Raw genomic sequence first — 57373 nt, 5'->3', positions numbered from 1 at the left:
ACCACGTCAGGGCCAAAGCCCGGTTTAAAATGCGGGGCCGTTGGATAGCTTGTGTAGCGGGGCACACGAGCGTCAAAAAGTCCAAGGCGTCTGAGTTGCGTAAGTGTCTGCATTCCAGTAGCGTGTAACGTGAAACGCGACCATAACCTTGATCAGGATCAAGCGGATCATTGATCCGTTAAATTTTTAAAATGAACACAGCTATAAAAGACGCCGCCTTCAACCCTCGCGATTGCGGCTCCTGCCCCATTCGCCATCGTGCCGTTTGCTCGCGCTGTGAGCCGGACGAACTCGATCGGCTGGACGCTATCAAATACTACCGTAGCTACGAGGCTGGGCAGCCAGTGATTTGGGCAGGCGACCATATGGAATTTGTCGCTTCGGTTGTCAGTGGTATTGCGACCCTGAGCCAGACGATGGAGGATGGGCGCACGCAAATGGTTGGGTTGCTCCTGCCATCGGATTTCATCGGTCGTCCCGGTCGGGATTTGGCGCCTTTTGACGTGGTGGCGGTTTCCGATCTTACTGTTTGTTGCTTCCGCAAGAAGCCGTTTGAAGAGTTGATGGCCTCGACCCCCTCTATCGGCACGCGTCTATTGCAGATGACGCTTGACGAACTGGACAGCGCGCGCGAATGGATGCTGGTGCTTGGGCGGAAGACTGCGCGTGAAAAGATTGCCAGTCTTCTGGCGATCCTCGCGCGCCGGGATGTGGTTCTGGGCAAAACGCCACCCACCTCAGGCATGAGCCTGGATCTGCCGCTGACGCGGGAAGCAATGGCAGATTATCTTGGACTGACGCTGGAAACTGTCAGCCGTCAGATATCGGCTCTGAAAAAAGCAGGGGTCATCATACTTGAGGGCAAGCGTCACGTCATAATTCCGGATATCGAGGTGCTTCTGGCTGAAACCGGAGATGATGTGGACGGAGGACCGCTGACCTGATGCAAACACTTTGCCCTCTTGTTGGGCGTATTGCATCTCCTCAGTGGGTCAGAAAAACAGGTTTTTCCGAGACTTCCAGCATGTGTCGTGTCGCACCACCAAGGATTGATTCGCGGAAACGCGAATGTCCGTAAGCGCCCATGACAATCAGATCTGCGTCTTTGTCGCGAGCATGGCGGTTCAGAATGTCTGAGATCCTCGGCATGGTTTTTGCCAGCACCGCAACTTCAGCCCGCACACCATGTCGGGCCAACATCTGACTGAGCAATCCACCGGGGTCCGAACGCTCTGGCCCGTGAGTGGGAGGATCAATGATTGCAATCGAGACATTCTCGGCGCGCGACAAGATTGGCATTGCGTGGCGGATGGCGCGCAGCGCTTCGGTGCTTTCATTCCACGCAACAACGACGTTCTTGATGGGGTCTGCCAGTTCGGTCTCATCAGGCATGACGAGTATCGGAACCGAGCCATCAAACAGCGCAGCTTCAACAATGGCTTCCATTTCGTGGCCGCGCCCTTCGCCATATGGTCTTGGCAGCACAACCAGATCGGAAAACCGTGTGTGGTGCGCAATAAGGCCGTTCAGGGCGACCATCTGTGCGGTAACGGTTGATGTAGACCATGGGCAGACCGCGCCTGACAATTTGGTTCTGATGCCGTCTTCCACTTCCAAGGCGGCTTCGCGGGCCTGCGCCAAATTGTCCTGAATGACCATTGCCGAGGCACCGGCATAGTAGAAACCCTGCTGTGAATGATCGAGTCCAAGGCAGATTGCATTGAGGTGGGCATCTCTGGCCTGAGCGAGGTTCAGCGCGGCATTAAATGCTGATTTGCAAAGACTTTTGTCGGTCAGGACGGTGGTAATTGTCTTGTAATCCATGGGGCGCTCCGAATTCTTTACTTCAGATTGCACATTGGGGGGCGTGCGACGCATTGACATGGGTCAAGGCACTGGAAATCCGGCGTGCTGCGACAGTTTTGACATGGATCAAGGTAGGCCGTAGGGGATAGGTCCAAACCGACATCAGTCGAAAAATGTCTCCGAGCCCAATTTTGGGGGGGCGGGGGCGTTGTATGACAATGACGAAGGGACGAATAATGTGGGATTACCTAAAATTGGTGGTGTACGGCCTTGTTGCACTTTTGGCCGCCATTGCCGCTAGCTATGCCCGCGACGTAGCGTACCAGGTGCACGCCATCTTGGTGACATTAATCGCGGTAGGGCTTTTCGTTTACTCACTTAAGAAAGTGGGCGAACCGAAAGTCGTTGAAACAGGATATATGGATGGGCCCGTGCGTGTGGGCGCCGCGCTGACCGCCTTTTGGGGTGTCGTTGGTTTTCTGGTGGGGACGTTCATCGCGTTCCAGCTGGCCTTTCCGAGCCTCAACTTTTCTTGGGCTGAAGGTTACTTGAATTTCGGACGTCTGCGTCCGCTGCACACTTCAGCGGTTATTTTTGCCTTTGGCGGGACAGCACTTATCACGGCGTCCTTCTATATCGTGCAACGTACCTCTGGTGCGCGGCTCTGGGGTGGGAACCTGGGCTGGTTTGTGTTCTGGGGATACCAGATTGTGATCCTTCTGGCGGCCACCGGCTATCTGTTGGGTGCGACGCACGGCAAGGAATATGCTGAACCAGAATGGTATGTAGACCTCTGGCTGACGGTTGTGTGGGTCGCATTCCTTCTGGTCTTCTTGGGCACGTTGATGAAGCGGAAAGAGCCGCATATTTACGTGGCCAACTGGTTCCTGCTGTCGTTCATTGTCACCGTCGCCATGCTGCACGTTGTGAACAACCTGTCGGTTCCGGTGTCGATCTTCGGTTCGAAATCGGTTCAGCTCTTCGCTGGTGTGCAGGACGCCATGACACAGTGGTGGTATGGCCACAACGCCGTGGGCTTCTTCCTGACCGCGGGCTTCTTGGGCATGATGTACTACTTCGTTCCAAAACAGGCTGAACGTCCGGTCTTCTCATACAAACTGTCGATCATCCACTTCTGGGCGCTGATCTTCCTGTATATCTGGGCTGGTCCGCACCACCTGCACTACACGGCACTGCCGGATTGGGCGTCGACCCTTGGCATGGTTTTCTCGGTCATCCTGTGGATGCCTTCGTGGGGTGGCATGATCAATGGTCTGATGACCCTGTCAGGCGCTTGGGACAAACTGCGCACCGACCCGGTGATCCGCATGATGGTTGTGTCGATCGGTTTCTATGGCATGTCGACCTTCGAAGGTCCGATGATGTCGATCCGCGCCGTGAACTCGCTCAGCCACTACACCGACTGGACCATTGGTCACGTGCACTCCGGTGCGCTTGGTTGGAACGGCATGATCACCTTCGGGATGCTCTACTTCCTCGTTCCCCGTCTGTGGGGCCGCGCAGGTCTTTACAGCAACAAACTGGTTAGCTGGCACTTCTGGCTCGCCACCATCGGTATCGTGCTCTACGCCGCATCGATGTGGGTGACTGGGATCCTCGAAGGCCTGATGTGGCGCGAAGTTGATGCGCAAGGCTTCCTGGTGAACTCGTTCGCCGACACCGTAGCCGCCAAGTTCCCGATGTATGTGGTGCGTGGCCTGGGTGGTGTGATGTTCCTCTCTGGTGCATTGATCATGTGCTACAACCTCTGGATGACCGTTAAGCGTGCACCGGCTGCTGAAGCAGCAGGCGACGCCCAAGCGGCACCGGCTGAATAAGGAGGGAAGGACCAATGGGAATTCTCGACAAACACGGCGTTATTGAAAAGAACGCAACGCTTCTTCTGGTCGGTAGCCTTCTGGTTGTCACCGTGGGTGGTATCGTAGAGATCGCACCGCTCTTCTACCTCGAAAACACAATCGAGGATGTGGAAGGCGTGCGCCCCTACTCACCGCTCGAGCTTGAGGGTCGGAACATCTATATCCGCGAAGGCTGCTATGTCTGCCACTCGCAGATGATCCGTCCGATGCGTGACGAGGTGGAGCGTTATGGTCACTATTCACTGGCTGCTGAAAGCCAGTATGACCACCCGTTCCAGTGGGGCTCCAAGCGGACAGGTCCTGACCTGGCCCGCGTGGGTGGCCGCTATTCGGATGAGTGGCATGTAGACCACCTGATCGACCCGCAATCGGTTGTGCCGGAATCGGTGATGCCACCGTATGCCTTCCTGGCGGACAAAATGATCGAGCCGAAATACGTTCGTGACCTGATGGAAACGAACCGGATCGTTGGTGTGCCTTACACCGATGAGCAGATCGCCAACGCCGAAGCTGACTGGCTGAGCCAGGCAGATCCGGACGGTGACAATTCGGACGTCGACGCCCTGTTGGCACGCTATCCGAAGGCGCAAGCGCGCAACTTCGATGGCACGCCGGGCGTGTCCGAAATGGACGCTCTGATCGCTTACATGCAGATGTTGGGCACTCTGGTCGACTTCTCGACCTTCACGCCTGACGCAAGCCGGTAAGGAGTAGGGATGATGGACACTTATAGCATTATGCGAGCTTTCGCAGACAGCTGGTTCCTGATCGCGATGTTCGTGTTTTTCATCGGGGCTGCAATCTTTGCATTCCGCCCCGGTTCGAAGAAGGTGCATGACGACATCGCGAACATCCCCTTCCGCCACGAAGACAAACCTGCCGGTGACCGGGACTGATCCCTTGGTTCAGTTTCCGGCGCTCAGCTCAAGGAGTTGCGGCAAATGAGTAAAAAACCTGTAGAGAAGAAAGAGGTCGAAACGACCGGCCATGAATGGGATGGCATTCAGGAGTTCAACAACCCCCTGCCGCGGTGGTGGGTCTGGATCTTCTATGCCACCATCATCTGGGGTCTCTGGTACACCATCGCCTATCCGGCCTGGCCGCTGGTGAAAGGTGCCACCGCTGGTTATCTGGGGTATTCGACCCGTGGTGAAGTTGCCGACGAAATTCAGCGCTTCAAGGACATGAACGCCGAATTGGAAACCCAGCTGGCTGCCGCGGATCTGACCACGCTCGAGCGCGGTTCGGACTTGCACAACTATGCCATTCAGTCGGGCAGCGCGACCTTTGCGACCTTCTGCTCGCAATGTCACGGTGCCGGTGCCAACGGCATCAAAGAGGAATCGGGCTATCCGAACCTTCTGGACAATGACTGGCTGTGGGGTGGTGCGATCGAAGAGATCCAGACCACTGTGCAATATGGCATCCGTGCTGCGGACTTCGAGGACGATACCCGTTTCTCGGAAATGCCTGCCTTTGGTGACGATTACCTCTCGGACGAGGAAATCAGTCAGGTCGTGAATTATGTAATGAGCCTGTCGCCCGCTACCAAAGCAGATGCAGACGCCTCTCTGGCTGATGCTGGTGCCGTGGTGTTTGAAGACAACTGCTCGTCCTGCCATGCCGAAGACGGCACCGGGGATCGCGCACAGGGTGCGCCGAACCTGGCTGACGCGATCTGGCTTTATGGCAGCAGCGAAGAAGACATCGCACATAGCGTTGCAGTTGGTCCGAAGGGCGTAATGCCTGCCTGGAAAGGCAAGCTGACCGATGCACAGATCAATGCTGTTGCGGCTTATATTCATCAGCTGGGCGGTGGCGAATAAAAGCCATCGGCCAGTTCGAGATCCGGGGCCTCACTCCCCGGTATGGCACCGATCCCTGATCCTGTTCGCGCGTTTCTCCGGGATCGGTGCCTTCATATAGAAAGGTCCGGACCATCGGTCCGGGCCTTTTCCTTTGTGGGGGCTTGTCTGGGGCGCTTTGGGCTGACAGCGGTTGATATCCGAGCGCGTGTTGTTCGGTTCATCATCAAACAGACATGGCGAATGAGAAAATTGCGGTGGACCACCATGATATGTTGTTTGATTGATCGTTTCAGGGTGCGGCCTTTTGACTGGCTGCGACGAGTTGGCACCGCGACATTTTGTAATATATAGTAAATACAATTGCTTATATAGATGAACGCGTGAAGGAATTCCAAAAATCTTGATCCACATCAAGGTTCGGATGTGGAATAATTCTTAATCACAGAAAGCACGATTTTCAGGACAGGACCCTGTCGATGTCAGATACACCGGAACAGCTCTACGCCCCACGTGAACCAGTTTTCCCGAAAAGGGTGAAAGGATTTTTCCGCAGCCTCAAATGGTGGATCATGGCGGTCACCCTTGGGATTTATTATTTCGCTCCATGGATTCGCTGGGACCGTGGTCCCAATCTGCCGGATCAGGCTATTCTGGTGGATATGGCGAACCGCCGCTTCTTCTTCTTCTGGATCGAGATCTGGCCGCACGAGTTTTACTTTATCGCCGGTCTGCTGATCATGGCGGGGCTTGGTCTGTTCCTGTTCACGTCTGCTGCCGGGCGTGTCTGGTGCGGCTATGCCTGTCCACAGACCGTATGGACCGACCTCTTCATTCTTGTGGAGCGTTGGGTAGAAGGCGATCGCAATGCGCGCCTGCGTCTTCATCGCCAGAAGTGGAACGGTGAGAAACTCCGTAAACGTCTGGTGAAATTCGTGTTGTGGACCTTGATCGCTGTGGCGACCGGTGGTGCCTGGGTATTCTATTTTGCCGATGCTCCAACGCTGCTGATGGATCTAGTCATCGGTCAGGCCCATCCGATGGCCTATTCCACGGTTCTGGTTTTGACAGCGACGACCTTCTTCTTTGGCGGGATCGCCCGCGAGCAGGTGTGCATTTACGCCTGCCCATGGCCGCGTATTCAAGCCGCGATGATGGACGAGGACACGATTACCATCGCCTATCGCGATTGGCGCGGCGAACCACGTGGTAGGGGAAAACAGCGGGACGACCTTGGCGACTGTATCGACTGTAATGCCTGTGTGAATGTCTGCCCGATGGGAATCGACATTCGCGATGGTCAGCAGATGGAATGCATCACCTGCGGCCTCTGCATCGATGCCTGTGACGAAATGATGGACAAGGTTGGTAAGGATCGCGGCCTGATCGATTATCTTGCTTGGAAAGACGAGGCGAAAGAACGGGCGGGACATGCCAAGGTCCCGGTCATGAAGCACCTCCTGCGTCCGCGCACTATTCTCTATACCTCGCTCTGGGCTTTGGTGGGAGTTGGCTTGACTGTAGCACTTTTTGTGCGTCCCGCAGTGGATGTGACCATTCGCCCGGTGCGCAATCCAACCTATGTGACCCTGTCCGACGGCGCTATTCGCAACACCTACGACGTAGGCGTGCGCAACCGTCACGGAGAGGAATGGCCTTATTATTTCGCTCTGCCGCTCGGCTCAGATCTGAAGATCGAATTGGAAGGTTCGGACAAACTTGTGGTCGTAGCGGAACCCGACACCGAAGCCAAGCAACGGGTCTATGTGGTGGCCCCTCCGGGATCGGAAGCGGCCCGCAAGGATCGCACCGAGATCCGTCTGTGGATCGTGGATGGTGTGACCGGTGACCGGGCTCACTTGGATACAGTGTTTAACGGGCGCGGAAAGTAAGCGGTCGACATTGCCGGGCATTGTGGCCCGGAACATGATAGAAACTCGCTGGGGGCTCCTAAGGGGACGCCCAGCACACTCTGAAAAGGCGCGAACAGATGAGTGACAAGACGGAAAAGAAAGAATTCGAACTCACCGGCAAGCATGTGCTGGCGATCACCGTATCGGCGTTTGCCCTGATCATCGGGGTCAACCTGTTCATGGCCTATTCGGCAATCGGGACGTTTCCCGGGCTTGAGACCGACAACTCCTATGTGGCCAGTCAGCAGTTTGATCAGCTGAAATCGGCTCAAGTGGGGTTGGGTTGGGATGTTGAGGCCAAGGTGGATGGAGAAACTCTCGTGCTCGGGATCCGAGACGCAGATGGCATCCCAGTCGAGGTGAAGTCGATTTATGCGATTTTTGGCCGTGCAACGCATGTGAAGGATGATCAGGAGCCCGCATTCAGCCAGTCTGCTACAGGTGATTACCGCGCAAATGTCGGTCAGTTAGATTTCGGAAACTGGAACCTGCGGGTGAATATTCAGGCAATGGACGGGACTGCCTTCCAGCAACGCATTCCCATCTACATTGCCCGGAATTGACGGCAGAGCTGATTGAGGTCCGATATGTCCACGCCAATTTCTGCCTGCCCAGCCTGTGATGCCGCCCCTCTTGCTAATGCGCAAGCGGGCAAGGGGCAAGCGGGCAATGGGATGGAAGCAAAGCGCATTTTGCTGTCCCTTCCGCAAATCTATTGCGCAGCCTGTATCGCAGGGGTTGAGGCAGGTTTGGCGACCCAAACCGGCGTGCGTCAGGCAAGGGTGAACCTGACCCTGAAACGCGCCACGGTCGAGGCTGACCCCGAGATCGAGGCCGAGGATCTGGCCGCCTATCTGACGGGTATCGGTTTCGAAGCTTACGAACTTGACCCCAGCCAACTCCGTTCCACGGCCACCGACAAGCAGGGCAAAGACTTGTTGATGCGATTGGGCGTGGCGGGTTTTGCCATGATGAACGTGATGCTCCTGAGTGTTGCCGTCTGGTCAGGCGCGTCTGATGCCACACGTGATCTGTTCCATTGGATTTCCGCTGCCATCGCGATCCCGACCGTGGCTTTCTCAAGCCAGGTCTTCTTCCGCTCAGCGTGGTCCGCGTTGCGGGTCGGGCGGCTTAACATGGATGTGCCAATTTCGCTGGCGATCATTCTGGCTGTGGCGATGTCGATATACGAAACGATGCTGTCAGGTCGACATGCTTATTTCGATGCGGCGTTGTCGCTGACCTTCTTCCTGCTGGCAGGGCGTTACCTTGACTATCGTACCCGTTCTGTTGCGCGCTCTGCGGCGGAGGAGCTTGCAGCCCTCGAAGTTCCACGAGCTGCCCGGGTTACGGATGCAGGTGATGAGCAGGTGGCCGTGTCCGATCTTACCCCCGGTGACATCGTGCGTGTGGTGCCCGGTTCCCGTGTGCCCGTCGATGGGATTGTTCTGACAGGTGAAAGCGAGCTTGATCGCGCCCTTCTGACCGGAGAAAGCCTGCCGGTTGCAGCCGGACCGGATACGATCGTTTCGACTGGCGAAGTTAACCTGACCGGCCCGCTTACCGTGCGGGTGACGGCGGCGGGAAAGGACAGTTCGCTGCATCGCATGGCAGATCTGGTTGCCATCGCGGAAACGGCGCGCAACCGCTATACATCCCTTGCTGACAAGGCCGCTGCCATCTACGCGCCTGTGGTGCATATTCTGGCTTTTGCCGCCTTCCTATTCTGGGTTTGGTATTCAGGCGGTGATTGGCGTATGGCCATGAATATTGCGGTGGCGACGTTGATCATCACATGCCCCTGCGCTCTGGGCCTCGCTGTGCCTGCCGTGACGACTGCGGCATCAGGTACCCTTTTCAAGCAAGGGATGCTTCTGAAATCCGCGACCGCAATGGAACGCCTAGCTGAAGTGGATCATGTGGTATTCGACAAAACCGGGACGCTCACGCAGGGCAAGCCGGTGATGGATGGGATCGACAAGCATCGTGATCAGGATCTTCGGGTCGCGCTTGCGCTGGCAGAAGGCTCTAGCCATCCGCTTGCCGCTTCGCTGACACAGGCGGCCCGTGCCAAAGGGATCACCCCCGCCGAAATCACCAAAGTGTATGAGGTGCCGGGCAAAGGCATCGAAGGCAAATGGGGCGAAAAAACCGTGCGCCTTGGGCGCGCAGAATGGCTGGGTGCCAATGCCGTCGGACAAACTGCCACCTATCTGTCGGTTTCGGGCGCCCGCCCGGTGGCCTTTACCTTTTCTGACAATCTGCGCGAAGGCGTGGAAGAGGCGATTGTCGCGTTGACCGCGCAGGGCATGGGGATCACGCTTGTCTCGGGTGACGTGCCCGCCGCAGTCGGAGAACTGGCGGGTCGTGTGGGCATTTCCGACTGGCATGCCGACAAGCTGCCGGAAGACAAGGCTGAATATGTGGCGCGTCTGGGCAAGTCGGGCAAGAAGGTTCTGATGGTGGGTGACGGGCTGAACGATACCGCCGCACTGGCCGCGGCCCATGTGTCAATCTCACCAGCATCCGCGCTGGAAGCTGCACGGGTGGTGTCAGATATTGTGCTGCTGGGCCAGTCAATGGAGCCGCTGGGGCGCTCGACGGTGCTTGCGAAATCGGCCACCCGGCGGATCAAGGAAAACTTCGGCATTGCAGCGGCTTACAACGCTGTGGCCATTCCGATTGCCTTGATCGGCCTTGCAACGCCGCTTGCCGCCGCCTTGGCCATGTCGCTGTCTTCGATTACAGTCAGCGTGAATGCACTGCGCCTGAAGAAAGGCTGATGTCATGAATGTTCTGGTCTATCTGATCCCGATCTCCCTGCTTTTGGGCGCGGCAGGGCTTGCGGCGTTTTTCTGGACACTGAAGAACGAGCAATACGACGACCCGGATGGCAACAGTCAGAGGATTCTGTCGGATCGGTGGGACGATCAGCCGCCGGAAGAGTGACCCGTTACGCCAGCCCCAGATCGCGTGCAATCAACGCAGCATGGGTCCGGTTTTTTGCCCCCAGTTTGCCCACGATGGATCGCATGTGCATTTTGACGGTCACTTCCTGAATGGAGAACGTGTGGGCAATTTCCTTGTTCTGCATTCCTGTACACAGGCCTTTTAAGACTTGCATCTCACGATCCGACAATTGGGTCAGAGCATCTTTGTCTGCAGAGGTCAGCTCATCGGCAAACACCGATACAAATAGGCCACTGCGCGCAATCTTCAATGCGTTGCTCATATCATCTGGCAGCAGGTTTTGTGCAACGACCCCGTTTGCCCCAGCACGATGTGCGCGCTGAGACAGCTCCAGCGTGCCCCCTCGCAAAACGAGCACCATCGGTGTGTTTGGCAGTTGTTTTGCAAGTTGCCGAACGCCATTCAACCCCGATAGACCGGGCAAGGCGTAGTCCAGCACGACAAGAGCAATTGGGGCCTGACCCCGTGCAGAATCCAACTTGGTTTGGGCGGCTGTGGCGGTTGAAACATGCGTTACCGACAGGTCTGCCACTTCGGAGAATGTAGCAGATATGAGATTGGACAGCGTGGGAGTTTCTGCCGCAAGTAGAATGTTCACAATGAGGCCTGTTACTATGACAAAATCTTTAAAGTATTGGAAATTTTGTCACATGCCTGAACTAAGGCATACCTATCAATAAGGATAGGTGGGTGCCGAATATCCCGTTGAGCAATCGCAAATTGCAAATAAGACGGGTGCGTGAAAGCATTTGGCGCCAAATTGCCATTTCAGCGCCTAACTGTGTAACTGTCCTGAGGGGACCTATTGTGCGGAATCTTCTTGAAGGTCGTTCATGGTGGCCCGCAGGATGACTGGTCCAATCTCCTCCACGATCAGGGCAACCCCCTCGGCCGTTGGGTGAAGCCCGTCCGGTTGCATCAGCGTCTGCATGGCAGTTTGATTGTCGTTCAGGGCCTCCAATGCGCCAAAGAAATTCGGGATGAATGCACTCCCATGCTTCTGTGCCAGTGCAGGGAATGCATCGTCATAGGCTTTCTTCTCAGCGGGTCCGAAATTCAATGATCCGGGCACGCGTACGAGAATGCTGGGTAAGGCGCGCTTGTTCAGCTCGGTCAGGATCGCATCCAGGTTTTTGTGGGTCTCGGTTGGGGGCAGACCACGGAGCATATCGTTGCCACCAAGATTGACCAGAACAATGTCCACGTCATCGCTGAGAGACCAGCCTAGTCGAGCTTTGCCACCCGCTGTGGTATCGCCAGACACGCCGGCATTGATGACGGAAACATCTGCGCCTTGTTCTCTTAGCCAGCCTTCTAGCTGCGGGACCAGTCCTTCACCTTGATTCAGCCCGTATCCGGCTGTCAGGCTATCACCAAGGGCAAGAATGGTTCGTTCTTCTGCGTGCGATATTGCTGGCCAGCACAAAGCGCCCAGCACAGCAGCGGTAAAACCGGTCAAATTGCGTAGGTGGCCCCTCTTGTGCTGCCCGGCGAACACCCCATATCCCTTGAAACTCATTATACTTCTCCCAGTAGGTGCCTTATGTTCGATAATCCACAGAGTGACGTTCTATCCCTGACCAATGCCCAGTTGACTTTGGGCAACAAGGCGGGCCGGATCAACATCCTCAAGGGCATTGATCTGACCGTCAAGAGGGGCGAGACACTTGGGCTGACGGGTCCGTCGGGGTCTGGCAAAAGCTCTCTCCTTATGTTGCTGGGCGGATTGGAACGGGCCACAGGAGGCACGGTTTTCGCACTGGGTCAGGATCTAGGGCGGATGGGCGAGGACCAATTGGCCCGTTTCCGCAGGGACCATATGGGGGTTGTGTTTCAATCTTTCCACCTCATTCCGACCATGACTGCATTGGAGAATGTCGCGACACCTCTGGAACTGGCTGGAATGGCGGATGCGTTCGGGCGTGCCGAAGAGGAATTGGAGGCGGTTGGATTGGGGCTCCGAATGCATCATTACCCCAGTCAGATGTCAGGGGGGGAGCAGCAACGTGTAGCACTTGCACGCGCCGCCGCGCCGCGCCCCGAGATCCTTTTGGCGGATGAACCCACTGGCAATCTTGATGTGGCCACTGGCGAGGCGATCATGAACCTCCTTTTTGGATTGCGTGACCGCCATGGGGCGACGTTGATCATGGTCACACATGCACCCGATCTTGCCGCCCGCTGTGACCGCGTGTTGCAAATCCAGGACGGGGTTCTGGCATGAGCGGCACCTTACGACAGGCCCTGAGGATTGCGCGGCGCGACATGCGCGGCGGGCTACGCGGCTTTCGGATTTTCCTTGCTTGCCTGACACTTGGGGTGGCAGCAATTGCGGCCATCGGCTCTGTGCGTGAAAGCCTGCAACAAGGGCTTGCGTCACAGGGCGCGGTCTTGCTGGGTGGTGATGCCTCTGTGACCTTCACCTATCGTTTTGGAGATGCCGACGAAGAGGCTGTTCTGGCTGAAAGTGCCCAGGCCATGTCGGTCATCGCCGACTTCCGGTCAATGGCTGTGGTCGGGGAAGAGAGAGGTCTCACACAGGTTAAAGCGGTGGATGGGCAATATCCGCTCTATGGGTCAGTCGTGCTGGACCCACCTATCCCATTGGATGCGGCTTTCGTCGGGACGGATGACCTCGCAGGAGCTGTCATGGATGATCTTCTGATTGATCGTCTGGGACTGGCCATTGGCGACGAGTTCCAGCTCGGGGGAACAGCCTTTGTGCTGATGGCAGAGCTGGTCAATGAACCGGACAACGCCACCGGGGGCTTTGGGCTCGGTCCACGAACCTTGGTTTCGCGACACGATCTGGAAGGTACGGGGCTATTGTCGCAAGGCACATTGTTTGACAGCGAATATCGTCTGCGGCTATCGGATGGGACGGACCTTGGGGCAGAAAAACAGCGGGTGATGCGCGTCCTTGAAGAAAAGGGTGCACGCTGGCAGGACGCCCGCAATGGAGCCCCTGGCATCAGCCGCTTTATTGAACGCCTGTCTGCGTTCCTTGTGCTGGTTGGATTGGCCGGACTTGCGGTTGGCGGGGTCGGTATTTCAGCGGCGGTGCGGGCTTATCTGGATGGTAAGACCGAGACAATTGCGATCTTAAGATCGCTTGGAGCTACCAGAAAGCTCATCTTTCTTACATATTTCCTACAAGTTGCGGTTTTGACGTTTATTGGACTGGCGGCAGGGATCACTCTTGGAACTTTGGTTCCCCTGACCCTTGCCCCACTGATTGCAAGTGTCCTTCCGATAGATGCGGCAATCTCGATCTATCCCGGTCCGCTGGCGGAGGCTGCGCTTTACGGCGGATTGGCCTCGCTCTTATTCACCCTCTGGCCGCTTGCACAAACCGAAGATGTGCAACCGGCCGCACTTTTCCGCGATGCGGCACTAGGAGAGGGTCGTCGGCCAAGACCCGTGTTTATTGGTCTTACAGTCTTGGTTCTGATGATTTTGGTTGGTACGGCGACATGGTTGTCTGGAATGACAGAGCTTGCGGTTTGGACATTCATTGGCCTTGCCGGGGCTTTTGTCGCTCTGCTTCTGACTGGATCCGGGGTTCGGCGTTTGTCCCGATGGGTCGGCCATCGGCGTGGACTACAGGGGCGACCAATCCTGCGTATGGCGTTGACTGCCGTTGGCGGGCCGGGGGGCGAGGCAGGCGCTGTGGTTCTGTCTTTGGGGCTTGGCCTGTCCGTGCTTGCCGCTGTGGGACAGATCGACAACAACCTGCGGGGTGCGATTTCTCGTGAATTGCCTGAAGTGGCTCCAAGCTTTTTTGTTGTCGACATTCAACCGGATCAGATCGAGGGTGTGTTGGCGAGGCTTGACGGGGACGACGGGGTGTCGCGTGTCGATACGGCACCGATGTTGCGCGGCGTGATGACCCGCATCAATGATCGGCCAGCGCGCGAGGTTGCGGGCAATCACTGGGTTGTGCAGGGTGATCGGGCCTTGACCTATTCAGACCGACCAACGCGCACCCATGTGGTTGCAGGTGAATGGTGGCCCGAAGAGTATCAGGGGCCGCCGCAAATATCCTTTGCCGCAGAAGAGGCCGAGGAAATGGGGATCGGGATCGGAGATATGGTCACGATGAATATTCTCGGCCGGGATATTACGGGCGAGATCACCAGCCTGCGTGAGGTGGATTTTTCTCAGGCGGGCATGGGATTTGTGTTGACCATGAACCCGGCAGCACTTGCTGGTGCGCCTCACACCTGGCTTGCGACGATCTATGCAGATCACGCGGCAGAGGCGGCAATATTACGTGACATTGGGAAAACCTATCCCAATATTACGCTTATTTCGGTCCGGGATGCGATATCGCGGGTGACGGAAATCATGGGACAGGTGGCGGCTGCAGTGACCTATGGGGCGCTTGCCACGTTGATCACCGGATTTGTGGTTCTGATCGGAGCTGCGGCGGCGGGCGAACGGGCGCGGACCTATGAGGCAGCTGTTCTCAAGACACTTGGTGCAACACGCGCGGAAATCTTGCTGAATTTCGCCCTGAGATCCGCCGTTCTCGGAGCCGCCGCAGGGGTTGTGGCCGTGATCGCTGGTGGTATCGCCGGCTGGGCGGTGACCCATTACATCATGGAAAACGATTTTGCTTTTGAACCTGTCTCGGCCGCTGCCATTGTCACAGGGGGGATCATCGCCACGATCCTCGCGGGGCTGTTCTACGCGTGGCGCCCATTGTCAGTGCGCCCTGCGCGGGTGCTTAGAGCGCGAGATTGAATGCCGCGGGGCACATTCCCGCGCCTTTTCTCCCTTCGGTCGATAGGTTTGGGGGGGGCTCACTGCGTGAGCCTTGCCTCCGGCGGAGGTATTTTGGGCAAGAAAAAAGGCTCAGGGCACGCGGTGGGCGGCGCGGTGTTCCTTGCGGATGACGAGTTTGAGGCCGGACCAGATATCATCCACGGCGCAGACTTTGACATCAACAAGTGTGGTTTTGAGAGCCGCATCGCGGATCACGTCTTCGGTTATATCGGTGGGGACTTTAGACGCCTTTTGGGGCCATGAGATCCAGATCATGCCATCTTTATCGAGGGCGGCGATCAAATGGGGCAATGCGGTTTCAAACGTGGTGCGGTCATCGGTGAACATATGGACCATGTCATAGGCGCCAGTGAGGGTGTCGGGAGTGATGTCCTCCACCGCGATGAAGGCGCGACTGGTGGTCAGGTGGTCCCGTGCCTTGGAGCGGGTAATCTACGCCGCCCGCTGCCCGTCCTTGAGGCCGAGTTTCTTTGCAAGCAGTGTGGTGAAATATCCGGTTAATCCGCCGCCTGCAATCGCTTTCACAAGGCTTTCGAAAAAAGGAGTGTTGCCTTGATCTCTTTTCTCTCCAGGCTCCGAACCCTTTGTTCCGATCCGCATGCACTGTAAACTTTGAGTTGGAGCTGACTTGAAGTGATGCCAGATCACCGCGAGAACTGTTCAATCCCACCAGCCGCAAATCACTGCCTTCGGTACGGATCGCATTGATGGGCCGCAGAATGCACATGAAATAATGGGTGGCCTACGGCGTGCCATCATAGTCTTCGACCAGATCACGGAATGCCTGACTTACGACCCGCCCCGCGTCGCTGGTGTCGTAATCCAGAAGCTCTGAACCTTTTCTAAGTACAAGCCGATCAGGGTACATCTTTTCTGGCACACAAATCCGAAGTTCTCCCCACCAGTTGATTTGGACGCGCCAGGTTTTTCGCCAGCTTTTTTTCCTCTTCCACCAAGGTATAAAGGCTTTCTCGATGCACCCGGTTTCTTTCTTTTTCCAGAAAATCGAGGATCGCAAGCGACATTTCATGCCCATCCTGATCCGGCGTGCTCAGATTGACATAATCTGCAAACCCAATGACCGTAAGCGTCCTGCGACGCGCCCATCTTCTCCCGAACTTTCAGCCATCACAAGAAAAAAGGCCACCCGAAGGCGGCCTTTTTGTGTCTTGGTGTTGTCCCTGATTACAGGTGACGTTCCACCATCATTTTCTTGATCGAGGCAATGGCCTTGGCCGGGTTCAACCCCTTCGGGCAGGTCTTGGCACAGTTCATGATGGTGTGGCAGCGATACAGCTTGAACGGATCTTCCAGATTGTCCAGACGCTCGCCAGTGGCCTCGTCGCGGCTGTCGATCAGCCAGCGATAGGCGTGCAGCAGCGCGGCCGGGCCGAGGTAGCGATCGCCATTCCACCAGTAGCTCGGGCAAGAGGTCGAGCAGCTGGCGCACATCACGCATTCATAGAGACCATCAAGTTTCTTGCGGTCTTCAATCGACTGCTTCCACTCTTTTGCCGGGCGGTTGGTCTTGGTCTCAAGCCACGGCATGATCGACGCGTGCTGGGCGTAGAAATGGGTCAGATCCGGGATCAGGTCTTTCACCACCGGCATATGCGGCAGCGGATAGATCTTCACGTCACCTTTGATCTCATCCATCCCGTAAATACAGGCCAGCGTGTTGATCCCGTCGATGTTCATCGCGCAGGATCCACAGATCCCCTCACGACACGAACGGCGGAAGGTCAGGGTGGGATCAATCTCGTTCTTGATCTTGATCAGAGCGTCCAGAATCATCGGGCCGCATTCGTCCATATTGACGAAATAGCTGTCCACCCGCGGGTTTTCGCCATCATCCGGGTTCCAGCGATAAATCTGGAACTTACGGACGTTGCTGGCACCTTCCGGCTTGGGCCAGGTCTTGCCGACGCGAACGGTCGAGTTCTTGGGGAGCTTGAATTGTACCATCTGGCGTCCTCCTTAAGCGGATTTTTTGGCGCGTTGCAGAACGGAGCGGATCGTCTCATCGATCTGCTTTGCTCGGGCGCTGAAAGTGTGTTTCATCATTTCGGTTCTCGCAAAGTCCTGACGGGATTTGCGGTCATCGTCGGTTTCATTTTCGATTTGTGTGAGTGCTGCCCCGAAATCTTCAATGGATTTGCAGGGGAATACGTGGTTGCGGAACTCGTCGGGTAAGTCTGTGACATCGTCACAGATGACAGGAGCCCCACAGGCCAACGCGTCGAATATGCGGTTTGACAGATATCCGTCATCCCTCATGACAGGGATATGGTCGCATAGAACGGCTTGAGCCGAGCGATACAGATTGCCCAATTCGGTATTCGCGACGAAATCGCTTTTCACGAAGGGGGCGGCATTCGTATTTTCATAGCCGGGTCCGTAGATGCACGGAGAACACTCCGCGTCCAAGGCCATTTTGACAATAGGTCTTAATGGATGCCCAAGCCGCTTTTGATGATTGTTGCCAACAAAGACGACTCCATGCCGGTCCCCATCAGATGGCCACATCGATTTCTCATCAAATGCCTGTAGCATAAGACTGACTTTTGGAGATAAGTCTGAGTTTTTCGTCAATTGCCTGTGTATAGCTGGCGAAGATACCGCAACATGATCGGCGTGATCCATTTCTTCAAGCAGAGCTTTTTCAGCTGAGGGTTTGCGCCCAGGGTAAAGCACCCATATCATGTGTGCTTTGTTGGCATCTGCCTTGTAAATGCCGCTACCGCGCAGAACCAGATCGACATCCGCAAACTCAGGCGCGCGTTGCCATTGGGGTTTGCAGTCAATTCGGACATTGTATCCCAAAGGGGTTAATGCATCGGCAAGGCTTTTTGCATAGTGCCAATCGCCCCATTTCTCGCGATTTCGAACCAGACCGACTGAGGTTTTGATGGCAAGGTTGATGGTTTCACCGATAGTATTTTTGGCTTCATCTTGGGAAGCTGGCACGCGGCCACCGCCTGGAACATAGCCAAAGCGTTGATAATCGACCGCGTAAATTTGATGGATTTTTGCGATTTGTGCGTCGGTGAGTGCAGCCAACTTTGTATTTGTTGGCAGTCTGTGCGGGATATCCATATGCAGAGCTTCAACACCGGCCAAGTTGTCGATATGCTTCAAAACCGTTTCGATCCCGTCTTCGAAGGCAAAGGTTTTTGCATCTTCTGGTACAAGTTCAGATTGAGGTCGGAAATGATTATCGAATTTGGGGCGATTTCTAAACCTTGGGCGCTGCAAGCGATCTAGAAACCGATCAAAATCAGTTTCCGAATCAATGGTCTTTTCGACATCACGCTGAAACAGAAAAGCACTGCGAAGTCGGTCTTCCGGGTGGCGAACCACGGCAAATACATGATCAAAGAAACCGCTGGGGAACAGCTGCTTCAACGCGTCGAGGTGCACATGGTTTGGCGAAGTGACGGTCCATTTCGCCTTGTTGCGACGGTATCTCGTGTCGAGAAAGGCTGGTGGCCCAAAGCGCTTTCTGACATGGGCTTCGACCGATGTGCCAGCACAACGCGGCACATGGGCGAAGAATATAATCTTGTCAGAACTGCGAAAAATCGCCATCGGCTTTGGGCCTCTCAATCCGCCTTAGAACGTCCGCGCCTTGGGCGCGATTTTCTTCAGTGCGATGCCGCCTTCGTCTTCATTTGTCAGCGGATCGGTGACGACCGGTCGGTAGCTCAGATCAACCTTATTGCCTTCGACACGGCTGACAGTGTGGACACGCCACTTGTCGTCATCGCGGGTCGGGAAGTCCTCATGCGCGTGCGCGCCGCGGCTTTCCTCGCGTGCTTCGGCCCCATGAATGGTGGCCAGCGCGTTTGGCATCAGGTTGGTCAGTTCCAGCGTTTCCATCAGGTCCGAGTTCCAGACCAGCGAACGGTCGGTCACAGCCAGATCGTCCATCTTGGCCGCAACTGCGGTCATCTTCTCAACGCCTTCCTTCATGGTCTTGGCGGTGCGGAAGACGGCGGCGTCGGCCTGCATGGTCTTCTGCATCTCAAGACGCAATTCAGCGGTCGAGACATTGCCTTTGGCGTGGCGCAGCCCGTCGAGGCGGTCAAACGCCTTGTCGACGGAAGGCTGGTTCAGAACCGGATTGGCGCTGTCCTTATCGACAACTTTACCTGCACGGATTGCAGCGGCGCGGCCAAAGACCACAAGGTCGATCAGCGAGTTTGACCCCAGACGGTTTGCACCGTGCACAGAAGCACAGCCCGCTTCACCCACGGCCATCAGGCCCGGAACCACGGCGGTCGGGTCGTCTTTGGTCGGGTTCAGCACTTCACCCCAATAGTTGGTCGGAATGCCGCCCATATTGTAGTGAACCGTCGGCAGAACCGGGATCGGCTCTTTGGTCACATCGACACCGGCAAAGATCTTGGCGCTTTCCGAAATGCCTGGCAGGCGTTCGGCCAGAGCCTCGGCGGGCAAGTGATCGAGATGCAGGAAGATGTGATCGCCATCTTTACCTACACCGCGGCCTTCACGGATCTCCATGGTCATCGAGCGCGAGACATAGTCGCGTGGGGCGAGGTCTTTGTACTGGGGCGCATAACGCTCCATGAACCGTTCGCCTTCGCTGTTCACGAGATAGCCACCTTCACCACGGGCGCCTTCGGTGATCAGACAGCCAGAGCCGTAGATGCCGGTTGGGTGGAATTGCACGAATTCCATGTCCTGAAGCGCAAGGCCAGCGCGGGCCACCATGCCGCCACCGTCACCGGTGCAGGTATGGGCAGACGTGGCTGAGAAATAGGCGCGACCATAACCGCCGGTGGCCAGAACCACCATCTTGGCGTTGAACACATGCATGGTGCCATCGTCGAGCTTCCAACAGACCACGCCCTGACACTCGCCATCTTCCGACATGATCAGGTCAACGGCGAAATACTCGATGTAGAACTCGGCATTGTTCTTGACCGATTGGCCATAAAGCGTGTGCAGGATCGCGTGACCAGTTCGGTCAGCTGCGGCACAGGTGCGTTGCACGGGCGGGCCTTCACCAAATTCGGTGGTGTGGCCGCCAAACGGGCGCTGATAGATTTTGCCTTCTTCGGTACGCGAGAAGGGCACGCCGTAGTGCTCAAGCTCATAAACCGCCTTGGGCGCTTCACGGGCCAGATATTCCATCGCATCGGTGTCGCCCAGCCAGTCCGAGCCTTTCACCGTGTCATACATGTGCCACTGCCAGTTGTCCGGGCCCATGTTGGACAGGGACGCGGCGATGCCACCCTGTGCGGCCACAGTGTGCGAGCGGGTCGGGAACACTTTAGTCACACAAGCTGTGCGCAGACCCTGTTCGGCCATGCCAAGCGTCGCGCGCAGACCAGCGCCACCGGCACCGACCACGACCACGTCATATTCGTGGGTTTCGTATTCGTAAGCTGCCATTGGGGTGCTCCGATCTTAGAAGGCAATGCGGCCAAGGCCATAAAGGGCCGTGGCGATGATGGTGTAGGAAATGGCGGTACAGACCACCACCAGCACTTTTTTGGTCACACCGCGCGAGTAATCCTCGATCACGACCTGAATGCCATGACGGAAGTGGACCATGGCGGTCACGATGGTCATCGCGGCGATGATGGCGGGGAAGGGGCGTTGATAATAGGCAATTGCTTCGTCATAGCTCATGCCCAGAGCATGCCCAAAGGTCAGTGCGAAAAGCGGCATCAACGCCAGAAGGCCGAGGGCGGAAATGGCTTGCCCCCAGAAATGCTCAGTGCCGGAGCCGGACGATCCTTTGCCCACGGCGCGTTTGCGGTCGGTCAGAAACTGCATGTCAGGCTCCTTAAATGATCAGGGCGACGAGGATCGCCAGCACTACCGAGCCACCGATCACGGCAAGGCCCATTTTCTCGGCGGTTTCGACCTCAAGGCCGATGCCGATGTCCCACATCAGGTGGCGCAGGCCGGACAGGGCGTGATAGCAGAGCGCCCAGAGCGCCATGAACATGACCAGATCCCCGATGAACGAGGTCATCAGACCGTTCACGAAATCATAATAGTCCGGTCCCATTGCGGCTGAGAAAAACCACCAGGCCACCAACACGGCGCCACCCAAAAGCGCCACACCAGTGATGCGCGCCATGATGGAGGTGATGGAGGTCAGCTGCGGACGGTAGATCTGCAAGTGCGGGGAAAGAGGGCGTTTGCCTCTGTTCACATCGGCCATGGCGGCCTCCTCTTGTCTGTTTCGACTACAAGATGTTTCGCGACCAATTTGACGGGCAATTCGATTTCGAAACGCTTTAGCGACAGGAATAGCCTCTTTTGCGGCGCAGAGTCACCCGTTGACAGGGTATAAAAATGCGTAATTTGCGCTAACAGATGCGAAAAAACGACTGCGTGATCACAAAAATTAAATACGTGATCACAAAATGAGTGCGATAATGCCTGAGAGAAAGACTGGGTCATGCATACCGTTGCACACTGAAAGCCCTGCCCCGAAACTTCGGTGCAGGGCAGGTTCTTACATCGGTATCAGTGCCCAATAGTCGAGATCCAGCATCACGTCTGGAAGGTATTTTCCATCGTCACCCTTCAAGGCGAACTCATCTGCTCCGTGCTTCACGGCGACAAGGCGCAAGCGAATGGCACCTACTCCGGGAACGCCGGTATCCGCTTTGTCGAGAACCTCAGACCATGCGCGGATCGTGTCACCCGAGAAGCAGGGGTTGGCATGCGCGCCGCCATTCAGGCCCACAATCATCTGCGCATTGGCTAGCCCGTTGAACGACAGGGCACGCGCCATCGAGATGACGTGACCACCATAGATCAGGCGCTGCCCATCGGGGCGGAAGGTTGCATCGAAATGCACTTTGGCCGTGTTTTGCCACAGGCGGGTCGCCATCATGTGCTCTGCTTCTTCCACGGTCACACCGTCGACGTGATCGATCTTTTCGCCGATCTCATAGTCGCCCCAGCGATGAGGTTCGCCTGCGAGGGTGAAATCGTAGTCCTCGAAAGTCAGCCCTTCGGGGATCACCAAATCTTCGACATCCAGAGTGGATTTCAGATCGGGGATCATGGTTTCCGGGGCCGGGGCGTCGAGGTTGTTCTTACGCACCATCACCCAGCGCACATATTCCAGAACGGCTTCACCTGTCTGGTTGAAGCCAACCGTATGCACCCAGACCACGCCGGATTTGCCGTTCGAGTTCTGTTTAAGCCCAATTACCTTTGAAACCGAACGCAGGGTGTCCCCCGGATACACCGGTTTCAGCCAGCGCCCTTCGGCATAGCCGAGATTTGCCACCGCGTTCAGTGAGATATCCGGGACGGTTTTCCCAAAGACAACGTGAAACGCGATCAGGTCGTCGAGGGGTGATCCTTCCAAGCCGCACGCCCCGGCAAACTCATCCGAGGAATACAGCGCATGGCGTGCCGGGTAGAGTGCATGATACAGCGCGCGCTCGCCTTCAGCGACGGTGCGCGGTACGGCATGTTCGATCACATCGCCAAGTTTGTAGTCTTCAAAGAAGCGGCCCGGGTTGGTTTTGGCCATCTTTCATCTCCTAGATTAAAGGTCACGCCCCAAAGGGCGAAGGGCCGATCAGCCCGTGAATATATCCGATCACCGCCAGCAGCACGAGTGAAGCGACAAGGAACATGGCGTCCTTGGCAATCGCGCCCTTCGGGTTCGGGGTCCAGTCTGGTTCGGCTGCGTTGATTACCTTCATCTCGGCTACGGCCCAGACGGTCAGCCCGCCAAACAGCACATACGACGCGGTGTCTGGGTTCACCATCATATGCGCCACGGCCCAAACGATCATCCCGGTCAGCATCGGGTGACGCATCTTGTAAAAGAACGCGCCTTTCGACGGGCCCGGGCTCATCAAGTAGATGGCGATCAAAACAGCGAGATTGTTGATGTGTTTGAAAAATGGCGGATAAGCAAAGAGGTCATTGCTTTCCGCCATCGTGTATCCGATCACCATCACGACCACGCCAGCGAAAATCAACGCTGCCGACACACCCTTTGCCTTTTCGCCCATCGCGGTATGACGATCGGGTAAAGCGCGTTTCCAGAAGTGGCCGGCATACCAGAGGGCAAGGCCGAGAATGAGGATAGTCATTGGGGGATCTCCGTCGCTGGGGCCTTAGCTTTCCAGCGCTTTGATCGCTTCGGCTTTGGCAAGAATACCTTTTGCCGTCACAACATGCAGGTTTTCGACGATTTTACCATCCACAACCGCGACCCCCTGGCCGGATGCCTCGGCCTCTTCAAAGGCTGCAATCTGACGTTGGGCGAGGTCAATCTCGGCGTCTGACGGGGCAAAGGCAGCGTTGGCGACCGCCAGCTGAGCCGGGTGGATCAGTGTTTTACCATCCATGCCCATGTCTCGGCCCTGATCGCATTCGTATTTCAGACCCTCTTCATCTTTAAATGCGTTATAGACACCATCCACAATCACCACGTCATGCGCTTTGGCAGCAATCAGGCACATATGCAGCCCGCCCATCATTGGCAGGCGGTCAGCACGGAATCGGGTGTTCAACTCTTTGGCCAAATCATTTGTGCCCATCACAAAACCCTTGAGGCGCGGGTGGGCGGCAATCTCTGCGGCGTTCAACATCCCCAGCGGAGTTTCCATCATCGCCCAGAGATCCACATCCGGGATCAGCGTGGCGAGTTCATCAAGCTGTGCGGCCGACCCGACTTTCGGCATTAGGATGGCGTCGATGTCAGCGCCAATCATTGCTGCCACGTCGTCCTTGCCCCATTCGGTATCAAACCCGTTGATCCGCACGATCTTGGCGCGGTTTCCGTAACCGCCTTTGTCAAGTTCGGCGCGCAACGTCGCGCGGGCTTCTACTTTGGCGTCTGGTGCTACGGCGTCTTCGAGATCAAAGATGATCGCATCGCAGGCCAGCCCACGTGCCTTTTCCAAAGCACGCTCTTTCGAGCCGGGGATGTAGAGGACGGACCGGTAGGGACGTTGAGACATGATTCTGGTTCTCCGCAATATTCTTGCGCACAGCATCGCGATTGCGCAGCATTTCGCAAGGGTAGATTTGCTGCGATGCAGAAATTTTTACTTACGAAGTGGTGAAATCAGACTTTTTGTTAACCAGTTCACCAATTCGACGCGATGCGGAACGCCAAATTAACCAGTTCTTCGGTCTTGAGGCGCAAGCTTGTTCCATCTGCCGAGTGACGGGAGGGCCCGCGAATGGCCACCGAAACATGCGACGCAATCGTAATGTGAAACGGGAATCAACTCGGCACCTATCGAACTGGGGATGGCGTGCCTCCGTTATGCGGATGGCCCGGTGCGGCACCCCTTGTAAGAAAGGGAAGACCCATGAAACAGCAGATCCTTGCCCTTGGGCTGGTCACTGGCGCCGTGCTTTTTACGGTAGAAAGCGCCTTTGCACAAAGTCGCAAGTGTGCCCCTCGCACTACGATTGTGGAACGTCTGGCGGAGACCTACGGCGAAACGCGCCAGTCAATCGGGTTGGCGACAAATAATACCGTGGTTGAGGTGTTCGCCTCAGCAGACAGCGGAACCTGGACCATCACAGTGACCAATCCGCAAGGGGTGACCTGTCTTGTCGCAGCTGGCCGCAGTTTTGAAACGCTGAACGAAGCCCCAACCCCGGCATCACTGGGAGAACCTACGTGACAAGAAGGGCAGATCAGGTCAGCCCTTCCCAGATCAGTTTGGAGCCGGTGATCAGCAAAAACGCGTAGGTCAGCATAAAAAATGCGCGTTCATTGACCACGTGGTGCAGTTTGACCCCCATCCAAATGCCGATAATGGCCACAGGAGCCAGATAAATATTGGCGACGAGGGATTGTGTGCTGAAAATACCCAGAAACGTATAGGGGATGAATTTCATCCCGTTGATGGCCCAGAAGACGATCACTGTCGTGGCCTGAAAACTCAGCTTGTCCAGGTGCCGGGACAAGAGGAATACCGCAGCTGGTGGCCCCCCCGCATGGCTGATGAAACTGGTCAGGCCAGCCATTGATCCCCAAATATGCCCGCCTGTTTCGCCCATCGGTTTGGATGAAGGCCGCAGCCAGCCCAAACTTTTCGCGAGCTGATAGGCGACGAACCCCACGGCAATCAATCCGATCAACACGCGAAACAGATCTGGATCTGCAAGCTTGTACAGCAAGCTGCCAGCCACAACGCCGGGGATCGCGCCAATGATCAGGGCTTTGGCGGATGCTCCATCCCACTTTCCCCAGTAGGGGCGCAAAGCCGTCACATCCATTAGCATCAGCAATGGCAACATCAGCCCAATTGCGGCGCCCGGCTCAAGAATCAGCGCCAGCAACGGTGTGGCTGCAAACGCCGCCCCAGAGCCAAATCCACCCTTGGATATCCCGGCAAACAGGACCGCTGGGATCGCAAAGGCAAAGAATGTGAAGTCGAGAATTTCGGGCATCAGATCGTTGCAAACCACATGTTTTTTGCTGCTTTAGCGCTATCGTTCCCGTACGCATTTCGCAAGCAGTGATTAATGCCGCGTTGCAGCGCTCTTGCGTGAATGCGACATTGCGACTAGGCATGGCGACAAATTCAATGGATGGAGATCATACTCATGGCACGACCCAAAATCGCTCTCATCGGTTCGGGAATGATCGGTGGCACTCTTGCACACCTGGCAGCCCTGAAGGAAATGGGCGACGTTGTCCTTTTCGATATTGCTGATGGTATTCCGCAGGGCAAGGCTCTGGATATTGCTGAAAGTGGCCCGGTTGAAGGGTTCGACGCAGCCCTGTCCGGCACCACCGATTACGCAGATATCGCAGGCGCGGACGTTTGCATCGTAACCGCCGGTGTGCCGCGCAAACCGGGCATGTCGCGTGATGACCTGCTGGGCATCAACCTGAAAGTTATGAAATCGGTTGGTGAAGGCATCGCAGCCCACGCACCGAACGCATTTGTGATCTGTATCACCAACCCGCTGGATGCCATGGTTTGGGCGCTGCGCGAATTCTCGGGCCTGCCACACAACAAAGTTGTTGGTATGGCCGGCGTGCTTGACTCGGCTCGCTTCCGTCACTTCCTGTCGGTCGAATTTGACGTATCCATGCGCGACGTGACCGCATTTGTTCTGGGTGGCCACGGTGACACGATGGTGCCGCTGACCCGTTACTCGACCGTTGGCGGCATCCCGCTGCCGGATCTGGTGGACATGGGTTGGACCAGCCAGGAAAAACTGGACGCGATTGTTCAGCGCACCCGTGACGGTGGTGCCGAGATCGTTGGCCTCTTGAAAACCGGTTCTGCCTACTATGCTCCGGCGGCTTCGGCCATCGAGATGGCGCAGGCATATCTGAACGACCAAAAACGCCTGCTGCCTTGTGCGGCATATGTTGACGGGGCCTTTGGTCTCGACGGCTTCTATGTGGGCGTGCCCACCGTGATCGGTGCCAACGGTATCGAGAAAGTTGTCGACATCAAGCTGTCGAAAGACGAGCAAGCCATGTTCGACAAGTCGGTTGACGCCGTGAAGGGCCTGGTCGCTGCCTGTAAGGAAATCGATCCTTCGCTTGCGTGATTGCAGCCTAAGAGAATTTGAGTCCCGCCAGCTTTGGCGGGGCTTTTTTATTGCCCAGTCGCTAGAGGGATCAGGCGTCAGAAGCACAGTCGCATGCCTGAAAAAAACAAGATGAGTTTTCTGCTTGATTATATGCTCTTCAGGCACATCATCCTAGAAAATCAGGCCAGATCCGTCTTCTCCTATGGTGAGCTAAACTTGCCCCCATCTAAAGCAATATACTTGGGGGTATGAAAAAATACACCTCCGATTCTGATCTTTCACACATTTTGTGATCACACTATTTTAAGCTGTGATCACAAAATCCAGAAAGTTAGCGCAAAACCCCCCATTTCCACAAAAAGTGCTTCGGCATGCTCCTTCACCTGTGCATGTTGTCCGGGAACCACTGGACCAACTGGATAGGATGATTTCATGAACATTCATGAATACCAGGCGAAGGCCCTTCTGAAATCCTACGGTGCCCCCGTTTCTGAGGGCCGCGCCGTATTGAAAGCAGAAGACGCCAAGACCGCCGCAGGTGAACTCGATGGCCCCCTTTGGGTGGTGAAAGCACAAATTCACGCAGGTGGACGCGGCAAAGGCTCCTTCAAAGAGGCTGACGCTGGCGAAAAAGGCGGTGTGCGTTTGACCAAATCGGTTGAAGAAGCCGCTGAAGAAGCCAAAAAGATGCTGGGTCGCACCCTAGTGACCCACCAGACCGGCCCGGCTGGCAAGCAAGTCAACCGCATCTATATCGAAGCCGGTTCCGGCATCGAGCGTGAACTTTACCTCGCTCTGCTGGTCGACCGTCAGACCTCGCGCATCTCGTTTGTTTGCTCGACTGAGGGCGGGATGGACATTGAAGAAGTGGCCGCTGCGACCCCTGAGAAAATTCTCTCTTTCTCGGTGGATCCGGCCACGGGTTACCAAGGTTTCCACGGTCGTCGCATCGCATTTGCTCTGGGCCTCGAAGGCGTACAGATCAAACAGTGTGTGAAACTGATGGGCCAGCTCTACAAAGCTTTCGTTGAGAAAGACATGGAGATGCTGGAGATCAACCCGCTGATCGTGGCCGACAACGGCGACCTGAAAGTGCTCGACGCCAAAGTTGGCTTTGACGGCAACGCCGTATATCGCCATCAGGATATTGCCGCCCTGCGCGATGAGACCGAAGAAGACCCGAAAGAGCTGGAAGCGTCGAAATACGACCTGAACTACATCGCTCTGGACGGTGAAATCGGCTGCATGGTGAACGGTGCTGGTCTGGCAATGGCCACCATGGACATCATCAAGCTTTACGGCGCAGAACCGGCCAACTTCCTCGACGTAGGTGGCGGCGCCACCAAAGAGAAAGTGACCGAAGCGTTCAAGATCATCACCTCGGACCCTAATGTGAAGGGCATCCTTGTGAACATCTTCGGCGGCATCATGCGCTGTGACGTGATCGCCGAGGGCGTGGTTGCGGCTGTGAAAGAAGTGGGCCTACAGGTTCCGCTGGTTGTGCGTCTGGAAGGCACCAATGTGGAAGCCGGTAAAGACATCATCAACAACTCCGACGTTGATGTGATCGCTGCCGACAACCTGTCGGACGGTGCAGAGAAAATCGTGAAAGCGGTGAAAGGCTAAGACAATGGCAGTTCTTATTGACGAAAACACCAAGGTCATCTGTCAGGGCTTCACCGGCTCGCAGGGTACCTTCCACTCGGAACAGGCGATTGCCTATGGCACCAAAATGGTCGGCGGCGTGACCCCGGGCAAAGGTGGCATGGAGCATCTGAACCTTCCGGTCTTCAACTCGGTTCATGAGGCGAAAGCCAAGACCGAGGCAAATGCTTCCGTGATCTACGTGCCGCCGCCCTTCGCCGCGGATTCGATCCTCGAAGCCATCGACGCCGAGATGGAGCTGATTGTCTGCATCACCGAAGGTATTCCGGTACTGGACATGATGGGCGTGCAGCGCGCGCTTGAAGGCAGCAAAAGCCGCCTGATCGGCCCGAACTGCCCCGGCGTGATCACTCCGGACGCTTGTAAAATCGGCATCATGCCCGGCCACATCCACAAACGTGGTTCGGTTGGCGTTGTGTCCCGCTCGGGCACGCTGACCTATGAGGCTGTGAAGCAGACGTCGGATATCGGTCTGGGCCAGTCAACCGCTGTTGGTATTGGTGGCGACCCCATCAAAGGCACCGAGCATATCGACGTGCTGGACATGTTCCTCGACGACGACGAAACCCAATCGATCATCATGATCGGTGAAATCGGTGGATCGGCTGAAGAAGAAGCCGCTGAGTTCCTGGCCGAACAGAAGAAAAAAGGCCGCTGGAAGCCGGTTGCTGGTTTCATCGCTGGCCGTACCGCCCCTCCCGGCCGTCGTATGGGCCACGCTGGTGCAATTGTCGCCGGTGGCAAAGGTGGCGCCGAGGACAAGATCGAAGCCATGCGTGCAGCTGGCATCGTGGTTGCCGATAGCCCCGCCACATTGGGCGAGGCTGTTCTGGAAGCCATTGGCAAGTAATTAAGAGATCCGCAGGCGTCCGGTATGGTCTGGGCGCCTGCATTCCAAATTTTAGTTGAGACCGACCCCCATGACGGATCAAAGCCCCAACGACATCTTCCATGCTTCGAGCTTTATGCAAGGCCACAATGCCGAGTATCTCGAACAGCTTTACGCACAATATGCCAAAGACCCATCGGCGGTCGACGCAGCCTGGGCTGCGTTTTTTGCCGAAATGGGCGACGATGGTAATGACGCGATTGCCGAGGCCGAAGGGCCCAGCTGGTCGCGAACTGACTGGCCACCGCAGCCCGGCGGTGATCTGGTGCACAGCCTTGATGGCATGTGGCCGGATGAGGAAGCCGCTAAGGAAGGTAAGGCCGCTGGCAAGAAGATTGTCGAGAAGGCCGTTGAAAAAGGTGTGAAGGTCTCGGATGAGGCGATCAAGCAGGCGGTTCTGGATTCAATCCGCGCCCTGATGATCATCCGTGCTTATCGGATCCGCGGTCACCTGGCGGCTGATCTTGATCCGCTGGGGACGCGAGAACATTCAAATCACCCCGAGCTGAACCCGGCCTCCTATGGGTTCTCTGATGCCGACATGGATCGTCCGATCTTTATCGACAATGTGTTGGGGCTTGAAATTGCTTCGATGCGCCAGATTGTCGACATCGTGAAACGCACCTACTGCGGCACGTTTGCACTGCAATTCATGCATATTTCCAACCCGGAAGAGAGCTCTTGGCTGAAAGAACGCATCGAGGGTCTGGGCAAGGAAATCCAGTTTACCCGTGAAGGGCGCAAGGCGATCCTGAATAAGCTGGTCGAGGCCGAAGGCTTTGAGAAGTTCTTGCATGTGAAATATATGGGCACCAAGCGGTTCGGCCTTGATGGCGGTGAAGCGTTGATCCCTGCAATGGAGCAGATCATCAAGCGTGGTGGCGCACTTGGCGTGAAGGATGTCATCATTGGCATGCCACACCGTGGGCGCCTCTCGGTGCTCGCCAATGTGATGCAAAAGCCTTACAAGGCGATCTTCAATGAATTCCAGGGCGGGAGCTTCAAGCCGCAGGACGTGGATGGTTCGGGGGATGTGAAATACCACCTTGGCGCCAGCTCGGATCGCGAATTTGATGGCAATAATGTACACCTCAGCCTGACCGCCAACCCCTCGCACCTTGAGGCGGTGAATCCGGTGGTTCTGGGCAAGGCCCGCGCCAAACAGGAACAGCTTGGTGATCAGGACCGGATGCAGGTTCTTCCGATCCTTCTGCACGGCGATGCCGCCTTTGCGGGCCAAGGTGTTGTGGCGGAATGTTTCGGCCTGTCGGGTCTGGTCGGTCACAAGACCGGTGGGACAATGCACATCGTGGTGAACAACCAGATCGGTTTCACCACCGCGCCGCATTTCTCGCGTTCTTCGCCTTATCCGACCGATATCGCCCTGATGGTGGAAGCTCCGATTTTCCACGTGAACGGTGATGACCCCGAGGCGGTTGTACATGCTGCGAAAGTGGCAACAGAATTTCGCCAGAAATTCCACAAAGACGTTGTGCTCGACATCTTCTGCTATCGCCGGTTTGGTCACAACGAGGGCGATGAGCCCATGTTCACCAACCCGATCATGTACAAAAAGATCAAAAAGCATCAGACCACGTTGCAGATCTACACTGATCGTCTGGTAAACGAAGGCCTGATCCCGGCAGGCGAAATCGAAGACATGAAGGCCTCTTTCCAGGCTTATATGAACGACGAATTCGAAGCGGGTAAGGAATACAAGCCGAACAAAGCGGACTGGCTTGATGGCCGCTGGTCGCATCTTGATACGAAAGATGACGAATATCAGCGAGGCCAAACGGCAATCAAGGAAGAGACGTTTGTCGAGGTGGGTAAGGCGCTGGTTAAAGCACCGGATGGCTACCCGCTGCACAAGACGGTTGGTCGTCTTCTGGATGCCAAATCCAAGATGTTTGAGACCGGCAAGGGCTTCGACTGGGCAACTGCGGAAGCACTGGCTTTCGGCTCGCTTCTGACCGAAGGTTTCCCGGTTCGTCTGGCGGGGCAGGACTGTACCCGCGGTACCTTCTCGCAGCGTCACTCGGGTCTTATCAACCAGGACAATGAAGAGCGCTACTACCCGCTGAACAACATCCGCGAGGGTCAGGCACATTATGAAGTCATCGACTCTTCGCTGTCCGAATATGCGGTGCTTGGGTTCGAATATGGCTATTCGCTAGCGGAACCAAATGCATTGGTGATGTGGGAAGCTCAGTTTGGCGACTTTGCCAACGGCGCCCAGATCATGTTCGACCAGTTCATCTCGTCGGGTGAATCGAAATGGTTGCGCATGTCAGGCCTGACCGTTCTTCTGCCACACGGCTTTGAAGGGCAGGGTCCAGAGCACAGCTCGGCCCGTCTGGAGCGCTTTTTGCAGATGTGTGGTGGGGACAACTGGATCGTGGCAAATTGCTCGACCCCGGCCAACTATTTCCACATCCTGCGCCGCCAGATGCATCGCGACTATCGTAAACCGCTGATCCTGATGACGCCGAAATCGCTTTTGCGCCACAAAATGTGTGTCTCGAATGCCGAAGACTTCACCGAAGGGTCGTCGTTCCACCGCGTTCTTTGGGATGACGCGCAGAAAGGCAATTCGGACACCAAGCTGGTGAAGGATGACAAGATCAAACGCGTCGTCCTGTGTTCGGGCAAGGTCTACTACGACTTGCTGGAAGAACGCGACAAGCGCGGCATCAATGACATCTATCTGATGCGTCTTGAACAGTTCTATCCGTTCCCGGCCATGTCCATGGTCCGCGAGATGGAGCGTTTCAAGAACGCCGAGATCGTCTGGTGTCAGGAAGAGCCGAAGAACCAGGGCTCCTGGTCTTTCGTCGAACCCAACATCGAATGGGTGCAGACGCGCATCGGCGCCAAGCACACCCGCCCGATTTACGCAGGCCGTCCGGCCTCGGCCTCGCCCGCTACGGGTCTGGCCTCTATGCACAAAGCACAACAGGAAGCGCTGGTGAACGACGCGCTGAACATGGAAGGGAAGTAACCCATGAGCATCGAAGTACGTGTACCCACCCTGGGCGAGAGCGTGACGGAAGCCACTGTTGCCACGTGGTTCAAGAAACCAGGCGACAGCGTCGCTGCAGACGAAATGCTCTGCGAATTGGAAACCGACAAGGTAACGGTTGAAGTGCCCGCACCTTCCGCTGGTGTTCTGGGCGAGATTGTCGCCGCTGAAGGTGTGACCGTTGGCGTTGATGCGCTTTTGGCGACCATCGGTGAAGGCGCCGGTACGGCTGCCGCTCCAGCGGCGGCGCCTGCTGCAACTTCGGCTGCTGCGGCGTCTGTAGATGTTATGGTGCCAAGCCTTGGTGAAAGCGTGACCGAGGCCACCGTGGCCAGCTGGTTCAAGCAGGTTGGAGACACGGTCGCCGCCGACGAAATGCTCTGCGAGTTGGAAACCGACAAAGTGTCAGTAGAAGTTCCAGCGCCCGCCGCTGGCGTTCTGACCGAGATTGTTGCCCCTGAAGGCACCACTGTGGATGCCACTGCAAAGCTCGCCGTGATCGGTGGTGCTGGCGCCGTGGCTGCTCCTACTGCTGCCCAAAATCCGGCTGCAGCGGTGGCTTCGGGCAAGGACGTGGAAGATGCGCCATCCGCCAAGGTGATGATGGCACAGGCAGGTATGGCCGAAGGGACCGTTCAGGGGACCGGGCGTGATGGTCGTGTGATGAAACACGACGTACAGGCTGCAATGGCTGCCCCCAAACCAGCCGCTGCTCCGGCTCCGGCACCGATCCCTGCCGCCGCCAAAGCCCCTGCTGACAATGCCGGTCGCGAAGAGCGTGTCAAGATGACCCGCCTGCGTCAGACCATCGCCAAGCGTCTGAAAGACAGCCAGAACACTGCGGCCATGCTCACCACCTATAACGAGGTGGACATGACCGAGACCATGGCGCTGCGCAAGGAATACAAGGACCTCTTTGAGAAGAAGCACGGTGTGCGTCTTGGCTTCATGTCCTTCTTCACCAAGGCGTGCTGCCATGCGCTGAAGGAAGTGCCGGAAGTGAATGCCGAGATCGATGGCACCGACATCGTTTACAAGAACTACGTGAACATGGGGATCGCCGCTGGCACCCCCACCGGTCTTGTGGTTCCGGTGATCAATGATGCCGACAGCATGTCCTTCGCTACAATCGAGAAAGCCATCGCTGAAAAGGGCCGCAAAGCCCGTGACGGCAAGCTGTCGATGGACGAAATGCAAGGCGGCACCTTCACCATCTCGAACGGTGGCGTCTACGGCTCGCTGATGTCCTCGCCGATCCTGAACCCACCGCAATCGGGTATCCTTGGCATGCACAAGATCCAAGACCGCCCGATGGCCATCAACGGCCAGGTTGTGATCCGTCCGATGATGTATCTGGCGCTGTCCTATGACCACCGGATCGTCGACGGCAAAGGCGCTGTGACCTTCCTTGTGCGCGTGAAAGAGGCGCTGGAAGATCCGCGTCGCCTTTTAATGGACCTGTAACGCATTCATGGCCCGGAGAACTTCTCCGGGCCTTATTTTCTGGTCAGGAGTATCATGGGGAGTCGCAACGCGATGCTGGCAGGACCCTATCCCCAAAAAAGGAGCGAAACATGGCAACACATGTATTGTGGCAAGCGGATGTCGCTGATTTTGACGCGTGGCACGAAGTGTTCAAGCAGGACAAGCGCAATCGCAAGGCTGTTGGTATCCGTGAACTGCATGTATGGCAGGATCCGGATAATAAAAATCACGCGGTCGCTCTGTTCGAAATTCTCGATCTTGAAAAGGCGCGTGCCTTCTTCGATTCGGAAGAACTGGCGATGCATATGGAACGTGATGGCGTGATCCATGTGCAGGTTAAACTGCTGACCCCGGTCTGAGTTCTCGGTCCCTTCCGCTGATCGGTGGGGCCATTTAAATAGACGATGTATCAAATCAACTGGAGATTGACATGGCATCATATGACGTAATCGTAATCGGTGGTGGCCCGGGCGGCTATGTCTGTGCCATCCGCTGCGCCCAGTTGGGTTTGAAAACCGCCTGTGTTGAAGGGCGTGAAACTCTGGGCGGCACTTGCCTGAACGTGGGGTGTATCCCGTCAAAGGCCCTGCTGCACGCTTCGCACAGCCTGCACGAGGCCGAGCATAACTTTGCCAAGATGGGTTTGAAGGGCAAATCCCCCTCCGTCGATTGGAAAGAGATGCTGGCCTATAAAGACGACGTGATCGGTCAGAACACCAAAGGCATCGAGTTCCTGTTCAAAAAGAACAAAGTGGACTGGATCAAAGGCTGGGCCACTGTTCCGGCTGCCGGTCAGGTGAAAGTCGGTGACGAAGTTCACGAAGCGAAGAATATCGTAATTGCTTCGGGATCCGAACCGTCGAGCCTGCCGGGTGTTGACGTGGACGAGAAAGTTGTCGTGACTTCTACTGGCGCGCTGAGCTTGCCGAAGATCCCGAAGAAAATGGTGGTGATCGGTGCAGGTGTGATTGGTCTGGAAATGGGTTCGGTTTATGCGCGCCTCGGGTCCGAAGTGACCGTGGTGGAATTCATGGATCAAGTCACCCCAGAGATGGATGGGGATCTGTCGAAAACCTTTGCCCGTGCACTGAAAAAGCAGGGCATCAAGTTCGTCATGGGCGCCGCGGTGCAGAAGGTCGAGGCCACCAAGACCAAAGCTAAAGTGCATTACAAGCTTAAGAAAAACGACAAGGAAGCCATGGTCGACGCCGATTGCGTGTTGGTCGCAACCGGCCGTCGCCCTTACACCGAAGGCTTGGGGCTCGATGCGCTGGGCATCCAGATGACCGAGCGTGGGCAGATTGCCACCGACCATTGGAAAACCTCGATCCCGGGTGTCTGGGCCATTGGCGACGTGACCGAAGGCCCGATGCTCGCGCATAAGGCCGAGGACGAGGGCATGGCCGCCGCAGAAGCCATCGCGGGCAAAGTGGGCCACGTGAACTATGATGTCATCCCGGGTGTTGTTTACACTGCACCGGAAGTGGCTGCCGTAGGCAAGACCGAAGAGCAGCTCAAGGCCGAAGGTGTTGACTACAAGGTCGGCAAGTTCAGCTTTATGGGAAATGGTCGCGCGAAAGCCGTTTTTCAGGGCGAAGGCTTTGTGAAAATCCTGGCCGACAAGGCTTCTGACCGCGTGCTTGGTGTGCATATCATGGGGCCGGCAGCTGGTGAGTTGATCCACGAAGCATGTGTGCTGATGGAGTTTGGTGGCTCTGCCGAAGACCTCGCCCGCACCTGCCACGCCCACCCGACCTTCTCGGAAGCGGTACGCGAAGCGGCGCTGGCCTGCGGAGATGGTCCGATCCACAGCTAACCAATAGCTTGTGCAGAATTACAACAGAACCACGAACGGTTGAAATCGTTCGTGGTTTTTAATCTTTGGTCGTCACTATACGGTATGAAAATTCCAGTATTTTTTTACTGGAGACCAATATGCGTTATCTTATTTTTACCTTAGCCGCTCTGGCCAGTATTTTAGTAGCGGATGCCGCCGAGGCCCGTAGGGGCGGTGGCAGTACCTCTCAAACCATGCTGTTTGTTGCGGAGACGCCGATTGAATTGGATGGCCAGCCCTATGCGCTGTGCCACTTGGTCGATGATAGCAAAGTTTTGTTTATCCCGCTTTTCCGTAGTGTCGAAGGCTATGTACTGGCCGCCAATCGCTGTGCGGCCGAGGAGTATTACGAGCTACCGACGGAGCGCTTTGTTGAGGGCAAGGCGGACGGTGCTTTTCCTGCAGATTTGCCGGACACTCCGAAACTATCTACCAGCGCGATGATCAACGGCCACTGGGGTTGGGTGATTGTTCTGGGCTTTATCGGTTTTGCAGTTGTGGCCTGGCTAAAGACCCGTAAACGCCGCACAGAGCGTCAGGCATTGATGGGAGATTTGTCACCAGTTGCTAAGGCGATCCTTGATGCGATGTGCCATGCGGCCAAAGCAGATGGCAATATTGATGAAACCGAAGTGGTGCAAATTGCCCGGATTGCGCAGGAGATGACCGGCGAAACCTTTGATCTGACCACGGTGCGTCGGATGTCCGAGTTGGCAGAAGAGAAGCCTGCAGACAATTATTTCAAGTCGCTTGCCAAGGGCCTGAACCCCAACGAGGCGTCCCTGATGATGAAAGCAGTGCTCATGGTGGTTGCGGCTGATGGCACGCTGGGCGGGAAGGAGCAGGGTTTTGTCGGCCGTCTCGCCAAGGTGCTGAAGTTGGGTGGAGAGCAAGTGAATGCCCTTCTGAATCAGGTTGTGGCCACGCCTGGTGTGCCGGAGTCTGAGCCCCGGGGAGCTTAAGACAGATCCTTGTCTTGAAAATAAAGGCGCGTCCACTTGGACGCGCTTTTTTTGTGGAGGAAGGGGCTCTGCCCCTCGAGCTGCGCTCTCACCCCGAGGTATTTCTGGCAAGAAAAAAGGGAGGGCGGCGAAATTCAGTCCGAGATCATCTTCAGTCCCTGTGTCACATCGGTGCGCACTGCCAATCGAAGGGCAGGTTCATCCCCTGCCGCGAGGGCTGCGAGGATCATGCGATGGTGTTTTTGTAGGTCAGGCCGGTGTTTTCGGGCGTAAAGTGCGCGCATGGTAGGACCGAGTTGCAACCAGACTGTTTCCGCCATGGCCAGCATTGCAGGGGCGTGCGCGCGTAAATAGAGCGTGCGGTGAAACTCGAGATTGGTGCGCAGATAGCCAACGGCATCCTGTTTTGCGACAAACTCTGACACACGGGCGTTGATGGCGCGCAGACGGTCGATGAGAGCCATATGCGCGCGGGGAAGGGCGCGGGCGGCGAGTTCCGGTTCGAGAAGGGCGCGCAGGGCTGCCAGCTCTTCGATTCGTTCCGGCGACAGGTCGGGCGCTGAGATCCGTCCGGAGCTTGAAAGGGTCAGGGCACCTTCTGCGGCCAATCTTCGCACGGCTTCGCGGGCTGGCGTCATTGAGACATCAAATGTTTTGCCGATCCCCCGGATGGTCAGCGCCTCGCCGGGGTTAAGCTCGCCATGCATGATCTGAGTTCGCAGTGTGCGGTAAACGCGTTCATGGGCGGCGCCGGTGTCAGGATTTGGGCGGGGTACAGAAGTCATGAGGAATTGTGATCACAAATCACCAAGGGCGTCAATCTTTGAACCGGTATCTATGTAAATTCGCCCCATTGTCCCGAAGCCATTTTCGCGGAGCGCGGTAATCGGGAAAGATTTCTTCCACTTGATTCCAAAATGCCGAGGAGTGGTCCATGTGAACGAGATGCGACACTTCATGGGCGGCGACATAATCCAGCACTTCTGGCGGGGCCATGATCAAACGCCAAGAATACATTAAATTGCCGTCTGAGCTGCAGGACCCCCAGCGGGATCGTGTGTCGCGCAGGGTGAGTTTACCGAATTCATACCCAATTTCACTGGCATAGTGGCGACTGGCGGTATCAAGGCGCGCACGCGCATGCTGTTTCAAAAAAGCCATCAACCGGGGTGCGGGATTGGATTGTGCCGCCTGGGGAAAGGAAATGGTCCCGTTGCCTGCCTGAACTGTGCGCCCGGTTCCGACAATCAACCGATGATCCCGACCCTGAAATGGAATCGTATCGCCAAGGGCAGGACGCATGTCTTGCGGAATATCTTCCAAATGGCTGCGAATCCAATCGGCGCGCTCCTCAGCAAACCGCAGGGCTTCGCGACGAAGGGTGCCGGTTGGCATCGACAAGGTCACGCGCCCGTCGAGGCGTGAAACACGCAGTGACAAGCGGCGGGCCCGAACCGAAGGGCGCAGCAAAAGTTCGACTTCTGGCGCATTGGTCAGGCTGACCTTTTCAGGAGACTTGATCCGTGACCTGATCACAGGTTACATCCTTTCTTTATAGCTTTGGCCCAAGGTCAAACCCAGCGTCAATCCCGGCCTTCCACCGGTAGTATGGCAAAAGCCTTTGACAGCTGGGCCGACTTGTGGCAACTGGCGACAAATTTCGCATGTAGATATGACAACTGAAAGGGGGCAACGATGCCCAAGGAAGAATGGGGCGTAAAGCGTGTCTGCCCGACGACAGGTAAACGTTTCTATGACCTGAACGCTAACCCGATCGTCAGCCCCTATACGGGTGAGGTTCTGAACCTCGACACCGGCAAGGGTACGCGTACTATGGTGGCCGACAAGGAAGACAAGGCATCGCTGGCCGAAGATCTGGTCGACGACGCCGATGCAGTGTTGGAAGATGATGACTCCACCGATGTGGATCTGGGTGACGACGTGCTGGATGACGAAGACGACGCTGAGGTGTCGCTCGAAGAAATCGCAGACGTTCCTGCAGAAGACGACGACTAAAAAAATATGCAAAGGCGCGTTTTTTGGGTTGCACGCCCGCGCGCCTTTGCCTAAATACCGCCGCACAGACAGCGACACGCGGTCACCGGGCATAGGCAAGGTGAGATGGCGCTGAGAAGGTTGGGGCCTTAGCTCAGTTGGTAGAGCGCTTGCATGGCATGCAAGAGGTCAGCGGTTCGACCCCGCTAGGCTCCACCAAATCTCTTTCATATATTTGATAATGATTTGAACCAGTTACGCGGTAGCCGTTTACCATTCGCGCATTGTGTCACCATTTTGCATGCAGTCCTGTGTCACCTGTTTTGGGTGACAAATGTGAGGAAAGCCCGAAGCAGACACTTGAGTTGATCGTAGCTAACGGCGGTTTCGAGCCCAGAGTGACAGTCAAACTGAATAGTGTTTCAAGGCAGATGGTGACGGGCGTTAGGGGTTTCTGGCGATATTTGTCGTAACGTTTCGTGTGACGCGGCTTCGTGTAACAACAATTGCTATAACGACCAGCACACAGGCAATGAGTTGAGAAAACGTTAGGGTTTCTCCGAATGCAAACATGCTGACGAGGAACATCGTCGGAAGTTCGACACTCCCAATAACCGCAGTGCGCGACGCGCCGATGATTGGTGAGCTTACGGTGTAAATCAATTGTGGGATGAGAGCGGACACGACCGCAATTCCCAAAATCAACATCCATGTATCAAAATCTTCGGGCAAAATTTCAGCCGATGTCGAGGTTGCCACAAGGGGTGCCAACGCCAACACTGATCCGAGTGAAACTGAAGCGATCCTCGCAAGCGGGGGAATTCGCGAAAGGCGATGAACAAGCACGCATATACCAAACCCGAACCCTAAAGGAGCCGCCAGAGAGATAAAAAGTGTAGAAAACTGGTTAGACGGCACCGCAGCCGGATTCCCCGCAATGACGGCGGCCAGAATGATCAAACCGGAGGCAAATAACGCTCTGCGTGATGGGGTATCTGAAAACAGTGCCCATGCTATGACGACGGTAAATACGGGGTAGGTCATGTAAAGCACACCAACAGTTGACGCAGGTATTGTCTCGACTGCTGTCACATATCCGATCCAGCCTAAACCCATTGCGGCACCCGCGCATAAACCCCAGACAAGTTCACGCCATGCTTTCAACTGGCTCAGAAACGCAGGGAAGAGGATCACTGCGGCGATGACATATCGGTAAAATGCGACTGCATGGGGAGCAAGGCCTTGGTCAGTCAAATTCCTGCTAAAATACGGAACGATACCAAAACAGACCGACGCAAACAGTACACCAAGTGCTGCTATTGTTTGTCTTGAGTTCAGTACTTTCGCGTCTGATAGAGAATCCGTCATGTTAGAGAGGTATCACAGACTCGGTGTCCGCCAAGGTCAGTTTTGTCCGCTTTGCGGACCTTAATGTGAAGCGCGGCGAATGGCCGCTCCCCATCCTCACCCTGGCTCAGTCTGCGCGCAGGGGCGTCTGGGTGCTGCAGCACCATCTCCGCACCCACGGGAGATACCACGGAGACGCGGGGCGGGGCGCGGGGCTATCCCCATAGCTGGAAGCCCTCGGCTCACTCCCGGGCTCCCCCATCAGACCCCACTCCCGACCTGATAGGCCCGATCCAGCACTGCTACCGCTTCGGCCCCACCGCGCACCGCTTGGGTGTAGTGCCCGAGCGTGACGGCCGGATTGGCATGCCCCGCGAGCTTGGCCACCAGCCCCACCTCGACACCCTGCGCTTGCAAGGTGGAGACAAAGCTGTGCCGCGCGGAGTGGTGGGTCACATAACGCACCCCTGCGGCCTCGAAGGCAGGACGCCAATAGCGCTTGAGGAAGTTGGAATAAAGCACCGGGCCGCCGCCACCCAGACGGGGCAGGGGCCATTGCTGGGGCACGCCGGGCCCCGGGAACACCCGATAGAGCTCGCCGTCAAGACGCGGGCAGGTGAGCCGCCACTCAAGCAGCATGGCGCGCAGGGTCGGCGAAATCGGGATCTCGCGTTCGCCCGCTTCCGTCTTGGTCTGGTCGGTGGTGCTGCCATCACGCTCCTGCACCCGCCGGATGGTGATGATGTTGCGGTCAAGATCGATGTCGTCCCACAAGAGCCCCAACTGCTCGGAGACGCGTACACCGGTCAGGAAGGGGAAGGCATAGAAGATGCCGCGTTCCTTATCCGAACGAGCATGGGCCAAAAGCTTGGCCACTTCCTCAGGCGACAGGATCTCCTTCTTCGGCTTCGCCTTCCGCTTTGCCAGATTGGTGGGCATCGAGCACACCCGCACGCCAAAGTCCTCCTCGGCCAAGGCAAGGATGCCCTTCAACATCGACATGACCCGGTTGGCGGTATGGGCGCCCACTTCCTCGCGAACTTTGCTGTGCCAGCGGCGCAGCTGCGCGGTGGTCAGCTCGGAGACGAGGAAAGGCCCCAGCATTTGCAAGAGCTTGGTGTCGTGCTTTGGCTTCTCGCCGGTCAGGGCATAGTGGACACGTTCCTGGGGGGTGCCCTGAAGTAGCGGCCCCACGATGATCTTGAGCAGGGGCCGGTAGCCCGAGATGGTCTGCGGTTTTACGAGGCCGCGCTTGGTCTCAAGCCAATGCTTCACCACCTCGGCGACGGTCGGGTTGATGTTGGGGTTGAAGTAGCGTTCGCCGGTGACCGAAGCAATCAACGCCTCCCGATATTCTTCGGCTTTGGCTTTGGTCTGAAAAGAGATACGCCGTTTGCGCCCGGTCTCGGGGCAGCGATAGTTGACGACCCATTTTTTGTCGGTGACCCGCTTGCCAGCCGCGTTGCGACGGCGGCGGGTCCACCTGCCGATGGTCGGGTTGAACTTAGCCATGGTCTCCCTCCTCGAAAGAAAAAAGCCCAAGAAAAACACGCGGCGGACCCGCACACAATTTTGCACGGTGCCGCAATGCAAGAGGGCCCCGGACCACCTCTGAGGTGGTCCAGAGGGTGGAGGTGGTCACAGGGATGGTCTTGGAGGCGGGGATCGGCGAGAGCCCGTCGGGACGGAGGTACGAGGGGGTGGGGATTGAGCACCGCACGGGGCGCTGACCACCTGACCACCTGTCTCGCGGGGTAGGGGCGAAAGAGGCAGGGGTGGGGGTAAGTGTAGGCAGTGTAGACAGTGTAGACGCCGTCCTACCCCGGATGTGTGGCGCCCCACGCGCTGCTGCCCGCGGGGGCACCGAGGCGATGTGCGGGAGGGCGCCGTATCCCACCCCCTCCAGTTTAAAGGTCGGGGGACGCCTACACTGCCTACACTGCCTACACTTGCAGCGGGTCTCAAAAATCGCCATGACCATCGCCGTCACCATTGTCCTGGGCCGCAACCTCCCGGGCCAAGGCGGCGCCTTCAAACCCCGAGATCCTTGGTGCCGACACCATGGCGTTGCGGAACCGCCTGCTTTTCGGTTTCGAGTTTAACTTGATTGAGGGTGTCGAGAAGATCGTGGAAGCGCCACTCAATATGCGCCCATGTTTCTTCATCAGATTGCGGAGGAATGGCTTTCAACCAATCCGGTATTTATTATTCGTCTTCGTCCGACATCGGAACCTCCCTATCTTTATCATTGCACCGAAGCTGCAATCCCCCCAAGTCAATGGGCAAAATCTCAGTGTAGGCGATGTAGGCAGTGTAGGCGAATTCCCGATATCTCCATAAAAGGTCAGACCTTGAACCGCCTTCAGCGCCTTCGAGAAGTGACATCCGAATGACCAAGGATTTCATGTTCGTCGGATGACTATGCCCCCAAGAGGTAGTTCATTACCTCGAAGATGACTCTCGATATCGCAGAGAATATTAGAAGGCGTTCGCTGATTTCATGAAAATCAATCTGAGCTTCATAGACGCCAAGCAAGAGGTCAGTATTGTGTGATCTTGATCCGGGTTGAAAGGATGAAAACGGTGGAAAGTAGCCGTTCGCTGCTGTTTCCGCCAAGGTCGGCAATGCGCAACAGAGCGGCCTTTCGCTGCCAGTGTTCCAATGTCAGCTTTCAATGACGAGTCACTCTCGACGCATACCATGAAAGCGAGTTGGATATTGATGCGTATGGAAACCGCCAACTAAAAAACTCGGTCAGGATTTTATGGTTCAAAACTCGTCAGCAACCGCCTTCGCCGCGAGTTGAGTGCGCGATTTCACATCCAGCTTTTCATAGATGTGAGACAGGTGAACTTTCACCGTCCCGCGGGCAATGAACATGCGTTCCGCGATTTCGGGATTGGATAGACCCTCGGTCGCAAGTGAAACTACGCGGCGTTCAGTGGGGGTCAGACTATCCCATCCCATTAATGGCCGGGCGCGCTTGCCCCTCATACGGGAGATCAAGCCGATAATCTCTTCGAGATCTGCGCTTGCTGCGGTGTCATTGATATCTGAATGGGCTTCATCGCCCAGAATTTGATCAAGCTGATCGATTAAAGATTCATGTTCTGTGTCCTCCGCTGCGCCGCGAATAAACCGGATTTCGGATCGTGTCTTATCAATGAAGGCCAGAACGCGCGCCGCATCTTCGGGCTTATCTTTGCTGACCAAGACGCTGGCGATGGCTTCCATGGTCCGCAGCAATCCGGGTAACAGGCCTGCGTCGCGCTGAATTTCCAGCGCTTTGTGGAGACGCGCTTCGGTCTCTCCGATATCGCCCCGTGCCAGCGCATGACGGCCGCGCAGGTAGCAAATCAACCCATTGATGAAAGGGTTTTTCAGGGATGCAGACATTTCTTCGGCATCATCTAGCAGTGCCTTTGCCTCATCGAGACCACCCAAAGCAATCTGCGCCGCGGCGGAGGCCACTGCCAGTTGCGCCGCCCAGACGGGAATCCCTGCGGAATTCAATCCCTCAACATGCCCGCCGATCATGTCCAGAGTGGCCTGTGGATTGCCAGCCCCGACTTCAATCATGCCCAATTGGAACATGGTTTCGGGCACGGCAAGAAACGTTCCCGTCACATTCGCCGTTTGCATGGTGCCCAGCATTTCCCGGCGCGCTTCATCAACCTGTCCCCGATCTGCCTTCAATGCTGCAGACCAGGCGATCGCAAATCCACCTGTCGCCGGGTCACCCACATAGCCAGCATTTTCAATTGAAACCGCAAGTGCTTCTTTCGCGGCATCCAAATCACCGCCATCGCGGGCAAAGTATCCTTTGACCGCGTTTGCCCATGCTCGAAGATATCGACTTTGGTGTTTGTCCGCGATGGCCAGAACATTTTCGATTGATGCGCTGCCACCTGCGACCTCGTGCGAAAAGAGATAAACAGAGGTGATGATCTTGATGCCATGGGTTTCTGCCCAGTCATCCTTGATCTCACCCCCCAATTCGATGCAGCGGCTCAAGGATTTGTAGGCTTCTGCCGGCTCTGAAACCGACTGGGCGAATCCGATTATGTCCAGCGCACGCGCTTCGGTCCAGACATCGCCAATCTGCTGCGCCATTTCCAAGGCCCGCTGAGCGCGCGGATAGGCCAGATCCATTCGCCCACCATAGGCACAGACATGGGATGCCCCCCACAACGCCCGCGCAGTCAAGACGTCAGGCGCGCCGGATCGCGCCAAAGCTTTGTCGAACCAGCGCATACCGTGCTGATACTGCCCCCAGATTTCATAGTATCCGGTCAGCGCTGTCAGAAGTCGAAACATCAGGCTGGGATCATCTTGGCTTTCGGCAAAAACCAGAGCGTCTTCCAGATTGTCAAATTCTGTTTGAATTTGCGCCATCAATTCGGGCCCGTCGCCCAGGATCAACCGCTGTGCACGGTATTCCGCGAATTCAATAAAATGAGCCAGATGGGCGCTGCGTGCATCATTGGTTTCGCCCGCTTCCGTCAACGTCTCCAGAAGAAACTCCCGCACAGTTTCCAGAAAACGATATCGCGGCTCAACTCCAGAGCGCTCCACTTGCACAATCGACATATCGACAAGGCGTTGCAAAAGATCGAGAATTGACTCCCCGTCGGGCACAACATCCGCGCCAATCGCCTCAGCGGTGTTCAGTGTGAACCCACGCAACACACACAATTGCCGGGCCAGCGCCTGTTCCGACGTCGTCATCAAGTCATAACTCCAAGCCACCGAGGCACGCAACGACTTGTGATGCTCCGTCGCATTCCGCGTACCACCGGTCAGCAGGTCAAAACGATTGTTCAGCCCGGTCAGGATTTGTTCCGTCCCCATCATCGATGTCCGGGCCGCAGCAAGCTCGATCGCCAGCGGAACGCCGTCCAACCGCTCGACAATCGCCCCAACAGTCGCAGAATTTGCGTCACTCAACGTGATAGGAGAACCAGCCTGACGCGCGCGTTCTTCAAATAACGCGATCCCGTCATCAATGCGCAGCGGCAATATCTGTCGTACATATTCACCCGTGAGGTGCATCGGCTCTCGGCTTGTGGCCAACACTCTCGCATCTGGTGCGTTAGCCAATATTGTCTCTACCATCTCCGCACATCCAGCCAGAACCTGTTCGCAATTGTCCAGAACCAGAAGAATACTTCGATCGGCCAGTTGCCGGGCAATTGTTTCGGACAGGGCGATCTGGCCCTCTTCCAGCAACCCCAAAACCCGTGACACGGCCCCGGCGACGCCGCTGTCACGAAACACACCGGTCAGATCGATGAACCACACACCATGTTCGAAATCTTCAGCCAAAGAACGAGCAACTTTCTTTGCGATCCGCGTCTTCCCGGTACCACCGGGCCCGGTAAGCGTCACCAACCTCTCGGCGCCAATCAATTGGCGTAGTTCCGATAACACGGAATCGCGACCCACCAGTGAAGACAACTCAAGCGGTAGATTTGTTTGGATATTCAATACTGTTCCTCCCCAGGATGAGGCGATTTTGGCACAATTCGAGTGGCATATGGAAATTTCTTAGTCTGGTATATGCCACCTGGCAGATGTTCGGCGCTTCAAGGGGCCGTAAACCTGACTCACATCGGAAATTCGGGACGCCCCCGAATAGAAACCAAGGAGCTAGGAACATGACCATCGCAACAACAGCACGTGACTTCTTCGAAGCCTGTGAAACCGGACAAGGTTGGGAAGCCTGCCAACAATACTGCCACGACGACGCGTCATTTGCCTGTCAGGCCGACGCTTTGGCCGATACGTTGACACTAGAGGCCTACGCAAACTGGATGAAAGGCCTGCTGACGCCTTTGCCCAATGGGCACTATGAACTCAAGGGCTTTGCCGCAGATGAAGAACGCGACACCGTTCTGGCATTTGCCGTCTTTCACGGCACTCAGACTGGTGAAGGCGGCCCCGTTCCGCCAACCGGCAATACGATTGCTGCAGATTACGTCTATTCGATGAAGTTCGATGGCGGTAAAATCCGCCAAATGACGAAAATATGGAACGATGGAATCTCAATGCGTCAACTGGGTTGGGCGTGAACCGGATTTGACGCCAAAGCCATGACCGCGTCAACTCAATCAGAATGCCGAGGATTGCACGGAATGCAATCCTCGGTGAATGGCGTCGGAGATCTGAGTGACGGTGGAGTTCATTCGATCCGCATCCATTCAATGGCTGCTTTGCAAACCCAAAAGTCATTGGTTGTTCGCGCAGCATTGGACAAAATGGGCTCAACCTACCATTCGCCGCAATGGCCTCCAAGGTCGGCTTCGGGCCGGGGAGTAGACCTTGGATTTCGGATGAAATCGCCTATTTTGTCACTCCCCTGTCACCACCCATGAATTCAATCAATTTCAACCAAATTCCAGAAAATTGAACCTTTCAATCTGACCGCTACGTCTTCTGGGGATCTACAATTCGGTTCAATCCAGTCCACTTCCCTCCATTTACGTGAACTGGCCTCACAATCCTATATCGCCCATGGCATGCAAGAGGTCAGCGGTTCGACCCCGCTAGGCTCCACCAAACCTCGCTTGCAGATTTGATATTAGTTTGAACCGGTTACGCGGCAACCGCATACCATTCGCCCATTGTGTCACCATTTTGCATGCAGTCCTGTGTCACCTCTGTGTCACTCGCTTTGGGTGACAAATGTGAGAAAACCCCAAGCAGTCATATGATTTGTTCGCAGCTCAGGGCGGTTTCGAGCTCAAAGCAGAAGTTTCTTTGAGCGTTTGAAGCTCAATTTGTGTCACTCTGGCTTTCGCCCGTCGGCATCACATCGAAATTCGCCGATTCCAAATACGGTGGGAATATAGAAGGAATTTGCGGATGTTCTGGAAACTCCCGGTTTTAAGACAAAGCTGGGCGCGTCTGCCTTTTAAGTCATTTGAACGCTAACAAATGGGCCGACAGGTCACGCCATGCACGTCTGCCACCTTGTCGAGCGAAGCCCGGCAGTGGGCCATGTGCGCGTTGCTTTTGGCCAACATGCCAAGAGCCGCTGCTGCGCGTCGCGGCAGGGGAAACCAGCGATCGAGGTCCAATCCGCAATTCAAGAGCACATTCATCGGCATATTACGGGACCATAACATGAGGTTTAAGTAGATCTGGGTAGCATCGGCAGCGAAATAAGCGTGCCTGCTCTTTTTGTTCAGCGCCTCTGCGTCGATGGCGTAGAGCGGAACCGACTGGTGTTTCCCCAAAAACATGATGTGAGTTAGGAAATAGCCAGCGACACTGGTCATGAAATGCAGCGAGTCCTTTTTCGTAATCGTAATCAGCCGACCATGTCTGGATACGCAAGGCCGATCGAGCGCATTTGGATGGTCGTGAAAATAACATCCTGTGCAGTTCACGAATATCGCGCCGTCGGGCACGGTGACGCGGCTGCCATCCCGCATAATCATTTTGGGTCCGTTTGCCGTGTCTATTACGTCCTCAAGATACCCAGGAATTATTTCCTCGATCCCTTCCTTTATTTGGCTTCCTTCCTCTTCCGAAAGGATCCCAAACATAGACTGGCCCGGCGTGCCGGTTGGGCAGATGCCATAGTGGTGAAAGGCGTATTCATTCAACTCACTCTCGTTCGTGCCGTCGAATTTTAGCGCGAGATCAGCGAAGGATTGGCTGATCAGGCTGCCGGAGCTCCAGCGCCCCATCCCAAGCGGGAAAACGTTGTTTCGATTGATAAAATAGGTGCCCGGACCGTTGATTACATTGATTTGGTGTGACCCGTTGTCGGCCATGACAGACATCACCGTATCCATAGAAGTCTTGCCTCCACCAATCACATAAACAGGCGCGCCAGGATTGTCGGCCAAGGTTTCAGGCAGCCCACCTGGTGCCGTCGAGATCACATTGTCGGAAGAGCATTCGAGCGGCTGCATTTCCGAAATCGCATAGCCTGCTGCGTAGATCGCCCGATCAGCCGTCAACGTTTGCGCCGGACCGCCCACAACCGGCTTGATGTTTGTCCGCACGATGTGACCGCCTTGTGACGCGACCTCTTCGATATCGTCAGAAACGTGTCCATAGAATTCATCCAGACGCAGTTTGTATTTTAGTTTTGCCAAACAGGATTGTAGATGATCGCGCACTTCAGCCCCCCGCGCGAGATATTGCCGGGGTTGGTCCAAATCCCATGCCATGTTGCCCACGGTGAACATCGGGTGCGGCTGATGCAGGCGAACATAATCATACGTGCTCTGCCACATGCCCGCCGCAGCATCGCGCCGCTCAATGAGGGCTATCCGTGCCGTCGCCGGCAGATATTTCGTCGCCACATATAACGCGTTCAGGCCACACACTCCCGCACCGACAATGATAAGGTCATAATGTTGGTTCGAGAGGGATGTTGGAATTTCGGGCTCCAAAGCTGAAGGCGTATCAAGCATTTGTAGTTCCTCGTGTTTCTGGCGCAATTGGCAGGCGGGTAGAGAAAAACATCCAAATAAGCGTTAAAGCGAGACCCAAATTTGTGTTGATCATGCCACGTTCCCGGGGGAAATCATCGCGCTTTGGAGCCAATTGAGTGTCGTAATAAACGTCGCTGTTAATTTCCGGGAGATTTGGTTTGTGTGCGGTTTGTGCGGAAACCAGCATGAAGGCGCGGAGTGAAGATGTAGGATTATCAACTTCGGATTTGAAACTCCGAACCCGCCGAGCCGACCCCAAGTTTGGGATCGGCTTGTTGTCGCAATGTTTTAAAGCTTGATGCGGAACTTTGCGAAACCTGTGTCCGATGCACCTGCTGGTTCAATGGACACGCCTTCGACGCTCTCTGCATAGCCAGCTCCCGCTGGGCCAGTTTCAAAGATGACCGTTGTGTCCGCAAGCGGTGCAAAGGACCAATTCGCATCGGCTTTCGGGTTCACCGTGCCCTGTTCGACCAAGTAACGCACGATGATATCGCGGTTGGTGTCTGGTCCTTCGAAGACCACGGTGTCGCCTTTGGCACCGGGGAAGCTACCACCACCTGACGCGCGGTAGTTGTTCGTGGCCACGATAAATTCTTTGTCCAATTCCAGCGGGGCGCCATTGAACATCAGGTTGATAATGCGGTTGGCGTTCGGGTTAATCTCGGTTCCGTCCTTGTCGAACTTGGACGGTTGCGAGAGGTCAATCTGATAGCTGACGCCGTCCATCACATCAAAGTTGTAGCTCGGGAAGCTCGGATTAAGCAAAAGTGCGTCCTGAGCACCTGCTTCAATCTGATTGAACATGCCTGCTGAACGTTCAAGCCAGTCTTTAACTTGCTGACCAGTCACCTTCACTGCGCGCACTGTGTTGGGGTAGAGGTAGAGGTCGGAGACATTCTTGATTGCAACATCCCCCACGGGAACGTCGGTGTAATACTCTGGACCACCGCGACCACCCGCTTTGAAAGGTGCTGCGGCAGAAAGGATTGGCAGGCCTTCAAAAGCTGTTCCGACCATCTGCTCTTTGATGTACCAAGTCTGCGCGTTAGAGACGATTTGAACCGATGGATCATCTGCCACGAGCGCGAAATAGCTGTGCAAAGGTGCATCGGTTTTGCCAACTGCTGTGCGCACGTATTTGAGTGTTTCTTCATGCTCTTTCGTCGCAGCAGCCAACACTGGTGCATAATCTTCGGCGAGCGCAGTATATGAACGATCTTCGTTGCGCTTTGAAATTGGACGCGCTTCCGCCGTATGTGAAAGTACGCGCCAGCTGCTGCCGTCTCTCTCGATCAATAGGTCAAGTAAGCCCATATGGCTGCCCCAGAAACCACCCATAACGCCGGGCTTGCCGCCGATCGTTCCAGCCTCCGTATCCACGCCCGCAATATCTGCATATTTTGAAGATGGGAAAACAAGGTGACTGTGTCCCGTAAGGATCGCGTCGATACCTTTAATAGCCGCCAGCGGAATAGCCGCGTTTTCCATGCCATCTTCCGCGTTCGCACCGCCAATTCCAGAATGACAAAGCGCGATGATAAGGTCTGCACCTTCCTCCTTCATTTGAGGGACATAAGCTTTGGCTGTCGCAACGATATCGCGAGCTTGCACGTTGCCCTCCAAATGCTTGCGATCCCAGTTCATGATTTGGGGTGGTACAAACCCGATAAGACCAATCTTGATTGGGTGTTTCGCGCCGCCACCATCGATGATCTCACGTTCCATGATCACATAGGGTTGAACCAATGTCGTATCTGCAGTGGCAGAGGCCCCCATTTCTTTGACCACATTGGCCGAAACAACAGGGAAGTGCGCGCCTGCTATGGATTTCATCAAGAATGAAATGCCGTAGTTGAATTCGTGATTGCCCAAAGTCGAAGCATCAAAGCCGAGCGCGTTCATCGCGTTGATAACAGGATGGCTGTCGCCCTCTTTCATACCGCGCTCATAGGCGATGTAATCGCCCATCGGGTTGCCTTGCAGAAAGTCGCCATTGTCGAGCAACAAAGAGTTTGTGGATTCCGCTCGTACCCCTTGGATCAGCGACGCAGTACGCGAAAGTCCGACTGTATCGCGGGGTTTGTCCGCATAGTAATCATATGGGAAAACATGAACATGAAGGTCCGTCGTTTCCATGAGACGCAAATGTGCTTGGTTGCCAGCAGCAGAGACTGAAAACGGGTGCATAGCGATAAGACCAGCAGTTCCAGCGAGAAAATGGCGGCGATTCATGGAGATTGGCATCTGTGCATTCCTTTTATAACTGAGCAGAGTCAACGAAAGGATCGTCGATGAAAGCAGTCAGCATGTGACGATTTTATGATTCGCGCAAATTTGGCGAAAAAGTCTAACGCTTGAACGATGCTTGCTCCAATGGCTGCGAACGAGGAGACGCGCTGCGGTTTCACGATCCTTTACCAAAGTTCGGTTCGCCCCCCCAACGAAGGCTGAACAACCCAAGTCGAGGGAGAATTCGCGCTTCCTCAGGTCGTTACTGAGCCCACCTTTTCAGATACTGCGCTTGGATAGAAGCTTTCGTCGTGCTCGAACCAATGGCGCATCAATGGCTCACTCTCCAGTTTCTCTGATGCAGAGTATCTCATTCGTGGTCGTCCCCATTGCCGGTCATGCTTTTTTTGAGCAAGCGCAGTTCGAGCGTTTGTTCCGCAACAACCTCTTTCAGGTCACGAGCTTCGCGCCGCAGTTCCTTGACCTCGTCGGTTGTCGCTGCACGTGCTGTGTCACCGGCAAGCCGCTTCTTCCCAGCTTCCATGAAGTCTTTGGACCACTTGTAGTAAACGCCTTGGGAAATCCCCTCGCGGCGACACAGCTCTGCAATGCTGTCCTCGCCACGAAGACCATCCAGGACGATCCGGATCTTCTCTTCCGACGAATATTGTTTGCGCGTGGCGCGCTTGATGTCTTTGACGATCTTCTCGCCAGGGCTCTTCGTTGTCTTTCTCATCGTCCACTCCTCAGTGGTTACGATGAGCCAAAATCACTTTCTTAGTAAATTGCCCCGTTTGGACCCATAGGCGCTGACGTCAGACAGTTGGAAACGGTTCCAATCGCGATATCGGTGAATGAGCTAATTAGACGAGAGTTTTTTCTCTCCTTCAGATAGGCGAGGAAATAGCCAGTCTGTACCTGGGCGTCATTTATCGGAATTGCGCGAAGGTTGGCGTGCGGCACAAATTCGAAATCGGCGACAAAGCCAATTCCCATTCCTTGCTCTACCGTCTTCCAAATCGCTTCGCGACTGCCAAGCTCCAATATCGGGGAGATGCGTATCCCCCTCCTATCCATTTCTTCCTCGATTGCAGATCTCGTGGTCGAACCCGGTTCACGGCGTACGACAGGCTGATTTTCCAGCTCGTAAATGGAAATGCTTTCTCTGTTGAAAAAGGGGTGATCGGAATTCACAAACACGACCACATTATGTTGGCTGTATGGCTTAACTTCAACCCGCGTATCGGTCGGAACTTCGGCGATGATGCCAACGTCGGCTTCGAGAGAAAGGATGCGTTCAAAACACCTTTGGGAGTTGCCGAAACGGACACCCACTTCAATGGAAGGGTTTCTGGACTTGAAGGCGATGATCATATTCGTCGCGTGAAACGGACCAACCGCTGCGATGTTAAGTTGCCCCCTGTGAAACCCACGAAAAGAATCTAAGAGGTTTTCGGCATCCGTTTCTGCCTGGCTGAGTCTCGACGTTATTTCAAAGAGTTCTTTTCCGGCCGTGGTGAGCCTTACCTTGCGACCAACGCGCGCAAAAAGCTCAACACCATATCTCTGCTCAAGGGCTTTAACCTGTGTCGAGAGCGTTGGTTGGCTGACATTGAGTACCTTGGATGCTGCGGAAAAACCCGCGTGTTTTGCAACGGCATGAAAGGAGCGAAGTTCCGATTTAAGCATAGCTTCAGTATATATGTAAGATCGAAACAATCAATTAGACATATGGATTGTTTGTTCTCACACTCTTCCTAAAGCGAAAACAGATCGATCGTTCATCAGCATATGGTGTGAGGAAGTTTATGTGGAATTATAGCAATCCGGTTGAAATTATTTTTGGAAATGGTGGTTTCGATAAACTGCCAAAGCTTATTGGTGGCAGAAACTATGCACTGATCACCTATCCTGAGCCTCCATTCAAAGATCTTGCAGAAAAACTGACGAGTGCGGCAGGACCCGCTTCATTGGTAATAGACGATATCGCGCCCAATCCAGACTATGTATTGCTTGAGGGCCAGTCAGCCCGTTTTGCGCAGGCGGATGCCCCTATAGACGTGATTGTTGCGCTGGGAGGTGGTTCGGTCATCGATTCCGCCAAAGTCTTTGCCGCGGCCAATGGTGATTTTCGCAAAGTTGCACATTTTCTGGAGACAAAGACAGGAGCCGAGGCGCTTTCGGCCATTCCAATTATTGCGGTTCCCACGACTGCTGGCACCGGAAGCGAAGTCACGTGCTGGGCGACAGTCTGGGATGAGGTGCGAGGGCAGAAATTCTCTCTCGCTCGTCCTAACCTATATCCGGAAACGGCGCTCATTGATCCCGCCCTGATGTTGGGCAAACCTTATGGCCTGACATTGGCGACAGGATTGGATGCGCTTTCCCACGCTCTTGAAAGCATCTGGAATGTAAACGCCAACCCAGTTTCTGCCCGGCACGCCGTGATTGCAGCGAAAACCATCCTTGACACACTCCCCAAGCTCGTTGGCGACTTGGGGAACCTGGAGTACCGTTCCCGGCAGGCCGAAGCATCACTGAGCGCCGGGCTGGCGTTCTCAAATACAAAAACCGCCATCGCTCATAATTTGTCATACCCCATCACTCTACGCTGGGGGATCCAGCATGGGGTTGCCTGCTCGTTCAGTCTGCCCGTCATCCTGCGATCAATGAAAGGAACAGGTGGGTTTCGCGAATTCTCGCTTCAAGAGATCTTTGGTGAGGATCTGGATGCCGGTGCTGTTCGGCTGACGCGGTTCCTGAATTCCTTGGGGGTCGGGTGTACCTTCAAGGATCAGAAAGTTCCCGATGATCAAGTTGCCGAGATCATAGATCAGGCTTTCGCCGGAGAGCGCGGCAAGAATTTTATTGGTAGCAAGGCGAGTTTTCTGAATTCGATGGAGCACCAAAATCGTCTGGTGTTTGAAGTTACCTAATTGTCACAAAAGCAGCCCGAATGGGCAAAATAATACCAACGGAGGAAAGTATGAAAAATATCACGACAACTGTTAAGGCGACCATATGCACTGCCGTGTTTGCTGTGGCTGGAACGGCGCAGGCAGAGGAATGTAAAAACCCTGACGTGTTGCGGTTCTCGATGATCCCGACCGAGGAAACCACACAAGAGCTTGCCCTGTATGAGCCGATGGTGAACCAGATCAAGGAAGCCACGGGCAAGAATGTCGAGTTCTATCTGCCCACATCCTATGCTTCGGTTGTTGAAGCCATGTTGGGCGGATTTGTCGATATCGGCATGCATGGTCCCTATTCCTATGTGATTGCGCAGGAAAAAGATCCGTCTTTGCAGGTTTTTGCCACCTATGCCAAACATCCCGGCCATTTCCAGGAGGAAGGCCCGGGTTACAAGGCCGTTCTCGTCGCACGTTCAGACTCCGGCATCAGCAAAATTGAAGACTTGAAGGGCACGGTGGTTGGCTTAACCGATCCGGCCTCGACTTCGGGCAACCTGTTGCCGCGCGTGTCTTTCACCGATGTGATTGGAGCGCAGCTCGAAGATCACTTCTCGCGCGTTGTCTACACTGGGGGCCATGATCTTTCGGCAGTCGCTGTAATTGAAGGCCAGGTGGATGTGGCATTTGTGGCTACGCATCGTCTGGACAACGTAATCGATCGCGGATTGGCAAAGATGGAAGACTACAATCTCATCTGGTCCTCTCCGGTCATTCCACAAGACCCATTTGTTGTATCCGGGAAGCTGTGTGATGATCTTGTTGACCAGATTTCCCAGGCCTTCCTGACCCTGAACGAAAGTGAAGCCGGTCGGGAATATCTTAAGAATGTGAACGCCAGCAAGTTTGTCGCAATGACGGATGCTGATTACGACATCATTCGCGCCTTGAAGGCGGCAAAAGATGCGAAGAAAAGCCAATAAATCAAAGCTCTGCCCTGCATCAGCAGGGCGGGGACCAAAGGGAGGATCAAATGACGGTACTTAGTGTCACCGGGCTGAAAGTCAGATATTCGGCAAAGGGCCCCGAAATTTTGAAGGGCATTGATTTTGAGGTCAAGTCAGATGACTTCCTTGCAATCATCGGACCAAGTGGGGCAGGGAAATCTACTCTGATCCGGGCGGTCAACAGACTTGTCGAACCGACGGCAGGTGAGATCATTCTCCTGGATCACAATGTCTGCGACCTGAATGCCAAGCAATTGCGTGAATTGCGTCGCAATGTCGGCATGATTTTTCAGGAGTTCAATCTGATCAACCGCATGTCGGTGATGGACAATGTTCTGTCAGGACGGTTAGGTTACACGGGCAACATGCGTTCCCTGTTCCGGATGTTTCCTAAGGAAGATGTGGATCAGGCTCTCTACTATCTCGATCGTGTTGGCTTAAGCGATCACATCAATAAACGAGCAGATGAACTTAGCGGTGGTCAGCGCCAGCGTGTCGGCATTGCGCGCGCCCTGATGCAGCGCCCTAAACTCCTGCTTCTGGACGAACCGACCTCTGCGCTCGACCCAAAAATTTCTCGCGAAGTCATGGGATTGATCCGTGACATCGCCCGCGAACTCAAAGTTCCGGCTCTGTGCAACATCCACGATGTGCAACTGGCCAAGGAATTCTGTAATCGGATCATCGGTATGCAGGATGGCTACAAGAAATTCGACGGCGCGACTGAAACCCTGAAAGATTCAGATCTGGAAGAGATCTATGCGATGGAGGTGCTCTGAACCATGTTTCTCACCATCCAGAATCCACAGGGCGTTGCCTCACAGCTAGATCTGCGCCGCAAGCGCCTTACGAAAATGACGCTGATATGGGGTGGAATAATTCTGTTCATCGCCTGGTGTGTCAGTGGTACAATTATTCAGGATACAGATTGGTCTCGCATCGGTGGGCGCAACGGCGTCCTTGCCGGGATCAGCCGGTATTTCTGGCTTGACTTGAACCTTCTGCCAGAATTGATCATCCCGACGTTGGAAACATTCATGATGGCCTGTGTCGGTACAGTTCTGGGCTGTTTCTTCTCACTCCCCGTCGCATGGTTGGGGGCGGCGAACGTAACCCCCAGCAAGACAATACTTTACCCGTTGGGTCGGTTCCTGATGGTTCTCAGCCGCTCTGTTCACGAGATTGTCTGGGCCCTGATTTTCGTCAGCGCCGTGGGCTTGGGAGCACTGCCCGGCATTCTGGCCATCGCCATGCGTTCGGTCGGGTTCATCTCGAAAATCACCGCAGAGGCAATTGAGAATATCGATGCCAAGCCGGTGGAAGCCATTCGAGCCGTGGGAGGCAACCAGTTCCAGGTGATGTATTACGGCATCCTGCCACAGATCTACCCGGTTGTTCTGGCCACAGTGATCTTTGAATGGGACATCAATATCCGCCGCTCTGCTGTCATGGGGCTGGTCGGGGCAGGGGGGCTGGGCCTTCTGTTCTTCCGCCAGATGAACAGCTTCAACTACGGAGGTGTCTCAATGGTAATTCTCGCGATCCTGCTGTTGATCGTTCTCGGCGAAGTCATTTCGCACTACCTTCGCAAAGCGGTGATTTAAGGAGATGGCAATGGTTGATCAACACACCCCGCCCAAATGGTCCCGGTATAAATACCCGGAATCCCTCTATAAACACGGAACTTTGCTGATTGTCCTGCTGTTCCTCGGCTATTCGCTGCACTTCCTGAACGTTGATATCCCACTTCTGTTGGGGGCTCTGGGCGGGCTGGTCGGTGTGGTCGGAGACCGCTATTATCCGCCAGATGTGGCCTATGTCCTGGACCGGGGCTATCTGGCCGCTATTCTCGACACGTTGCAAATGTCCTTCCTCGGTGGTTTCGCAGGTGTCTGCCTTGCAATCCCTCTGGCTTGGTTCTCCGCCTGGAATGTTTCACCCAATCGTCGCGTCTTCTTTCCCATTGGCCGCCTGGGGGTCATCTCTTGCCGCGCCATTCACGAAACCATCTGGACCATCCTGTTCGTCTCGGTGCTGGGATTTGGAATGCTGGCAGGTGTGAGCGCGTTGACGATGTTCTGTGTCGGATTTGCCGGAAAGCTTTTTGCAGATGAGATCGAGGCCATCGAAATGGGTCCCGTGGAAGCCATGCGCTCTGCCGGTGCCAATCCTTTCCAGGTTTTTCTCTACGCTGTCGTACCCCAGGTCCGCGTCGCCTTTACCGGGATCGCTATCTACACTTGGGATGTGGCATTCCGTGCAGCCACGGTTGTTGGTTTCTTCGGCGGGGGTGGCATGGGTTGGTACTTGAAACGTAATGTGCAGCAGCTTGAAAACCTGCGCGTTGCAGCCATCATCTTGTCGATCATCGCAATGGTTTTGGTCGCAGAATTCCTGTCTGGTTGGCTGCGAGCCACCGTCAACAGAGCCAAATAACAGAAAATCAAATGTGCGGGCGTCGAAACTCTGACGCGCTCTTAACAAATAAAGGAACACCATAATGACCATTCAAACTCCTGTTGTTGCGAACGGGCGCGCCTATGCCAATCCCAAAGTGTGTGCGATTGCGATCTGCCTTGATGGGTGTGAGCCTGAATATCTTGAGGTGGCCATCGGCAAGGGTCTGATGCCGAACCTCAAGCGGATGCGTGAAGAGGGCACGGACCGTCTGGCCCATTCGGTGATCCCGTCGTTTACCAACCCCAACAACCTGTCGATTGCCACGGGCCGTCCACCTGTGGTGCATGGCATCTGCGGCAACTACCTGATCGATCCGGATACCGGCGAAGAAGTGATGATGAACGATGTGCGGTTCCTGCGTGCTCCGACCATCTTCTCGCAATTCTACGAGGCAGGAGCCCGTGTGGCCATGGTCACCGCCAAA

The 57373-nt window shown here is 55.5% G+C and carries 54 protein-coding genes, 1 tRNA gene and 1 pseudogene (1 of these 56 cut by a window edge); 29 read left to right on the top strand and 27 right to left on the bottom strand.

The annotated features are described in order from the left end of the window. On the bottom strand, nt 1-113 hold the 5' portion of the coding sequence (hemN, locus tag O2N63_RS13950) for an oxygen-independent coproporphyrinogen III oxidase (protein ID WP_271054895.1). 1243 nt of this gene lie to the left of the window's left edge; 113 of the gene's 1356 nt are visible here — the first part of the coding sequence; its start codon is at nt 111-113; its stop codon lies off the left edge, out of view. 78 nt (nt 114-191) lie between these two features. Between hemN and fnrL the strand changes: the two genes are divergently transcribed. Continuing rightward, nucleotides 192-944: a transcriptional regulator FnrL gene (gene fnrL / locus O2N63_RS13945; protein ID WP_271054894.1), complete on the top strand. Its 753-nt coding sequence runs from the start codon at nt 192-194 to the stop codon at nt 942-944. A 40-nt stretch (nt 945-984) separates the two neighbouring features. On the opposite strand, the gene O2N63_RS13940 is transcribed toward fnrL, so the two are convergent. Then, on the bottom strand, nt 985-1824 hold the full coding sequence (locus O2N63_RS13940; protein ID WP_271054893.1) for a universal stress protein: 840 nt from the start codon (nt 1822-1824) through the stop codon (nt 985-987). A gap of 218 nt (nt 1825-2042) precedes the next feature. On the opposite strand from O2N63_RS13940, the gene ccoN reads away from it, so the two are divergent. The 8 genes from ccoN to ccoS all read left to right on the top strand — a co-directional run bounded on the left by ccoN (nt 2043) and on the right by ccoS (nt 10353). Then, nucleotides 2043-3644: a cytochrome-c oxidase, cbb3-type subunit I gene (gene ccoN / locus O2N63_RS13935; RefSeq protein WP_271054892.1), complete on the top strand. Its 1602-nt coding sequence runs from the start codon at nt 2043-2045 to the stop codon at nt 3642-3644. 14 nt (nt 3645-3658) lie between these two features. After that, complete coding sequence (gene ccoO / locus O2N63_RS13930) at nt 3659-4393, top strand: cytochrome-c oxidase, cbb3-type subunit II (RefSeq protein WP_271054891.1); 735 nt, start codon at nt 3659-3661, stop codon at nt 4391-4393. Nucleotides 4394-4402: 9 nt separating this feature from the next. After that, nucleotides 4403-4582, top strand: coding sequence for a cbb3-type cytochrome c oxidase subunit 3 (locus O2N63_RS13925; RefSeq protein ID WP_408629821.1), 180 nt, complete (start codon nt 4403-4405; stop codon nt 4580-4582). Between the two features lie 45 nt (nt 4583-4627). Beyond that, nucleotides 4628-5512: a cytochrome-c oxidase, cbb3-type subunit III gene (ccoP, locus tag O2N63_RS13920; protein WP_271054890.1), complete on the top strand. Its 885-nt coding sequence runs from the start codon at nt 4628-4630 to the stop codon at nt 5510-5512. Between the two features lie 458 nt (nt 5513-5970). Further along, nucleotides 5971-7383 (top strand): cytochrome c oxidase accessory protein CcoG, encoded by a 1413-nt coding sequence (gene ccoG, locus O2N63_RS13915; protein ID WP_271054889.1) that lies wholly within the window; start codon nt 5971-5973, stop codon nt 7381-7383. A 98-nt stretch (nt 7384-7481) separates the two neighbouring features. Further along, nucleotides 7482-7967 carry a FixH family protein gene (locus O2N63_RS13910; protein ID WP_271054888.1) on the top strand — a complete coding sequence of 162 codons (486 nt, stop codon included), beginning with the start codon at nt 7482-7484 and terminating at the stop codon, nt 7965-7967. Between the two features lie 24 nt (nt 7968-7991). After that, nucleotides 7992-10187 carry a heavy metal translocating P-type ATPase gene (locus O2N63_RS13905; protein ID WP_271054887.1) on the top strand — a complete coding sequence of 732 codons (2196 nt, stop codon included), beginning with the start codon at nt 7992-7994 and terminating at the stop codon, nt 10185-10187. Nucleotides 10188-10191: 4 nt separating this feature from the next. Next, nucleotides 10192-10353, top strand: coding sequence for a cbb3-type cytochrome oxidase assembly protein CcoS (ccoS, locus tag O2N63_RS13900; protein ID WP_271054886.1), 162 nt, complete (start codon nt 10192-10194; stop codon nt 10351-10353). A gap of 4 nt (nt 10354-10357) precedes the next feature. On the opposite strand, the gene O2N63_RS13895 is transcribed toward ccoS, so the two are convergent. Beyond that, on the bottom strand, nt 10358-10972 hold the full coding sequence (locus O2N63_RS13895) for a response regulator transcription factor (protein ID WP_271054885.1): 615 nt from the start codon (nt 10970-10972) through the stop codon (nt 10358-10360). A 204-nt stretch (nt 10973-11176) separates the two neighbouring features. After that, the gene (locus O2N63_RS13890) at nt 11177-11893 is read right to left on the bottom strand and encodes an arylesterase (protein WP_271054884.1); all 717 of its coding nucleotides are present in this window, start codon (nt 11891-11893) and stop codon (nt 11177-11179) included. Nucleotides 11894-11917: 24 nt separating this feature from the next. Between O2N63_RS13890 and O2N63_RS13885 the strand changes: the two genes are divergently transcribed. Next, entirely contained in the window at nt 11918-12598 is a 681-nt protein-coding gene (locus tag O2N63_RS13885) for an ABC transporter ATP-binding protein (RefSeq protein ID WP_271054883.1), read from the top strand. Then, the gene (locus O2N63_RS13880) at nt 12595-15120 is read left to right on the top strand and encodes an ABC transporter permease (RefSeq protein ID WP_271054882.1); all 2526 of its coding nucleotides are present in this window, start codon (nt 12595-12597) and stop codon (nt 15118-15120) included. Before O2N63_RS13885 ends, O2N63_RS13880 begins: the two co-directional genes overlap by 4 nt. A 111-nt stretch (nt 15121-15231) precedes the next feature. Here the strand turns inward: O2N63_RS13880 and O2N63_RS13875 are convergent, their stop codons facing one another. The 11 genes from O2N63_RS13875 to O2N63_RS13825 all read right to left on the bottom strand — a co-directional run bounded on the left by O2N63_RS13875 (nt 15232) and on the right by O2N63_RS13825 (nt 24137). Beyond that, nucleotides 15232-15540 carry a DUF3052 family protein gene (locus O2N63_RS13875; RefSeq protein WP_271054881.1) on the bottom strand — a complete coding sequence of 103 codons (309 nt, stop codon included), beginning with the start codon at nt 15538-15540 and terminating at the stop codon, nt 15232-15234. 364 nt (nt 15541-15904) lie between these two features. Beyond that, a complete protein-coding gene (locus tag O2N63_RS13870; RefSeq protein WP_271054880.1) occupies nt 15905-16030 on the bottom strand; it encodes a hypothetical protein in 126 nt (41 codons plus the stop codon). Beyond that, the gene (locus tag O2N63_RS13865) at nt 16020-16187 is read right to left on the bottom strand and encodes a hypothetical protein (RefSeq protein WP_271054879.1); all 168 of its coding nucleotides are present in this window, start codon (nt 16185-16187) and stop codon (nt 16020-16022) included. The genes O2N63_RS13870 and O2N63_RS13865 overlap by 11 nt, the downstream gene beginning before the upstream one ends. A 160-nt stretch (nt 16188-16347) precedes the next feature. Further along, nucleotides 16348-17127 (bottom strand): succinate dehydrogenase iron-sulfur subunit, encoded by a 780-nt coding sequence (locus tag O2N63_RS13860; protein ID WP_271054878.1) that lies wholly within the window; start codon nt 17125-17127, stop codon nt 16348-16350. A 12-nt stretch (nt 17128-17139) separates the two neighbouring features. Continuing rightward, entirely contained in the window at nt 17140-18750 is a 1611-nt protein-coding gene (locus tag O2N63_RS13855) for a sulfotransferase family 2 domain-containing protein (RefSeq protein WP_271054877.1), read from the bottom strand. 24 nt (nt 18751-18774) lie between these two features. Then, nucleotides 18775-20580 (bottom strand): succinate dehydrogenase flavoprotein subunit, encoded by a 1806-nt coding sequence (gene sdhA / locus O2N63_RS13850; RefSeq protein WP_271054876.1) that lies wholly within the window; start codon nt 20578-20580, stop codon nt 18775-18777. A 15-nt stretch (nt 20581-20595) separates the two neighbouring features. Next, nucleotides 20596-20967: a succinate dehydrogenase, hydrophobic membrane anchor protein gene (gene sdhD, locus O2N63_RS13845; RefSeq protein WP_271054875.1), complete on the bottom strand. Its 372-nt coding sequence runs from the start codon at nt 20965-20967 to the stop codon at nt 20596-20598. Nucleotides 20968-20977: 10 nt separating this feature from the next. After that, nucleotides 20978-21361: a succinate dehydrogenase, cytochrome b556 subunit gene (gene sdhC, locus O2N63_RS13840; protein WP_271054874.1), complete on the bottom strand. Its 384-nt coding sequence runs from the start codon at nt 21359-21361 to the stop codon at nt 20978-20980. Nucleotides 21362-21658: 297 nt separating this feature from the next. Then, nucleotides 21659-22693, bottom strand: coding sequence for a MaoC family dehydratase (locus tag O2N63_RS13835; protein ID WP_271054873.1), 1035 nt, complete (start codon nt 22691-22693; stop codon nt 21659-21661). A 22-nt stretch (nt 22694-22715) separates the two neighbouring features. After that, nucleotides 22716-23264, bottom strand: a complete 549-nt coding sequence (locus O2N63_RS13830; protein ID WP_271054872.1) for an NnrU family protein — start codon at nt 23262-23264, stop codon at nt 22716-22718. 24 nt (nt 23265-23288) lie between these two features. Next, complete coding sequence (locus O2N63_RS13825; RefSeq protein ID WP_271054871.1) at nt 23289-24137, bottom strand: HpcH/HpaI aldolase/citrate lyase family protein; 849 nt, start codon at nt 24135-24137, stop codon at nt 23289-23291. Between the two features lie 357 nt (nt 24138-24494). On the opposite strand from O2N63_RS13825, the gene O2N63_RS13820 reads away from it, so the two are divergent. After that, on the top strand, nt 24495-24815 hold the full coding sequence (locus O2N63_RS13820; protein WP_271054870.1) for a hypothetical protein: 321 nt from the start codon (nt 24495-24497) through the stop codon (nt 24813-24815). A gap of 13 nt (nt 24816-24828) precedes the next feature. Here O2N63_RS13820 and O2N63_RS13815 read toward each other — a convergent pair whose 3' ends face one another. Continuing rightward, on the bottom strand, nt 24829-25587 hold the full coding sequence (locus tag O2N63_RS13815; RefSeq protein ID WP_271054869.1) for a sulfite exporter TauE/SafE family protein: 759 nt from the start codon (nt 25585-25587) through the stop codon (nt 24829-24831). A gap of 156 nt (nt 25588-25743) precedes the next feature. On the opposite strand from O2N63_RS13815, the gene mdh reads away from it, so the two are divergent. The 8 genes from mdh (at nt 25744) to O2N63_RS13775 (ending at nt 36548) form a co-directional block, all read left to right on the top strand. Then, nucleotides 25744-26706: a malate dehydrogenase gene (gene mdh, locus O2N63_RS13810; protein ID WP_271054868.1), complete on the top strand. Its 963-nt coding sequence runs from the start codon at nt 25744-25746 to the stop codon at nt 26704-26706. A 414-nt stretch (nt 26707-27120) separates the two neighbouring features. Next, nucleotides 27121-28314 carry an ADP-forming succinate--CoA ligase subunit beta gene (gene sucC, locus O2N63_RS13805; protein ID WP_271054867.1) on the top strand — a complete coding sequence of 398 codons (1194 nt, stop codon included), beginning with the start codon at nt 27121-27123 and terminating at the stop codon, nt 28312-28314. Nucleotides 28315-28318: 4 nt separating this feature from the next. Continuing rightward, nucleotides 28319-29203: a succinate--CoA ligase subunit alpha gene (sucD, locus tag O2N63_RS13800; protein ID WP_271054866.1), complete on the top strand. Its 885-nt coding sequence runs from the start codon at nt 28319-28321 to the stop codon at nt 29201-29203. Between the two features lie 70 nt (nt 29204-29273). Then, entirely contained in the window at nt 29274-32243 is a 2970-nt protein-coding gene (locus O2N63_RS13795) for a 2-oxoglutarate dehydrogenase E1 component (RefSeq protein ID WP_271054865.1), read from the top strand. 3 nt (nt 32244-32246) lie between these two features. Then, on the top strand, nt 32247-33728 hold the full coding sequence (gene odhB / locus O2N63_RS13790) for a 2-oxoglutarate dehydrogenase complex dihydrolipoyllysine-residue succinyltransferase (RefSeq protein ID WP_271054864.1): 1482 nt from the start codon (nt 32247-32249) through the stop codon (nt 33726-33728). Nucleotides 33729-33838: 110 nt separating this feature from the next. Continuing rightward, nucleotides 33839-34108 carry a hypothetical protein gene (locus tag O2N63_RS13785; RefSeq protein ID WP_271054863.1) on the top strand — a complete coding sequence of 90 codons (270 nt, stop codon included), beginning with the start codon at nt 33839-33841 and terminating at the stop codon, nt 34106-34108. A gap of 71 nt (nt 34109-34179) precedes the next feature. Beyond that, entirely contained in the window at nt 34180-35565 is a 1386-nt protein-coding gene (gene lpdA, locus O2N63_RS13780) for a dihydrolipoyl dehydrogenase (RefSeq protein WP_271054862.1), read from the top strand. 119 nt (nt 35566-35684) lie between these two features. Further along, entirely contained in the window at nt 35685-36548 is an 864-nt protein-coding gene (locus O2N63_RS13775) for a tellurite resistance TerB family protein (protein ID WP_271054861.1), read from the top strand. A gap of 134 nt (nt 36549-36682) precedes the next feature. On the opposite strand, the gene O2N63_RS13770 is transcribed toward O2N63_RS13775, so the two are convergent. After that, nucleotides 36683-37333, bottom strand: coding sequence for a GntR family transcriptional regulator (locus tag O2N63_RS13770; RefSeq protein ID WP_271054860.1), 651 nt, complete (start codon nt 37331-37333; stop codon nt 36683-36685). A 31-nt stretch (nt 37334-37364) separates the two neighbouring features. Further along, the gene (locus tag O2N63_RS13765) at nt 37365-38084 is read right to left on the bottom strand and encodes a M48 family metallopeptidase (RefSeq protein WP_271054859.1); all 720 of its coding nucleotides are present in this window, start codon (nt 38082-38084) and stop codon (nt 37365-37367) included. A gap of 159 nt (nt 38085-38243) precedes the next feature. Here O2N63_RS13765 and O2N63_RS13760 point away from each other — a divergent pair, with 159 nt between their 5' ends. Together O2N63_RS13760 and O2N63_RS13755 are read left to right on the top strand one after the other, a co-directional pair. Beyond that, on the top strand, nt 38244-38564 hold the full coding sequence (locus tag O2N63_RS13760; protein ID WP_271054858.1) for a TIGR02300 family protein: 321 nt from the start codon (nt 38244-38246) through the stop codon (nt 38562-38564). A gap of 122 nt (nt 38565-38686) precedes the next feature. Then, a tRNA-Ala gene (locus O2N63_RS13755) sits at nt 38687-38762 on the top strand. Between the two features lie 225 nt (nt 38763-38987). Here O2N63_RS13755 and O2N63_RS13750 read toward each other — a convergent pair. The 4 genes from O2N63_RS13750 to O2N63_RS13735 all read right to left on the bottom strand — a co-directional run bounded on the left by O2N63_RS13750 (nt 38988) and on the right by O2N63_RS13735 (nt 45378). Continuing rightward, the gene (locus tag O2N63_RS13750; RefSeq protein WP_271054857.1) at nt 38988-39911 is read right to left on the bottom strand and encodes a DMT family transporter; all 924 of its coding nucleotides are present in this window, start codon (nt 39909-39911) and stop codon (nt 38988-38990) included. Between the two features lie 240 nt (nt 39912-40151). Further along, the gene (locus tag O2N63_RS13745; RefSeq protein WP_271054856.1) at nt 40152-41402 is read right to left on the bottom strand and encodes a tyrosine-type recombinase/integrase; all 1251 of its coding nucleotides are present in this window, start codon (nt 41400-41402) and stop codon (nt 40152-40154) included. Between the two features lie 519 nt (nt 41403-41921). Further along, a complete protein-coding gene (locus tag O2N63_RS13740; RefSeq protein WP_271054855.1) occupies nt 41922-42080 on the bottom strand; it encodes a hypothetical protein in 159 nt (52 codons plus the stop codon). A 580-nt stretch (nt 42081-42660) separates the two neighbouring features. After that, the gene (locus tag O2N63_RS13735; protein WP_271054854.1) at nt 42661-45378 is read right to left on the bottom strand and encodes a LuxR C-terminal-related transcriptional regulator; all 2718 of its coding nucleotides are present in this window, start codon (nt 45376-45378) and stop codon (nt 42661-42663) included. Nucleotides 45379-45548: 170 nt separating this feature from the next. On the opposite strand from O2N63_RS13735, the gene O2N63_RS13730 reads away from it, so the two are divergent. Next, nucleotides 45549-45962: an ester cyclase gene (locus tag O2N63_RS13730; RefSeq protein ID WP_271054853.1), complete on the top strand. Its 414-nt coding sequence runs from the start codon at nt 45549-45551 to the stop codon at nt 45960-45962. A gap of 858 nt (nt 45963-46820) precedes the next feature. On the opposite strand, the gene O2N63_RS13725 is transcribed toward O2N63_RS13730, so the two are convergent. The 5 genes and pseudogenes from O2N63_RS13725 to O2N63_RS13705 form a co-directional block, all read right to left on the bottom strand. Next, entirely contained in the window at nt 46821-48320 is a 1500-nt protein-coding gene (locus O2N63_RS13725; protein ID WP_271054852.1) for an FAD/NAD(P)-binding protein, read from the bottom strand. Next, nucleotides 48313-48528 carry a hypothetical protein gene (locus O2N63_RS13720; RefSeq protein ID WP_271054851.1) on the bottom strand — a complete coding sequence of 72 codons (216 nt, stop codon included), beginning with the start codon at nt 48526-48528 and terminating at the stop codon, nt 48313-48315. The genes O2N63_RS13725 and O2N63_RS13720 overlap by 8 nt, the downstream gene beginning before the upstream one ends. A gap of 101 nt (nt 48529-48629) precedes the next feature. Next, nucleotides 48630-50588 carry a bifunctional 2',3'-cyclic-nucleotide 2'-phosphodiesterase/3'-nucleotidase gene (locus tag O2N63_RS13715; protein ID WP_271054850.1) on the bottom strand — a complete coding sequence of 653 codons (1959 nt, stop codon included), beginning with the start codon at nt 50586-50588 and terminating at the stop codon, nt 48630-48632. Between the two features lie 329 nt (nt 50589-50917). Beyond that, nucleotides 50918-51309 (bottom strand): annotated as a pseudogene (locus O2N63_RS13710) (transposase); the annotation flags it as partial. A gap of 41 nt (nt 51310-51350) precedes the next feature. Further along, nucleotides 51351-52262: a LysR substrate-binding domain-containing protein gene (locus O2N63_RS13705; RefSeq protein ID WP_271054849.1), complete on the bottom strand. Its 912-nt coding sequence runs from the start codon at nt 52260-52262 to the stop codon at nt 51351-51353. A gap of 119 nt (nt 52263-52381) precedes the next feature. On the opposite strand from O2N63_RS13705, the gene psrA reads away from it, so the two are divergent. From psrA to O2N63_RS13675, 6 genes are all read left to right on the top strand, one after another. After that, on the top strand, nt 52382-53509 hold the full coding sequence (gene psrA / locus O2N63_RS13700; RefSeq protein WP_271054848.1) for an iron-containing alcohol dehydrogenase PsrA: 1128 nt from the start codon (nt 52382-52384) through the stop codon (nt 53507-53509). A gap of 50 nt (nt 53510-53559) precedes the next feature. Next, on the top strand, nt 53560-54465 hold the full coding sequence (locus tag O2N63_RS13695) for a phosphate/phosphite/phosphonate ABC transporter substrate-binding protein (protein ID WP_271054847.1): 906 nt from the start codon (nt 53560-53562) through the stop codon (nt 54463-54465). A 50-nt stretch (nt 54466-54515) separates the two neighbouring features. Then, nucleotides 54516-55268 carry a phosphonate ABC transporter ATP-binding protein gene (phnC, locus tag O2N63_RS13690; RefSeq protein ID WP_271054846.1) on the top strand — a complete coding sequence of 251 codons (753 nt, stop codon included), beginning with the start codon at nt 54516-54518 and terminating at the stop codon, nt 55266-55268. Nucleotides 55269-55271: 3 nt separating this feature from the next. Further along, a complete protein-coding gene (gene phnE, locus O2N63_RS13685) occupies nt 55272-56093 on the top strand; it encodes a phosphonate ABC transporter, permease protein PhnE (RefSeq protein WP_271054845.1) in 822 nt (273 codons plus the stop codon). A gap of 10 nt (nt 56094-56103) precedes the next feature. Continuing rightward, nucleotides 56104-56925: a PhnE/PtxC family ABC transporter permease gene (locus O2N63_RS13680; protein ID WP_271054844.1), complete on the top strand. Its 822-nt coding sequence runs from the start codon at nt 56104-56106 to the stop codon at nt 56923-56925. 64 nt (nt 56926-56989) lie between these two features. Further along, nucleotides 56990-57373 (top strand): alkaline phosphatase family protein (locus O2N63_RS13675; protein ID WP_271054843.1); only part of this gene is annotated, 384 nt, incomplete at its 3' end.

Origin of the sequence: Aliiroseovarius salicola (genome assembly GCF_027891095.1) — a bacterium.
Taxonomy (GTDB): domain Bacteria; phylum Pseudomonadota; class Alphaproteobacteria; order Rhodobacterales; family Rhodobacteraceae; genus Aliiroseovarius; species Aliiroseovarius salicola.
The sequence above is the reverse complement of the archived record's forward strand: the minus strand, read 5'-3'. Positions and strand labels throughout refer to the sequence as shown.

Coding starts and splice junctions, on each gene's coding strand:
- fnrL (WP_271054894.1), top strand. CDS start 192: ATGAACACAGCTATAAAAGACGCCGCCTTCAACCCTCGCGATTGCGGC.
- O2N63_RS13940 (WP_271054893.1), bottom strand. CDS start 1,824: ATGGATTACAAGACAATTACCACCGTCCTGACCGACAAAAGTCTTTGC.
- ccoN (WP_271054892.1), top strand. CDS start 2,043: ATGTGGGATTACCTAAAATTGGTGGTGTACGGCCTTGTTGCACTTTTG.
- ccoO (WP_271054891.1), top strand. CDS start 3,659: ATGGGAATTCTCGACAAACACGGCGTTATTGAAAAGAACGCAACGCTT.
- O2N63_RS13925 (WP_408629821.1), top strand. CDS start 4,403: ATGATGGACACTTATAGCATTATGCGAGCTTTCGCAGACAGCTGGTTC.
- ccoP (WP_271054890.1), top strand. CDS start 4,628: ATGAGTAAAAAACCTGTAGAGAAGAAAGAGGTCGAAACGACCGGCCAT.
- ccoG (WP_271054889.1), top strand. CDS start 5,971: ATGTCAGATACACCGGAACAGCTCTACGCCCCACGTGAACCAGTTTTC.
- O2N63_RS13910 (WP_271054888.1), top strand. CDS start 7,482: ATGAGTGACAAGACGGAAAAGAAAGAATTCGAACTCACCGGCAAGCAT.
- O2N63_RS13905 (WP_271054887.1), top strand. CDS start 7,992: ATGTCCACGCCAATTTCTGCCTGCCCAGCCTGTGATGCCGCCCCTCTT.
- ccoS (WP_271054886.1), top strand. CDS start 10,192: ATGAATGTTCTGGTCTATCTGATCCCGATCTCCCTGCTTTTGGGCGCG.
- O2N63_RS13890 (WP_271054884.1), bottom strand. CDS start 11,893: ATGAGTTTCAAGGGATATGGGGTGTTCGCCGGGCAGCACAAGAGGGGC.
- O2N63_RS13885 (WP_271054883.1), top strand. CDS start 11,918: ATGTTCGATAATCCACAGAGTGACGTTCTATCCCTGACCAATGCCCAG.
- O2N63_RS13880 (WP_271054882.1), top strand. CDS start 12,595: ATGAGCGGCACCTTACGACAGGCCCTGAGGATTGCGCGGCGCGACATG.
- O2N63_RS13870 (WP_271054880.1), bottom strand. CDS start 16,030: ATGTACCCTGATCGGCTTGTACTTAGAAAAGGTTCAGAGCTTCTGGAT.
- O2N63_RS13865 (WP_271054879.1), bottom strand. CDS start 16,187: ATGTCGCTTGCGATCCTCGATTTTCTGGAAAAAGAAAGAAACCGGGTG.
- O2N63_RS13860 (WP_271054878.1), bottom strand. CDS start 17,127: ATGGTACAATTCAAGCTCCCCAAGAACTCGACCGTTCGCGTCGGCAAG.
- O2N63_RS13855 (WP_271054877.1), bottom strand. CDS start 18,750: ATGGCGATTTTTCGCAGTTCTGACAAGATTATATTCTTCGCCCATGTG.
- sdhA (WP_271054876.1), bottom strand. CDS start 20,580: ATGGCAGCTTACGAATACGAAACCCACGAATATGACGTGGTCGTGGTC.
- sdhD (WP_271054875.1), bottom strand. CDS start 20,967: ATGCAGTTTCTGACCGACCGCAAACGCGCCGTGGGCAAAGGATCGTCC.
- sdhC (WP_271054874.1), bottom strand. CDS start 21,361: ATGGCCGATGTGAACAGAGGCAAACGCCCTCTTTCCCCGCACTTGCAG.
- O2N63_RS13835 (WP_271054873.1), bottom strand. CDS start 22,693: ATGGCCAAAACCAACCCGGGCCGCTTCTTTGAAGACTACAAACTTGGC.
- O2N63_RS13830 (WP_271054872.1), bottom strand. CDS start 23,264: ATGACTATCCTCATTCTCGGCCTTGCCCTCTGGTATGCCGGCCACTTC.
- O2N63_RS13825 (WP_271054871.1), bottom strand. CDS start 24,137: ATGTCTCAACGTCCCTACCGGTCCGTCCTCTACATCCCCGGCTCGAAA.
- O2N63_RS13820 (WP_271054870.1), top strand. CDS start 24,495: ATGAAACAGCAGATCCTTGCCCTTGGGCTGGTCACTGGCGCCGTGCTT.
- O2N63_RS13815 (WP_271054869.1), bottom strand. CDS start 25,587: ATGCCCGAAATTCTCGACTTCACATTCTTTGCCTTTGCGATCCCAGCG.
- mdh (WP_271054868.1), top strand. CDS start 25,744: ATGGCACGACCCAAAATCGCTCTCATCGGTTCGGGAATGATCGGTGGC.
- sucC (WP_271054867.1), top strand. CDS start 27,121: ATGAACATTCATGAATACCAGGCGAAGGCCCTTCTGAAATCCTACGGT.
- sucD (WP_271054866.1), top strand. CDS start 28,319: ATGGCAGTTCTTATTGACGAAAACACCAAGGTCATCTGTCAGGGCTTC.
- O2N63_RS13795 (WP_271054865.1), top strand. CDS start 29,274: ATGACGGATCAAAGCCCCAACGACATCTTCCATGCTTCGAGCTTTATG.
- odhB (WP_271054864.1), top strand. CDS start 32,247: ATGAGCATCGAAGTACGTGTACCCACCCTGGGCGAGAGCGTGACGGAA.
- O2N63_RS13785 (WP_271054863.1), top strand. CDS start 33,839: ATGGCAACACATGTATTGTGGCAAGCGGATGTCGCTGATTTTGACGCG.
- lpdA (WP_271054862.1), top strand. CDS start 34,180: ATGGCATCATATGACGTAATCGTAATCGGTGGTGGCCCGGGCGGCTAT.
- O2N63_RS13775 (WP_271054861.1), top strand. CDS start 35,685: ATGCGTTATCTTATTTTTACCTTAGCCGCTCTGGCCAGTATTTTAGTA.
- O2N63_RS13770 (WP_271054860.1), bottom strand. CDS start 37,333: ATGACTTCTGTACCCCGCCCAAATCCTGACACCGGCGCCGCCCATGAA.
- O2N63_RS13760 (WP_271054858.1), top strand. CDS start 38,244: ATGCCCAAGGAAGAATGGGGCGTAAAGCGTGTCTGCCCGACGACAGGT.
- O2N63_RS13750 (WP_271054857.1), bottom strand. CDS start 39,911: ATGACGGATTCTCTATCAGACGCGAAAGTACTGAACTCAAGACAAACA.
- O2N63_RS13745 (WP_271054856.1), bottom strand. CDS start 41,402: ATGGCTAAGTTCAACCCGACCATCGGCAGGTGGACCCGCCGCCGTCGC.
- O2N63_RS13730 (WP_271054853.1), top strand. CDS start 45,549: ATGACCATCGCAACAACAGCACGTGACTTCTTCGAAGCCTGTGAAACC.
- O2N63_RS13725 (WP_271054852.1), bottom strand. CDS start 48,320: ATGCTTGATACGCCTTCAGCTTTGGAGCCCGAAATTCCAACATCCCTC.
- O2N63_RS13720 (WP_271054851.1), bottom strand. CDS start 48,528: ATGCTGGTTTCCGCACAAACCGCACACAAACCAAATCTCCCGGAAATT.
- O2N63_RS13715 (WP_271054850.1), bottom strand. CDS start 50,588: ATGCCAATCTCCATGAATCGCCGCCATTTTCTCGCTGGAACTGCTGGT.
- O2N63_RS13705 (WP_271054849.1), bottom strand. CDS start 52,262: ATGCTTAAATCGGAACTTCGCTCCTTTCATGCCGTTGCAAAACACGCG.
- psrA (WP_271054848.1), top strand. CDS start 52,382: ATGTGGAATTATAGCAATCCGGTTGAAATTATTTTTGGAAATGGTGGT.
- O2N63_RS13695 (WP_271054847.1), top strand. CDS start 53,560: ATGAAAAATATCACGACAACTGTTAAGGCGACCATATGCACTGCCGTG.
- phnC (WP_271054846.1), top strand. CDS start 54,516: ATGACGGTACTTAGTGTCACCGGGCTGAAAGTCAGATATTCGGCAAAG.
- phnE (WP_271054845.1), top strand. CDS start 55,272: ATGTTTCTCACCATCCAGAATCCACAGGGCGTTGCCTCACAGCTAGAT.
- O2N63_RS13680 (WP_271054844.1), top strand. CDS start 56,104: ATGGTTGATCAACACACCCCGCCCAAATGGTCCCGGTATAAATACCCG.